Origin of the sequence: Variovorax sp. GrIS 2.14 (assembly GCF_046115955.1) — a bacterium.
GTDB lineage: Bacteria > Pseudomonadota > Gammaproteobacteria > Burkholderiales > Burkholderiaceae_C > Variovorax.
In genome coordinates this window covers 1-42,802 of the sequence record NZ_JBJXIA010000025.1, presented here as the reverse complement: position 1 = coordinate 42,802, position 42,802 = coordinate 1, and the positions used below count along the sequence as shown (strand labels likewise).

Genomic DNA, 42,802 nt, shown 5'->3' with positions numbered 1-42,802 from the left:
GGTCTTCTGCTCATCTTTGCTCCAATCTTCACAGGCGAGATCCTCGCCTTCAGGAGCAGTTTCCACACTTATCGAGCTGTTCAGATTTCCGGGGCTAGTTCTTCGCGCGCTTGTCCCACGCATTGGTGCAACGACTAAGCCTACATTGCCGCGAGGTCTTATCTGACGAACGGCCGAGCAGGTCGCCAGACGTCCTGAGCGGGCCCCAGATAGAGATGAGGAAGAAAAAACGAATAGGCGTAAATCCAGCGTTTTGACCGCGAAGAATCATCCGCTAACAGCATCTTTGGCTTGACCAGCCATCTTAGGGACCCGAGCAGCCTGAACATGAACACTACCTCGCCACAAAATCCCGAAAACTCAAGCAGTGACCCGCTCCCCTGGGGCCATGGCCCCTACAGCACCAAGCGTTTTGGAACAAGCCTAACCAACTGCGACAGCGAACCGGTGCAGTCGCCTGGGTGCATACAATCGCACGGAGCGCTCATCACGTGCAGACTTGCAGATCTGTGCATTCTTCAGGTGAGCGAAAACTCCGCGCAATTTCTCGGCCTGGCCCCTGGAGAACTGCTCAGCCAGCCATTGACAACATTGTTAGCGCCAGGACATCTGCAGACCCTGCAGCGCATGTTGATCGACGAAGGCCTGGAGGCAAACCCCCTGTACGCCTTCTCGGTGGCGGCAAGCAGCAACGCTTCAGCGCTTGATGTTTGTGTACACACCATGGCCGACGTCTTGTATCTGGAGTTTGAAGCCACCGGACGTAGCGAAAGCCCTGCAATCCACCCCCAAGGCGATTTCTTCACCCTGGTCAGGGCAGCGGTTCGCCGTATGCAACGCAGCACCGGCCTGCTGCCTTTTTGCCAGCAGATCGCTACTGAAGTGCGCGCCATAACCGGGCTGGACCGGGTAATGGTGTACCGGTTTCATGCCGACAACCACGGCGAGGTCGTTGCGGAAAGCATGCAAGACGGCCTGGACCCATGGCTTGGCCTGCATTACCCAGAAGCCGACATTCCCCAGCCGGCGCGTGATATCTACAAACGCATCTGGATCAGGCCGGTGCCCCATGCGGCCGGCCCTGTGGTCGAGATGGTGCCGCTTGCCAACCCTGATACCGGCCAGCCGCTGACCATGACACATTGTGCGCTGCGGGGCGCATCGATCATGTACACCGAATACCTCGCCAACTTAGGTGTTGGCGCGTCGCTGACCATGCCGATCTTGATTGAGGGCGTTCTGTGGGGCCTGATTGCCTGCCACCACAAAACGTCGACTGTTTTTCCGCACCAGTTGCGCGCCGCCTGCGAGGTACTGGCCCAGGTTGCCTCCCTGCAACTCAAGTCTACCGACCACATTGAGCAGCTGGCCTATCAGTTGAAGGTTGAGACTGTTCACCAGCAGCTGGTTTCCAAGGCCGCAAAAGAAGGCGATTTGCTGGCCTTGTCCGACCGCCAGCCCTCGCTGCTCGATGCAATGGACGCCGAGGGTGCGGCGCTGTACCACATGGACCGCTGGTGGCTCGCTGGCAAGACGCCCGACGAAGCGCAGCTCAGTGCGCTGGCAGAGTGGGTAAACCTCAGACCCGAGATGGGCTCGCACACACGCCCGGTGTTTGAAACCGACCGCCTGCCTTCGCTGTACCCGGACGGCGCGGCCATTGCGCCGGTTGCCAGCGGCTTGATCGCCGTGCAGGTTTCCCGAGTCCGTCAGGACCTCATCATGTGGTTCAGGCCAGAGATCAGGCAAACCGTCAAATGGGCTGGCAACCCTAACGACAAGCCACTAGTACCAGGCCCGCACGGAATGCGTCTGACGCCGCGCCGCTCGTTCGAACTGTTCATAGAGTCCATACACGAGCGGTCGCTGCCCTGGAGCAGCATGGAAGTTGATTCGGCCCTGCGCTTGCGCCTGCTGGTGATGGACCTTGCGGTGTCAGCCAATCTGGGCTTGGAAGCTCTCAACATTGACCTCACCAGCAGCAACGAGGAGCTAGACTCGTTTGCCTACGTGGCATCGCATGATCTGAAGGAGCCCCTAAGAGGCATCCACCGCTATGCGCACCAGATGCTAGAGAGCACGCAGCCCATCTCCAGTGACAACCGCAATCGCATGGACGCCCTGATGCGCCTGGTGCTTCGCATGGACAGCCTGCTCGACTCGCTGATGCATTTTTCCCGCGTGGGCAGAACCAACCTGGAGTTTGAGCAGGTGGATCTCAACAAGGTCGTGGCCGACGCCCTTGAAATGGTGGGCGTGCGCGCCAACGACCACCTCTGCACCGTCGGTTTTACGCGGCCACTGCCCACTGCACTGTGCGACATGGTGCGGGTGCGCGAGATATTCACCAACCTGATCAGCAACGCCCTCAAATACAACCGTAACGCCAAGCCGCATATTGAAATCGGCTTCATACGCCCGGATGAGTCGGGTCGACTGGCCAAAATGCCGCCAGAAGCGCACGCAGAGACGGTTTACTTCTTGCGAGACGACGGTATCGGCATCGAAGAACGCCATTTCGAGCAGATTTTTCGTATGTTTAAGCGGCTTCACGGACAGCAAGACTTTGGCGGCGGCGTGGGCGCAGGCCTGACAGTGGTGAAAAAAGTGGTCAAGCGGCACGGAGGCACGGTATGGCTGGAATCCACACTCGGGGAAGGCAGCACTTTTTACTTCACGCTTCCGTGCGCCACACCCAGTAACCGGGCCGACCCACTTCGATCAACCGGCAATGATCTCCCTGCGGCAGTTTGGCCCAACCTATCATGAGCCGCACCCAGCCTGTGATCGTGATGGAAGACAACGACGGGGACTTCGAAACAGCGGTTGAGGCGATCGAGCGAGCAGGCGTTTACAACCAGATCCTCCGCGCTGTTTCGGGCAGCGACTGCCTGCGCCTGCTGCGCGAAATATGCGCTAGCCACGGTGCATTGCCAGCGTTCGTACTGATGGACCTGAACACACCCAGCACCGATGGCCGCGACGCCCTGAGCGAGATGCATATGGACGACGAGCTTCATGCCGTTCCAGTCGTTGTGCTGAGCACATCATCCAATCCAAAGGACGTCGATTATTGCTATCGCAAGGGGGCACGCGCGTATCACATCAAGCCGGTCAACCACGCTGCGCACCGAGCCATGTTGCAGACGATTTTTAGTTACTGGATGACCAGTACCGTACTGCCTAGCGAGAGAAACCTGAGAACGCCATGAGCAACGTTCGTCGAATGCTACTTGTTGACGACAGTCCAGATGATTTGGCACATTTACGGCAGATGCTGTTGTGCGGGTCTGCCCGCCACTATGAATTCACCGAAGTCGGGATGGGCGACGCAGCTCTTCGGCAGGTAGCGCAGCAGCAAGAAAAGTTGTCCTGTGCCACTTGCGAGTGCAGCGGCCACGCCGGGTCCGCAAGGTCGGCGCATGTTTGTGCGGCGCCCTACGCCCGCCCGTTTGACTGCATCCTTCTCGACTTCAACCTGCCGGACATGAACGCGCTGGAAGTGCTGGCCATTTTGTGTGGCGGGACGGATTTGCCGCCCTGCCCGGTAATTGTCATCACTGGCTGGAACGGAATCGAGAGCTTTGACGGATACAAGCTCATTCAGGCTGGCGCGCAAGACTTCATTAGCAAAAGCTGGACCACATCAGAAAGCCTGACCAGGGCTGTTGAAAACTCGATGGCACGTTTCGAGCTTCAAACCCAGCGCCAGGCAACAGAGGCAAAACTGGGTGACTCGGAAGAACGCTACCGAACTCTGTTTAACTCCATGTCGGACTGCCTGTGCTTGCTCGAAAACGTTCAAGTCGCGGCTGGCGAACCGCTAGATTTTCGCTACATCGCGCTCAATCCCGCCTTCTCCGCCCAGTCTTTGATGCTCGGCGTGCTGGGGCAAACCATTAGCCAAACCAAGCCTGACGAGCCCGCCGAGTGGCTCGCCTACTATGAGCAGGTACGCACCACCGGCACACCCTTCAGGCAGGAGCGCTACCTGAGCGCTCAAGACCGGGTGCTGGATGTTCATGTTTTTTGCATGGGCGTAGCAAACAGCCGGAAAATTGCGGTCTCGTTCAGGGACATTACCGAGCGCAAGCACGCCGAGCGCCAGCTGGCAGAGCAAACCCAGGCCCTTGCCGAGCTGGACCGCCGCAAGGACGAGTTTCTCGCGATGCTGAGCCACGAGCTGCGTAACCCTCTGGCATCGCTGTGCAACGCGGTGCAGCTGTTGCGGCGCAGGAGTGACCAAGACCCGGTGCAGCAGCAGGCGCACGCCATCATTGAGCGTCAGGCAGGCCAGCTCAACCACTTGATTGACGAGCTGCTGGAGATCTCTCGCTTCACGACCGGCCGCGTCCACCTTAGGCGGGAGCAGGTGGCGCTGGGCAGCATCGTTGCCCGTGCACTGCAAACGACGCAGCCGCTGATTTCCCATTGTAGGCACGCGCTGGCAGTCACCGTACCCAGCCAGCCGATCTGGCTGTATGCCGATGCCGTGCGTCTGGAGCAAGTTGTGGTCAACCTCCTCACGAATGCCGCCAAGTACACAGACCAGGGCGGCCAAATTAGCCTTGATGTGCAGCAAGTAGGTGACTTTGCTGTCCTCCGCATCGCCGACAACGGGATTGGCATTGCTCCCGAGCTGCTGCCCCGCATTTTTGAACTCTTTATACAGGCCGAACGCTCGCTGGACCGTTCACAGGGCGGCCTGGGCATTGGCCTGTGCCTGGTGCAGCGGCTGGTCGATCTGCACGGCGGCAGCGTCAGCGCCCGCAGCACCGTTGGGCAGGGCAGCGAGTTTGTGGTGCGCCTGCCGGCCATGCAGACGGCGTCCCCGCCAAAGTCCACGATGGCGGACACGACGCCGTCCACAGCTGACCCGGCAGCGCACAGCTCCAAAGCCCTACGCATATTGGTGGTCGATGACAACATCGATGGCGCCCAAAGCATGATGGCTCTTCTGCAAATGTCTGATCACGAGGTTGAACTGGCCTTCGACGGGCCGTCCGCGCTGGTAGCGGCCCGCGCCTGGCGACCCGACGTGGTGATACTCGACATTGGCTTGCCCGGACTCAACGGCTATGAAGTCGCCAAGCGCCTGCGTAAGGACGCCGAATTCGGCCAGGCCATACTGATCGCGGTGACCGGCTACGGACACGAAAGCGACCGGCAGAACTCCCGCGACGCCGGGTTCGACCACCACCTGACCAAGCCCACCGACTATGCAGAGCTTGAAAAATTGATCAAATTGGCCGCTAGTCGAGAGCGAGGTTAAGCCTCCGGTGCTGCACGATTGAATCGGCCCTAACGCGGGGAAATATGGCTATCAGCGGCAGTCTGGATGCCACGCCCAAGGCTACGGGTACGGGCAATGCCGATGCCGATGCCGATGCCGATGCCGATGCCGTCAATAATGCTGGTAGCACTGTCGGCGCCGGTTGAACTTTGACCCACCGGGGGTGCGGCGGATTTCTTGGACTACCTTTGGAGGTAGTTCATGTATTCATACGAAGATCGCGTACGGGTCGTCGAGCTCTACGTCAAGCTGGGCAAGCGCACCGGCGCGACGATCCACCAGTTGGGCTACCCGACGAAGAACTCATTGAAAAGCTGGTATGAGGAGTACGAGGGGCGTCTCGGCCTGTCGTCTGGCTACGTGCGCTCAAACCCGAAGTATTCCAAAAATCAGAAGCAGAAGGCTGTCGAGCACTACGCCGAGCACGGGCGCTGCATCGCTTCCACAATCAAGGCGTTGGGCTATCCGGGCCGAGATTCGCTGCGTGCCTGGATTGGTGAGTTCCAACCCGACTCCCGGCAGCACGTTGTCGGCAGAGCCGTCAGTGCGCCTCGGCTACGACCCATCGCAAAGGCAGACCTGAATGGCGCAGATCGAAGAACTCGAAATGGGCGCGCACCGCGCGCAACTCACCGCCAACCTGCAAGGCCTGGTCGAGAAGTACCGGTCGATCTTTGAACGGGACGTACCCGAGGTCGATGAAACCCTGTCGAGGCAACTGATTCCCAGGGCACTGCGTCAGGCGCTTGATGACATCGATGCCGGTTCGGAGTAAGCGTCCAGTTAACCCACCTTGAGTTCGGTCGTTGAGACATAGACCGTGGTGTCCATCTAAAGTTGGCTGGACATCATCAATGGACGTCAATCCGAAGCAACGGCGCCGTCACAGCGCAGAGTTCAAGGCGCAGGTCCTTGCTGCCTGCAGAGAGCCAAGGGCATCAGTTGCGGCAGTTGCACTGTCCTACAAGTTGAACGACAACCTGGTGCACCAATGGCGTCGCGGACGCGGGGCGAGTCCGGTCTCAACGTTAACGTCAACGTCAACGTCAACGTCAACGACGGTTGCCGAGTCGGCGCCCCAGTTCATCGCACTGTCCTTGCCCCCGCCGGCACTGCCACCTTCAGCACCGCCCTCGGCGCCGGCGCCAGCAGTTGCTTGTGTCGCTGTCGCTGCCGAGGCCATCCACCTCGAGTTCAAACGCGGCGTGCTCGGTGTGAGCGTGACCTGGCCGGTCTCGGCAGCAGCGGACTGCGCAGCGTGGCTGCGCGAGGTGTTGCGATGATCCGCATCGATGCGCTGTGGCTGTGCACGAAGCCCGTGGACATGCGCGCTGGCGCCGAGCGCCTGCTCGCGCATGTGGTCCATGCTCTGGGCAGCGCGAACGCGCATCACGGCTACCTGTTTGCCAATGCACGGGCCACACGCATCAAGATGATCGTGCACGACGGCTTCGGGGTCTGGTGCGCTGCAAGACGGTTGAACGTCGGTCACTTCGTGTGGCTACGCGAGATTGATGTGGTCAGGCCGATCGCACTGACGCAAGCGCAGTTCGATGCGCTCGTGGTCGGGCTGCCCTGGCAGCGCCTGCCCGAGATGAGCACGATCACCCGGCTCTGACGCTGAGCCCGCGGCGGGTGCTTTGACAGCGCATCCCCCAGTGGCGATAGGCCGCTGGAATCGGCATGATTGATACATGCAAGCGTTGCACGATCTGAAGGACGAAGACCTGCAAGGTCTGGCGCCCGAGGCCATCGCCGCACTCGCGCAGCAGATGCTTCAACGCCTGCGCCAGCAGGACAACGAGATCAGGTTCAAGGACGCCAAGATCGAGAAGATCACGTTCCAGCTCGCACGGCTGAAGGCATGGAAGTTCGGCGCCAAGACCGAGGCGATGAGCGCCGAGCAGCGCCGTCGCTTCGAGGAGACGCTGGCCGAGGATGAAGCCAGTTTGCAGGCGCAACTGGAGCAAGCCAGGGGCGAAGCACCGACGCCGTCCAAGGACGACGCGAACACCAAGCGCAAGCCACGTCGTCGACTACTGCCTGATCATCTTCGCCGGGTTGAACACCATCATGAACCGAAGAACACGAGCTGCCCGAGCCCGATGTGCGGCAAGCCGATGGTGCGTGTGGGCGAGGACATCAGCGAGAAGCTGGACATCGTGCCGGCAGAGTTCTTCGTGCACCGCCACATCTACGGCAAGTGGGCATGCCGCTGCTGCGAGTGCCTGGTGCAAGAGGCCGTTGCGCCGCAGATCATCGACGGCGGCATGCCGGCGGCCGGCTTGATCGCGCACACGATGGTCAGCCACTTCGTGGACCATCTGCCGTACTACCGGATGGAGTCCATCAACGCACGCTCGAACGTGCACACGCCGCGCTCCACGCTGGCGAGTTGGTCCGGGCAAGGCGGCGCAGCCCTCATACCGCTGTACGACGCGCACAAACGCTTCGTGCTGTCGGCGCAGGTGCTGCATGCCGACGAGACGCCGGTGGCCATGCTCGATCCGGGGCGGGGCAAGACCAAACGGGCCTATATCTGGGCCTACGCACGCGGCGCCTTCGATCCGGTGCGCGGTGTGATCTATGACTTCTGCGTCGGGCGGGGTGCGCAGTACCCCGTGGCCTTCCTCGGCCCGAATGATGACGGGCACGGCGCAACGGCGTGGCGCCGCACATTGGTGCGCGATGAATACGCCGTCTATGACAAGGTGATGGCCGCCCAGTCCGGACGCATTCCTGCCGGATGTCTTGCGCACGCCAGACGCAAGTTCGACGAGCTGCTGCGCGACGGGGGCAGGAACGCGGTCGCCGATGAGGCGTTGCGACGCATCGCGCAGATCTACCGGCTCGAGCGTGAGCTGGCCGCCTTGACGACCGAAGAGCGACTGGCCAGAAGGCAAACGGACGCCCGGCCGCTGTGGGAAAAGCTGCATGCCTGGCTGCGTCTTGAGCGAAGCCGTGTGCCTGACGGCAGTTCGACGGCCAAGGCGCTGAACTACAGCCTGAACGCCTGGACAGCGCTCACGCAGAACCTGCTGGATGGCGACGTCAACGTGGACAACAACCATTGCGAGAACTAGATCCGTCCGTGGGCTCTCGGAAGGCGAGCCTGGTTGTTCGCCGGCAGCGAACTGGCGGGTCAACGGGCTGCGGTCGTGGTGAGCCTGGTGCAGTCGGCCAAGTTGCATGGCCACGATCCGTGGGCCTACCTGAAGGACGTGCTCACGCGACTGCCGACACATCTGAACAGCCGCACAGACGAGTTGCTTCCGCACCTCTGGCAGCCCGCAAACTGATCAACACATCGCTTAACGGGCTTCGCTAATTGCCGTCAAGGTGGGACGGCTGGCCGCTTACGGTTCGGATGCCGGCGTGCAGGGATGAGCGCGCATTCGCTGATCGCGACGGCGCGGGCCATGGTCGCTGGAGACAAGGGCCTGTTGGCGATGGACGAGAGCAACGGCACCTGCAACCAACGCTTCGCAAACGTTGGCATTCCACAAACGGTCGAGATGCGACGCGTCTACCGCGAGTTGCTGCTGACCGCGCCGGGACTGGGCGCCTGCATCAGCGGCGTGATCCTGTACGACGAGACCATCCGGCAGCGGGCGGCCGATGGCACGCCGCTCGTTCAGGTCGCACTGGACGCCGAGCTGCTTGTCGGCATCAAGGTAGACACCGGCGCCAAGGCGTTCGCTGCGCATCCGGGGGAGAAGGTGACCGAGGGGCTGGACGGTTTGCGCGAGCGCCTCCAGGCCTACTTCACGATGGGTGCCCGATTTGCGAAGTGGCGGGCCGTGATCGCCGTCAACAACACGCACCTGCCCACCGCGGCCTGCATCGAAAGCAACGCCCATGCATTGGCCCGTTACGCAGCCTTGTGCCAGCAGGCGGGCCTCGTGCCGATCATCGAGCCCGAAGTCCTGATGTCGGGAACCCACACATCGGATCGTTGCCAGGACGTCACCGAGGCCGTCCTGCGCAGCGTCTTCAGACAACTCACGCTGCAAGGCGCTGTGCTGGAAGCAATGATCCTGAAGCCCAACATGGTGATCGCCGGTCTGGCCTGCACAACGCAGAACACGGCGGCCGAGGTGGTCGATTCGACGGTGCAGTGTCTGCTGCGCACGGTTCGGGCGGCCAGTCTGGTGCATTGGCCAGCAGCAGGCTAAACGCCATGCACGACGGCCATGGCAGACCAGTGCCGGGCACTTCATCCAGCGCTGCGTTCATCGATCGGGCCCTCCCCTGGCGGCTGTCGTTCTCATTCGCGCGGGCGATCCAGCACTCCGCCCTGGAGATCTGGGCCGGTAAGGAGGCGAACCGGGTCGCAGCGCAACTCGCGCTGGTGCATCGCGCCCAGTGCAACTGCGCAGCCTTGAAGGGCGAGTACAGCGCAGCGATGGAAGGTTCATGACCGCGCCGCTTCAGATCTACTTCATTCGCCATGGCGAAACCGCGTGGTCGCCTTCGGGCCAACACACCGGGCGTACCGAATCGCCGCTGACATCGCATGGCCAGGAATTGGCGCGGCACTCGGCAACGACGCTGAAGGGCATCGTCTTTTCGCTGGTGTTGACCAGCCCACGGCTTCGCGCCGGGGCCACCTGCGAACTGGCAGGTTTGGGTGGGAGTGCGCAGACGGAGCCGAACCTGGCCGAATGGGACTACGGCGACTACGAAGGGCTGCGCACCGCCGAGATTCGCCAGTTGCATCCGGACGGGATGTCTGGGAAGCCGGGTGCCCGGGCGGAGAGAGTCCTTCCGACGCCAGTGGCCGCGCAGACCAACTCATCACCCGGCTGCGCGACCTCACCGGCAAGGTCGCGCTCTTCTCACACGGCCAGTTCGGACGCGCGCTTGCCGCCCGATGGGTCGGCCTGCCGGTGACCGAGGAACAGCTTTTCGCGATTGATCCGGCGTCGATCGGCATCTTTGGCTTCGAGACCGACCACCCCGAACGACGCGTCATCTCCCTGTGGAACCCCAGGGCCGACGGCCGACTGACGCCACCCTAAATGCCCGTCGGATAGGTCTGAGGCGCCTCGCGGTTGCTCCACGCCACGCCCGCTTCCAGCGGCTCCAGGCTGCTCGTTTCGTCGATGTGCACGATTGCATCGAACTGCTGATCCAGGAGCGTGTGGAAGTAATGGCTCTGACGCTCAGTCTCCGGGCGGTAGATCACGCCGATGGCGCGTTGAAGTCGCCGCGACGCCACCAATGAGCGCAGCGCTTCGTCACCGCGCAGGGGCAACAGAAACTCTGGCACGCCGGTGCGGTGAAACACGTCTTCCCAGCTGTGGGCCAAGCCAGCGCGCACGCGCTTGCGCTGCGCGGGCTCGTCCCAGTTGGATGCAGCGGTGACCCAACCGTGGTGAGTGCTGAAGCCCACCAGGACCGCGTCACTCGCGTAGCGGTCGCGTACCAGTTGCCCGACATTAAATTCGCCGCGTTCGGCCATCTCCGTGGCGGAGGCATCGCCAAGATGAGAGTTGTGCGCCCAAAGCGCGATTCGCGGCGGTGTGCCGGTTGCGGCCAAGTGGGCTTCCAGCGCGACCAAGGTCTCGACCATGTGGCTGTCTCGCAGGTTCCAGGAGGACACACGGGCCTTGAACATGGTTCGGTAGTACTCTTCCGCGTTGCGAACAAGGCGCGCGTTCTGCTGCGCATGGAAGGCTTCATCCCGGTCCGGACCCGGCGGCAACGGCGCCGCGATAGCTCGAAGGGCCATATCGCGCAGGACTTGCACGACCTCGTCCTCACAACTTTCCTGGAGGCCGAAGCTAGCGGCGTATCCGTAGGCCTGAGCGTCTTCTGCGGCATGGTCGAAGCAGCCGTAGCGAGCCTTGGCACGTTGCGCCGCTTCAGGGTCGACTTTGGCGAGGTAGGTGAGCACCACCTGCATGGAGTTGAACAGACTGTAGAGGTCGAGCCCGTAGAAGCCAACCTGGTTGCCGGGGCTGAGGGTGGCGTTGTGGTCGCGCAGCCATTCGACAAACTCCCGCACGACCGTGTTGCGCCACATCCAGGCTGGAAAGCGCCGGAAGCCTGACAGGGCTGTGGCGGCGTCAAAATCGTCCGACAGACCGCGCACGTAGCGATTGACTCGCCACGCGTCGGGCCAGTCGGCCTCCACGGCGACAGCGGTGAAGCGCTTCTCAACGATCAGCCGCTTGGTGATCTCTGCTCGTTCGCGGTAGAACTCATGGGTGCCGTGGGACGCTTCGCCCAGCAGGGCAAAGCGTGCGCCGCCGATCAACGCCAACAGGCGGTCGTACCGACGAGCATCCACGCTCAACGGTTGCATGTGCGCGCGCAGGCCTTCCAGCAAACCGGCGTCTCCGAGGTGGTTCTTGGTATCCTGCAGATTCATGGCGCAGACTTCTCGCCGATGCACGAGTGCATGGCGTGCCAAGAGATGGCAAAGGCCTTGACTCCGTCGCGCTGTGGTTGCTGCGCAAGTGCATCGTCGTCCACACCCTCGCGCCTCAACTCCTGGAGCACCGCTTCGGCATAGCCCCCATCAGCGAGCATGGCCGCGCCGACTGCACCATGGTCCGCAAAGGCCAGCAGTGTCTTTTCCGAAAGCGCGTTGATGCTGTCGGGTGAGATCAACGCTTCGACATAGAGCGTATCGGACGCCGCCGGGTCCTGGGTGCAGGTGCCGGTCCAGAGCAGGCGCTGCGGCCTGGCGCCTGCCTCGGCGAGTCGCTGCCAGCGGTCGGATGCAAGCAACTCGCAGTGCGCGCGATACGTCAACATCGCCACGGCGATGCCCAGACGGTTGTGAAAAGGCGGTGAAATCTCCTCCCTCACGGACACGTCCCATGGGCTGACGTTCATCGATGCGACCGACGTGACCTTGAGATGCAGGCCCGCAGCCAGGCGCCGTTCGATGCCGCGCATGTAGGCGCCTGCCGCGGCCAGGTAATGCTCACAAGAGAAAAGCAAGCTGACGTTGACCGGCACGCCATCGAAGATGAGTTCCTCTACCGCGCGGAGGCCCTCGGGCGTGCCCGGTATCTGGATGAACAGGTTCGGCAATGCGGCCCGTTCATGAAGTTTCGATGCGGCTCGAATGGTGTGCGCGGTGTTGTCTGCCAGCAGGGGCGACACACTCAGCGACACCCAGCCATCGACGCCTTCGCTCGCATCGAAGGCCGGTCGCAGCAGGCCAGCTGCTTGCGTGAGGTCTTCCAGCGCCAGCTCGAAGAACAACTCTTCGCCCGCCAGGCCGGCGGCATGCAGCACGCGAATGCTGTCGTCGTAGGCATGTGTGCCCGAACCCTGCTCGAAGATCGACTGGCTGCAGGTCAGCCCCGTGACGGAGAACTCGGCGACGTAGCGCTCCAGGGAACCGCTCTGCAACAGGGGTCGGCTGATGCTGTCCAACCAGAGTCGCTGCCCCAGGCTTTGCAGTTGACGAATGTGTTCGTTCATGGCTTTCGTCGATACCTCATGCTGCGCGAGGCGCTGTCTTTTCGCCGAGATGGCGCGGTCTGCACGTCGAGCTTCCGGCAGCCGTCGGGCGTTCGTCTGTGCGCTGCCGCACTTCACGTCCCGGGCAGATCAAGCGACCGCACCGAACAGCGCACCGGCGCCAGCCGTGACGGCCATCGCGACAGCGCCCCAGAACGCGACACGCCACGTTCCGTTCCAGACCGGAGCCCCACCGACCTGCGCCGAGACGGCACCCAGCCCGGCCAGGAAGCCAAGCGATGCGAGGGACATCCAGAGGATCAGGTGTGCCGGCGAGGCCGTGACCACCACGGCTATCGGCAACAGCGCGCCGACCGAGAAGCTGGCCGCCGAAGCCAATGCGGCCTGTGTCGGACGCGCAGCGGTCGTGGCGGAGAACCCCAGCTCGTCGCGGGCATGCGCACCCAGTGCGTCATGGGCCATCAGCTCGCCAGCCACCTCGTCGGCCAGTGGCCGGTCGAGGCCCCGGCCAACGTAGATTCCTGCAAGCTCCCGTTGTTCGCCCACTGGGTCCTTCTTCAGTTCTGCCCTTTCCCGGTTCAGGTCGGCGTTCTCTGTGTCCTCCTGCGAGTGGACGGAGACGAACTCACCCGCGGCCATCGACATGGCGCCGGCGATCAGCCCCGAGACACTGGTCAGCAGAATGGTCCGATGCTCGGCACCTGCAGCGGCCACGCCAAGTACCAAGCAGGCGGTCGACACGATGCCGTCGTTGGCCCCGAGCACGGCGGCCCGCAACCAGCCGATGCGATCACTGTGGTGATGCTCTGCGTGACGACCCCACTTCGCGATGGACCCCCTCGGTCGGGGTGCGGTGTGGTGGGTTGACGGGGTCTCGCGTGGCATGGCGGTTGTCCTATGCGGTGAGGGGGTCGGTCGAGACCTGCGACTCGAGCATGACCGTGCCCATGCGCACCACGTAGGCGCAATCGCCGCGGGGCTGGAGTACCAAGCCGCTTCGTGTGCGGTCGTCAGGCCGCCAGCGCTTCCTTGGTCAAACTCCAGGCCTGCGACAGCTTGGCGCCGCGCACGTGGTGCGCGCTCTTGACCCGCTTCACGCGGTCTTCAATCTTGGTCTTGACGTCGCCCTTGGCCTGGGCCAACTGAGCCTTCAGCGATTCGGCCTTGGCATCGGCCTCCTGCTTCAGCGTCTCGACCCGTTGCTTGGCTCGTTGGACGGCAGCGTCGAGACCGGCCTTCGCTGTCGTGAGCTTGGACTCCAATTTCGTCTGGGCCGCGCCGCTAGCATGCGACGCTTCGGCTTCCAGATCCTTGATCTCCGACTTGAGCGCCGCGATGTCGTGGTCGTACTGCGCTTCGGCCACTTCGGTGCGGGTGTGCCGGAAGATCTGGCCGCCAGCTGCCTCCAGGGCCGCATCGACCGGCATGACCCATTCCTCTTCGACTTCGGCCAAGAGCGCCACCTTGCCAGGCTTCAGCAACCTCTCCGTCTCCTCGACAAAGTCGAGGCCGACACCGGCCACCCAGAGGTCACGCACCGCGCCGGCGACGGCCCCGGTCATCGCACCGACGGCCATGAGAACCGGCCCACCGAGCAGGCCGATCAAGCCCCCGACCGCCAGACCGACGCCGGTGCCGACCGGCCCCGAGTCCATGGACTTCTTCACGGTCACCTTGCCGTTGGCGTCCTTCACCAGCACGCCCGTGGCGTACAGCGTGATGTCACCGTCGGCGTGCAACTTGTGCAGGGCCTGAAGCCCAGCGTCCGCCGCGGCTTCGTTGTCGAAGATCGATACCAACATCTTGTTCATGTCAACTCCAGTTCTGGTTCATTCACGCCGATCGCCGCACGAGCGCTTGATGTCAGCCGGTGGCCGTTTCGATCGACTTGCGAAGCCGAGCCATGGCGGCACTCGCGTCCGCCTCGAATTCCTTCCAGCGCGCCGCAGTCGCCTGCTTCATTTCGGTCAACTTGGCCTCGGCGCTCTTGACGTCGCCCTTGAGTGTGGTGATCTGCCCGTCGATTCGGGACTTGGCATCGGCGCTGGCCGCGCCGGCCTTCTTCTCCAGGTCGACGACCTTGGCCTTGCCTTTGGCGATGTCCTTGTCGGCCGCGGCGACGAACTGGTCGCGCGTCGCGTAGTCTTTGATGTACGAGAACTCCGGCATCGCCTTGATCGTGTCGGGGGTCGCGCCAGCCATCACCAACTTTCCCGCCTTGTCCTGAATCTGCGTGACCGGGATCGCCACGTCATGCCGACCGATACCCACGAAGCCGCCGGCACCGACGATGACGAAGGACACGTTCTTGTCCGGCGAGATGATCAGGTCCTCGACCTTGCCGACCTTGAGGCCGGCGTCGTTGTAGATGGTCTTGCCCATCAGCGTCTTCTTGACGCTCCATCCTTGGGCGAGTTGGATCGACTCGGTGACGGTGGCTTCCACCGTGGTGGTCGCGCCGGCGACCTGAGACCAGGCAGGCGCGGCAACGCACAGCGTGCCGAGGAAAGTCAGTGCCACGGTGAGGGCGGATGGGTGCATTCTCATGATTCAGTTCCTTGTTTGTTCGTACCAATGGGCGATCGGCGGAGTGGACCGTCTCAGGTGGGTTGTAGGAGCTTGCAGCCAGTCCGTCTGTTCGACACCGCACGCGGCCGAATGCCTTCCGCACGGCGAAACCAAGCGAAAAGTCATGCAAGTTGTTCAGACTTGCGCGGACCCACCGTCTGCGACAGCAGCAGTTGATGATCGGCATCCAGTCCCATCGCCCGCGACAGCGCATCGCGATCGAACCAGGCACGGATCACGGTCGCCAGGCCTTCGGACGCACAGTAGAGGTAGACGTTCTGCGCCATCGCGCCGGCCGTCGCGAAGGCATAGGCCTCGCGCTGCGCAGCAGGCACGTGTTTCATGCGCGTGTGATCCGCGACGAAGACGAGGTCGAGCGGCGCGGCGTCCACGAAGTCCTGGTTGCCGGTGACACGCCGGACATCACTCGCAACCATCTTCAACAACGCGTGAGGCACAGGCTCATAGAGAAAGATGCCTTGTGGCATGGCCACGTAGATCAGAACCTCCTGCGCGTTCATCGCACTCGGCGTTGTTCTGCCACCGAGCTCATGTCGGTTGATGCCGCCTGCGGCCCACAACAGATCCGACAGCGCCTGCTCGGGCAGTGGCCCGGGCGCAAAGTCACGTTGCGACTGCCGACTCGACAGCGCCGACATCAGAGGCATGCCGCCGCTGAGCGAAGGAGACGGCAGGGATCGTAGCGTGGCGGCATCGCCGACAGGAGGCAACGGCTTCAGCTGACCCATGAGCCCGAGCGCGAGTTTGGTCAGGGTGTTCATGACACCGGGGCTTCGAGCCTGTCCATGTCGTGGACCTCTCGTTCGTACGCCGTGGGGCCCTTGAGGACAATCGTCTTCCTCCCTCCGTCGTAGTCGGCAACGACGAACTCACGATCGGGGAGGTGACCATGGATCGACGGGAACAACGCGAACACCTGGTCGCCCGCATCGAGCGCATCGACCGCCTCGCCAACGGGCGCGACGAGCTCCGGGCTTGCCCACACGTGTCGGCGCCGGTTGAACTTTGACCCACCCTGCCGGTTGAACTTTGACCCGGGGATGGAAGCCGGCATCGTGGATGCCGGCTGTGCATAACTCTACCGTCTTCGTCCTTTCTCGGTTTCCTTGCTAATGACTGATTGCTCGCACGAAGAAGGCGCGAAGGGCGAAGCCCGCAGCGCCTTGTCCCTGCCTGCGATGTTGCTCAACCGGCGTTTCCAACCGCCCCCTTTCGCTCCTGCTCACGAGCTTTGATGCGCTTCTTCGAGTTGGCAGTGGCGTGCGTGATCCGGTAACTGTCGTTGCCCGTCTCGACGATGTGGCAGTGGTGAGTGAGCCGGTCCAGCAGTGCAGTGGTCATCTTCGGATCTACGAACACACTGCTCCATTCAGCGAAGTCCAGGTTGGTCGTCACCACCACGCTGGTGTGCTCGTACAGCTTAGAGAGCAGGTGGAACAGCAGCGCCCCACCGGCCTGGCTGAAGGGCAGGTAGCCCATCTCATCGAGCACCACCGCATCCAGTCGCAGCATGCTCGCGGCAATGCGACCCGCCTTGCCCTGAGCCTTCTCCTGCTCCAGCGTATTGACCAGGTCGACCGTAGAGTAGAAGCGCACGCGTTTGCCATGCTGCGTGATGCCCGCCACGCCGATGGCCGTCGCCAGATGGCTCTTGCCGGTGCCGGGGCCACCCACCAACACGACGTTGTGCGCCTCATCGGTGAAGGCCATCTCGGCTAACTGCAGCACGAGCTTGCGGTCAACCGGCGAGACCTCGAAGTCGAACCCTGCAAGGTCCCGGTGCACAGGGAACTTCGCCGCGTTCATCTGGTGAGTGACCGAGCGCGTGGCGCGCTCGGTGGTCTCGGCACGCAGCATCTGCTCGACCAGCCAGCCGGATCGCTCCAGCTCGGCGGCGTTCTGCTCCATCAGGTCGGCCCAGGTCCCGGCCATACCGTGCAGGCGCAGCGCCTTGAGTTCAGCGATGACGTCACGCATGACCGGCCTCCCTCAAGCTGCCCAGGTCTCGCAGCCGGTCGTAGCGCGCTGTGTCAGCGATCGGTGGCGTCAGCACCTGCAACGGTGTCTCCACGTTGTCCGGGCGCGGCGCCGCGTTCAGACGCGCGAGCACGTTGATGACGTGTTCGACGCTCACGCGCCCGGAAGGCGGTGCGCCGTCCAGCGCCAGCTCTACGGCCACCAGCACCGCTTCCAGTCCGGCCGTCGGCACGAGCGCCAGCACCCGCGCCATTAGCCGGTCGCCTCCGCTCTCGCGCAACAGTGCACGGCGCAGCCGCTGCAATGATTCGGGCAGATCGGCGAACGGCGCACCGTTACGCAGTGCGCCGGGTTTCCTCTGCACCAGCGGCACATAGTGCTGCCAGTCGTAGCGCGTCTTGCTCTTGTCCGTCAGCCGCTCGTGCTCGGCCACGACGCCATCACCGGCCACTACCGTCACGCGCGTCGGGTACAGGTGCGTGCTGACCATCTGCCCAGCCAGCTCGCAGGGCACCGAGTAGCGGTTGCGCGCCACCGACACCAGGCAGGTGCTGCTCACCCGGGCCACCTCCTCGACGTAGCCATCGAACGCTGCGGGCATCGGCATCAACTGCTCCCGCTCGTGCTCGAGCATCTCGGCCACGCTGAACTGCCTGTGCTCGGGATGCCGGACCTCTTCCCATAGCGCCCGGCAGCGCTCGCCCAGCCAGGCATTGAGTTCGTCGAAGCTCGCGAAGCGCCGCTCACGCGCGTCGATCCAGATGCGCCGGCGGCTGTCCTGCACGTTCTTCTCCACCACGCCCTTCTCCCAGCCGGAGGCGACGTTGCAGAAGTCAGGGTCGTACAGGTAATGCGCGCACATCACCGCGAAGCGCGCGTTGACGGTGCGGCCCTTGCCCTTATGGACCTTGTCCACGGCGGTCTTCATGTTGTCGTAGATGCCGCGGCATGCCACCCCGCCCAACGCCGCGAACGACCGGGTATGCGCATCGAACAGCATCTCGTGGCCCTGGCTCGGATACGCCACAAGGAAGAACGCGCGGCTTGCGCACAGCTTCATGTGCGAGACCTGCAGCTTGCGGTAGAGGCCCCCGATGACCAGCGCCTCATCGCTCCAGTCGAACTGGAACGCCTCGCCCAGCTCGAAGGTCAACGGCACGAATGCCTTGCCGATTGCAACGCCGCCTTGGCTGGCGCGCCATGTACGAATGAAGTCCGTCAGTTGCGTGTAGCCGCCTTCGTAGCCGGCCGCGGCGATCTGCTGAAGCAGTGCCTTGGCGGTTCGCCGTTCCTTCCTCGGGCGGCGCGCATCGGCCAGCAGCGCCATCTTGATCGTTTCAATGAACGGCGACAGCTTCGTCGCCGCCGCCCGGCGCCGGTACTTCGGTGGCTGCGCCACCGGCATTCGCAGGTACTTCCTCACCGTGTTGCGCGACAGGCTCGTCGCCCTCACGATCTCTCGCACCGACTTCTTCTCGCGGTGGTGCATCCGCAGGACCATGCCAATCATGGCCATAGTGATCACTCCTCATACCCCCACCGCTCAAAAAAGCAGCAGGGTAGGCTGAACACCCGGGTCAAATTTGAAGCGGCACAACCTTCACAGCTGGGTCAATTTTCGGCCGGCGCCAACACCTCTGGCGTTCTGGAGCAGTCGAACCTCGTGTTCATGGGCACGAACGTCGTCTCGGGTGCGGCGACAGCGCTCGTGGTGGCCACTGGCAGCCGCACCTACTTCGGCACGCTGGCTTCCAGGGCCACGGCAGTCGACCCGACGCCCAACGCCTTTCAGGCTGGGGTCAACAGCGTGAGCTGGTTGCTGATCCGGTTCGCGCTGGTGATGGTGCCGATCGTCTTCTTGGTCAACGGCTTCACAAAGGGTGACTGGCTGCAGGCCTTTCTGTTCGCGCTGTCGGTGGCCGTCGGACTGACTCCCGAAATGCTGCCGATGATCGTGACCTCGACACTGGCAAAGGGCGCGGTCCTGCTCTCGCGCAAGAAGGTAGTCGTCAAGCGCCTCGACGCGATTCAGAACTTCGGCGCGATGGACGTGCTGTGCACCGACAAGACAGGCACACTGACGCAGGACAAGATCGCTCTCGCGCGCCACGCCGATGCCTACGGCCAGGACACCGACGAGGTGCTGAACTTCGCCTTCCTCAACAGCTTCTACCAGACCGGCCTGAAGAACCTGTTGGACCGCGCGGTGCTGGCCCGCGTGGAACTGGCGGCCGAGTTGAAGCTGAAGGATGCCTACCGCAAGGTCGACGAAATCCCCTTCGACTTCGAACGCCGGCGCATGTCGGTGGTGGTCGCGGCGCTGGTGGCAGGGCAGGACCAGCACCACGAGTTGATCTGCAAGGGCGCGGTCGAAGAGGTGCTGGCCGCTTGCACCGATGTGCGCACACAGGACCCGACCGATGCCAGCCTGGACGGCGAGCGCACCATGCCCACCCTGCCCCTGGACGCCGCGCTGCTGGCCCGCACCCAGGCCGTCACGGCGGGTCTGAACGCCGAAGGGCTGCGCGTGGTGGCGGTGGCCGTCAAGACGCTGCCGCCGGGGCAAACCACATACTCGGTGGCGGACGAGATCGGGCTGACGCTGATCGGCTACATCGCCTTTCTGGATCCGCCCAAAGAATCCGCTGCGCCTGCGCTGAAGAAGCTGGCCGCGCACGGCATCACCGTCAAGGTGCTGACCGGCGACAACGACCTCGTCACCCGCCAAGTCTGCCACCAGGTGGGCCTGCCTTCCGAAGCTGTTCTGTTGGGCGCACAGATCGAGTCCCTGAGCGACGAGGCGCTGAAGGCCGCCGCCGAATCCCACAGCATCTTCGCCAAGCTCAGCCCGCTGCACAAAGAGCGCATCGTGCGGGCGCTGCGCGCCAGCGGTCACGTGGTGGGCTTCATGGGCGACGGGATCAACGACGCGCCGGCCCTGCGCGCGGCCGACATCGGCATCTCGGTCGATTCGGCGGTCGACATCGCCAAGGAAGCCGCCGACATCATCCTGCTCGAAAAGAGCCTGCTGGTGCTCGACGACGGTGTGGTCGAAGGCCGCACCACGTTCTGCAACATGCTGAAGTACATCCGCATGACGGCGAGCTCGAACTTCGGCAACGTGCTGTCGGTGCTGGTGGCGAGCGCCTTCCTGCCGTTCCTGCCGATGCTGCCCCTGCAACTGCTGGTTCAGAACCTGCTCTACGACATCGGCCAGACCGGCATCCCGTTCGACAACGTCGATGCCGAGCTTGTCGCGAAGCCGCTCAAGTGGAACCCGAGAGACATCGGCCGTTTCATGCTGTTCTTTGGGCCCATCAGCTCGGTGTTCGACATCGCCACCTTTGCACTCATGTGGTGGGTGTTCGACGCGAACAGCGTGGCGCGGCAGACGCTATTCCAGTCCGGCTGGTTCGTGGTCGGTCTGCTGACGCAGACGCTGGTCGTGCACATGATCAGAACGCCCAAGCTGCCCTTCATCGAGAGCCGGGCATCGGCGCCGCTGATCGTGATGACGGTCGCGATCATGGCGCTGGGCCTGTGGCTGCCGATGGGGCCGCTGGCAGGCGACTTCAGGCTCCAGGCGCTGCCGGCCAGCTACTTCGTCTGGCTCGCCGGGATCCTGCTGGCCTACTGCACGTTGACCACCGTGATGAAGCGGATCTACGTTCGCCGCTTTGGCTGGCAGTGAGCCGTGTCGTTCCAGAGCAAATTGAGGCGATGCTGTGTGGGTTGCAGCACAGAGGCAGCGCCATCCAGGATCGATGATGGCCTCGGCAGTTGGGGGAACCATTACATGACGCCGAACGCAATCATCACAACGCTCCTCTTCGCGGTGGCAATCGGTACAGGCACGAAGGCTTCGGCGAACGATAGCAACGATCTCGCGACGGCGCCATCGAAGCCCCTCTCCGGGGCCCCGTCGGGAACTGTCGCGGCTGCGCGCGCCGCATCTTCGACAAAGACTTGCCGAGCAGACGAAGACACCCTCAGGGTACTGAAGCTAACGACCTTCGATGGCGGGGTACGGGTGGACTATGAATTCGTCGTGTCCGGCCGCGCGACCTGGACCAACATGAACCGCCCTCTCCTACGGCAATTCGGCATCCGGGCTGCAGGGACGTTCTGCCTGCCCAAGGATACTCGACTCGCCGACGAGAGCGACTACGACTGAACGTCGAGCTCGGAACTGCTGAACAGCGGCGGAAGACGCCTCTTCGTTGAACGGAATGCGACGCGGATTGCGCGGACAGGCCGACACCTTGGGTATTGCAGCGACACGCTGCGATGGCTCAAGTGCTCAAGCGAACCGTTGGTATGCAATGCCGATTCGCCGCATTGCATCGGATTCGCGATGCCACGCCCGCAGTGCGCCGAAATCTCCGAGACAGAAGAGCCTGGCGGCTTCGACGTGCGGATCTGTTTGTGCCGAGACCAGCAAGAACGACCTCGCCTGCCAGTCCGGCAACTCACGGGGGTGAGCAAAGCCTATTCCGGAAATCGCTGTCATCCGGTCGCAGTAGTCGAGCAGCCCGTAGAGCTCAGCAAACGTGTCCGGTCGCCGTTCGAACCCGAAGCGGTCCAGTACCCGTCGCAACATGGCATCGCCCAAATCGTTGTAGACAATCCTGGCAGCAGGTTCTGGGCCGTCGGCGCTCGCGCCCATCAACTCCAAGACGGCAGCGAAGTCGGCGTCGAGGTGCGACGGTTCGCCGTCGGGTCGCGTTTGGTCGCATCGTCTCGGCCTTCCGACGACGATGAAATTAGGCAGGTCGCTGAGCACAAAGTTCGTCATTGGACCGTGGGCGCGATTTCGCTACTTGAAGAGCGCGAGCAATGTGACAGTAGCGGCCGTGGCCGCCAGCACAGACCACAGGACTTTGCGGTCGCGAGGCTTCATGGCAGGAGGCTCAAGGTGCCGATGGCTCGGACGAAACAATTCTCCATGGTCGATTTCCGAAGAGACTTCAGTCTCTGATGCAGGTAGTTCGCTCATGGGGCCCAATCGGTCTCAAAGTCGCGGCAGCGTTTCAGCTATGCCGCCACGTGTCGTGGCAACAGTCGTTCGTATTCGCCCCGCACTGCGAGGTAGCACTCGCAAGCCGCGTCCTCGACACCCGAGCGGCTGAGGACGGTGATATTTCCCGCCTTGAAGCTGATGAGCCCCTTCGTCCGAAGCTCATTCTCGGCATCGAGCACCACGTCCCGCTTGACGCCCAGCATGTTGGCGATGAGCTGCTGCGTCATCCTGAGCTCGTTGGCCGGCAGCCGGTCCAGACTCAACAGCAACCAGCGGCAAAGCTGTTGCTCCAGAGTGTGGTGTTTGTTGCACGCCGCGGTTTGCACCATCTGAGCGATGAGCGCCTGCGTGAACCGGAGCAGTAAGTGCATTACGGGCGCCTCTTGGAATTCCTCTTTGATGATGGCCGCTGGCAGCCGGTAAGCCTGACCCGCGTCCTGCACCACGGCACGACTGGAAGTGGATTCGCCACCCATGAAAAGGGGAATCCCAACCAGTCCTTCGAAGCCGACGACCGCGATCTCCGCCGACTCGCCGTTCTTCATCACGTACAGCATCGAAATGATGGAAGTCGTCGGGAAGTAAACATGGGTCATCGTGCTGCCGGGCTCGTAGAGAACCTCTCCGAGCATCAGATGCACGAGTTCAAGTTGGGGCAGCCAGCGCTTCCACTCGGCCGCAGGCAGCGAGGCGAGCAGATGATTCTTCTTCGGGTCGGAACGAGTCATGAAAGTTCGCTTGAGTTGCGGGTAGATAGCGGGAGGCAAGTCGGTCTTTCAGACACCCTAGCGGCGAGCAAGCCGGGCCGTCTGTACGTTGACGCACGCGCAGCGCGGCTATATCGCTTTCAGGGCAGGCAACAAGCGGTCGTATTCCTTCTTCACCACCGCGTAGCACTCGCAAGTTCTCTTCTCGAGCCCGGGCCTGTCGAGAACGGTGATGTGCCCACGCGCGTACTGAATGAGCCCTGCCTTTTGGAGTTTCAGGGCTGCCTCCGTCACTCCCTCCCGGCGAACGCCGAGCATGTTGGAGATGAGTTCCTGCGTCATGACCAGCTCGTTTCCGGTCAGCCGGTCCAGGCTGAGCAGAAGCCAGCGGCACAGTTGCTGGTCCAACGAATGGTGCCGATTGCAAACCGCGGTTTGCGACATTTGGGTAATCAGCGCCTGCGTGTACCGCAGGAGCAGATGCAACACCGGTGCAAATTTGAACTCATCTTTGAGTACGCTCGACGGAATTCGATAGCCTTTCCCGGCACTTTGAACGACTGCTCGACTTGGGGTTGATTCGCCGCCCATGAAAATCGAAATACCCACCAAACCTTCGTTCCCGACAACCGCAATTTCTGCGGAGTCACCATCCTCCATGACATACAGCAGAGAGACTATGGCTGTCGTCGGGAAGTAGACGTATTCGAGCGTCGCACCTGACTCGTAAAGCGCGGTGGCCAGCTTGAACGTGACCAGTTCTAGGTTTGGTTTCCAGCGCGCCATCTCCGCAGCGGGAAGTGCTGCCAGAAGGTGGTTGTGTTCCGGCTTGGTCAATGGCATCCACAATCCTTCCCCGCAGGACGGAGGTGCCACGGCGTCTCACTGTATCGAGGGGAAAGCTTTCTGTTTGTTCGCTGCCGCACATACAGGCAGGTTAATTACTGCTGGAACAGGCGTTCGATGGCCGCAGCCCGACGAAGGACTGCCTGTACTTACCGATTGCGGCGAACGGCGTCTGGGCGCGCCAACGGATGGGTCATGATGCGAAAAGCGGCATTCAGCACGCGAATCTGTCCCGGGAGGCCGTCGACGATGACAGGGGAGCCCCTGCCACATTACGTACCCGAATGATGATCCGTGCCAAGCCGCTCACCATCCCGCCGAGCAGGCCGGCGATGCCGGTCAGCAGGAACACGGGTGCTACGGAGAAATGGATCGCCTGCTGGGACGAGGAACGTAGTCTCGGGTGCCTCCATCGGAGTGTCGGAACCCCGTGGGTTGAAGCCGAGACCATGATTTCCTCGCACGATCAAAGTCTGTCAGTGCGCAGACGAACAAAAGCAAGTACGCGCGCCAGTCACCGAAAGTTCAACTTCGACGACGGTGAGTTCGCTGGCGCACAGACCGAACATCTCATCACCTCCACGCTCGGTGCACACCTCTGAGCGGAGAAGACAGAATGAAGAGAATTCGCATCGTCAAGCAAGCATTCGAGTCGATTCATCGCGTGGCCGGCAGCACACTGTTGGCGGCCATCGTAGTGAGCCTGCCAGCGTGCACGTCGATGGGAATCGGCAACGGCACGCTCGAACCCGGTGACGCACCGGTGACCTTTTCATGGATCAGCAAGGACTCGGGAACCAGTGGCACCATGTCGGCCATCGTCGGGGACAACCCCGCTTCAGCGGGCACTGGCAGCACATTCAGCGGCCCGTTTCTGCAGGTCACCAGCAGTGCCCGCACGGAGTCCCTGGAGCCCATGTGGAACGGCTGGAGACGCGGCTGGAACGACTGGGGCTATTGGGGCATGTACCCCGAGACCGCCTTCACGACGCACTACTCTGGCAAGGTGGTGGCCAACCTGAGAGGCCCCGACAACCAGTTGCTGCGCTGCCGCTTCCACCTCAACACGCCGGCTGCCGGCATGAAGGGCGGAGGGCAGGGAGAATGCCAGTTCGCCGGCGGCCGCTCGGTGGATGCCGTCTTCCCACGCTCCTGACGCCAACAGGCCGGATTTTCGGCATCGCTCCCTTTCTGTGTCCCCGGCCGCACAGCCTGGCTCCCGTGACTGCCCCGCCGCGGCGATCTGCTGGCGGCGCCAGGCGGAGACGTCGATGCTGGGCACCTTCTCCTGCTGAGGTCTACTGCGCAAGTGGAGCAGATGTCAGGGTTCCCGCGGAGCTGAGCGACGGATTCGACGGCTGGGCACGTGCAGGGTGTTGTGCTCAACTCAACAGGTGGCTGCAGCCTCGCAAGGCCGTCGACCTGATGGACAAAGATCTGCACGGCGTCTTGAGCGCAGCGAGCGCTGACCGGTTCATTGCGGTTGAATGAATGGGCAAAGCCGTCGTCACGGTCGATGGCGCCAACTTCAGTACCCTCGAAGGATTCTTCGACGAGTTTGAACGGCGGGTTCTGAAGGGGAAGGCGTGGGGCCGCAACCTCGACGCCTTCAACGACGTGCTGCGCGGCGGATCGGGGACACCGCTGGGCGGCTTCGTGTTGGTCTGGAGACACCATGCCCTGTCGCGGCACCGCTTGGGCTATGCGGAGACTGCGCGCCAACTTCGCCGCATGCTCGCGACAGGCGACTCACACAATGAGATCGACACTCGCCGTGACATCGCCGCCGCGGCGTCATGCCAAGGCAGTACCGTCTTCGACTGGCTGCTGGACATCATTCGCGCACACGGCCTCGGCGGCGACGAAGCCGAAGACGGAATCGAACTGCTGCTTCGGTAGGCTGGGCGTCGGGCTCGTCGCGCCATCCTATGGCGGCCGGCGCCCGTTCAAGTCAGGCCGTCTGCGCCGGGCTGTCCAAATCGGGGGCTGCGTCGCTGTCGAAAACAGCCAGATCGGTTTCACCCAATGCGCGACTGACCACCGTGCCTGCGGTGATTGCACCGCTGACGTTCAGCGCCGTGCGCCCCATGTCGATCAGCGGCTCGACCGAGATCAACAGACCTGCCAGGGCGACCGGCAGGTTCATCGTCGACAGCACGATCAGCGCTGCGAAGGTGGCGCCGCCTCCGACGCCCGCGACACCGATGGAGCCGAGCGTGACGACAGCGAGCAGTTGTGCGATGAAGCTGACCGTGAAAGGGTCGATTCCGACCGTCGGCGCAATCATGATCGCCAGCATGGCAGGGTAGATCCCTGCACAACCGTTCTGGCCGATGGTGGCGCCGAACGAGGCCGCAAAATTGGCGATCCCTTCCGGAGTGCCCAGGCGCTTCGTCTGGGTCTGAACGGCCATCGGAATCGCACCCATGCTCGAACGCGAGATGAAGGCAAAGGCGAGCACCGGAAAGAGTTTCGAGGCGAAACGCAGTGGATTCAACCCGGCTGCTGCGACCATGCCCAGATGCACGCAGAACATCAGCGCCAGTGCACAGTACGAAGCCACGACGAAGCTGATCAGTTTCAGGGTGTCGGCGTAACTCGACTCCGCCACGACCGTGATCATCAACGCGAAGACACCGTACGGCGTCAGCCGCAGCACCAGCGTCACCATGCGCATCACAACGGCCTGCGCGACGCTCACGAAGTACGCGAACGAAGCGAAAAGGAGCGGCTTCTTCGTGGCGATGCCGGTCGCCGACAGCCCTACGAACACCGAGAAAATGACGATCGCAATGGTGGAAGTCTTGCGCGCACCCGTCAAATCGAGAAACGGATTGGTCGGGACGAAACTCAACAGCAGACTCGGTACGCTGACCGCATTCGCGCTCGCCATCGAGCCCTGCAGATAGTTGCCGCGCGCAACTTCAGCAGCGCTGGACGTGAGTCCGATTGCCGTGAGACCGAACAGCTTCGCCATCAGGATGCCGATGGCCGCCGCGACCATGGTGGTCGCGAGCAACGTCCCGATCGTCAGCGCACTGATCTTGCCCAGCGAAGCCGCATCCTTCAGTTTGAGAATCGCGCCGATGATCGACACCATGATCAGTGGCATGACGATCATCTGCAGCAGCTTCACGTAGCCTGTGCCGACGATATCGAGGTACGAATTGGTCACCGTGATGATCGGGAATGTCACGGCATCGCCGGCATAGATCAAGTGGATCGCGGTACCCAAGGCGATGCCCAGAGCCAGCGCGGTCAGCACCCGTACGGTGAATCTCGCGTCGCGGCGTTGCTGGCGGTACATGAACGCTATCAGTCCGAGCGCAACCGCCAGATTGATCAGGATGCACAGGGTCGCACTCAGGTGCAGAGGGTTGAACATTGTTGGGTCAATTTTTGGCGCGTGTACCGCTATCGGGTTGTCACTCCGCGATCTGCCACCTGTGGTCGAGCTGTCGCTACCAGCCCCCAACCGCGAGCGTGGCACCGATGCTTGCCGACCGGGAAGCGCAAGCCTATGCCGACCGAACGCACTCGACTGTGCGCAAGCGCACCCAGTCGGCTCTGTTTCGCGTTGGCCACCACGGCACCAATGCCAACAAGACGGACACCGCGCGCATTGATGCAGCGCCCGCAGGTACTGATGCGTGTGTTGCCGCACAGACCGGACCGTCCGCGACGCTCAGGCTCGAAAGCCCATCATCTATCGGAGAAAAGGCCATGAAGACAGACAGCCAACTGCAGCAAGACGTGATCGCAGAATTGAAGTGGGAACCCTCGGTGACCGCCCCCGGAATCGGCGTCGAGGTCAAGGACGGCATCGTGACCCTCGCCGGCGAGGTGAGCAGCTACGCGGAGAAGTTGAACGCGGAAAGCGCAACCCAGCGTGTCTGTGGCGTCAAGGCGCTGGCCACCGAATTGAAGGTCAAGCTTGCGGGCAGCGGCAAGCGCAGCGACGGCGACATCGCCAAGTCGGTGGAGAACGTTCTGGAATGGACGACCTGGGTGCCGGACAACGCCATCAAGGTGTTGGTCGAAAACGGATGGGTGACCTTGTCCGGAAACGTCGACTGGCAATACCAGAAGCAATCGGCGACCGACAGCGTGCGCTTTTTGTCCGGTGTCACCGGCGTGAGCGACCAGATCGCGATCAAGCCGAAGTTGTCTGTCAGCGCCGTCAAGTCCGACATTGAGGCTGCGCTCAAGCGCAGCGCCGTGGCGGATGCGAAGAAGATCTCGGTCAACATCAACGGCTCGAATGTGACACTGACCGGCAAAGTGCACAGCTGGAACGAACGCGAGACCGCAACGATGTCCGCATGGGGAACGCCGGGCGTGCGCAGCGTCATCGACGAGATGACACTCGAGTACTGAAGATGAGGCCGCGGCGGCGCGGGTGATTCCCGCCGCCGCGACGCTCTCCGCTACGGCCGCAAGGTCAGGGCCGCATCGAAGGCTTGGCGCAGCTTCTTGTTGACCCGGGGCAGGCCATCGACAACGTCCTTGGCCCAATCGAAATACGCCTGCTTGCGCTTGAGCGGCCAATCCTTGGGTGGATGCGTCGCGATGTCCCGCAAGTTGCAGGTCTTGTCGGCGAGCCTGACGATTGCCGCACGCTTGCTCAGTTGCGGCGCGCGCTCGACCTGCTCGCGCTTGCGCTGCACCTTCGGCAGCATCTTTTCGTCGGTCATCTCCTTGACGACGCCGGCCACCTTCTTGCCGAACCGCTCGACGAGTTCCTCGAAGGTGGTCTCGGTGTCTTCGACCGTGTCGTGCAGGACAGCGGCGATCAGGGTCTTCAGATCGGACACGCCTCCTTCAGAGGACAGAACTTGGGCCACCTGCAAGGGATGGTTGATGTAGGGGCTTGACTCCGCATCCTTGCGTCGCTGGTTGCGGTGCTTCTCCGCTGCGAATGCGATGGCGTCGAGCAAGTCGGCATATCGACTGGACATCACTCGCTCCGGTCGCGCGTCAGGTCGATTTCGAGTCAGACGAAATCGCAGACTTCATCTGCGCGTATTCGGCGTGCGTGATCTCGCCGCGGGCATAACGCTGGCTCAGGATGTCAATGGCTTCTTGTTGCTGCGGTCGGCCATAGAACCGGTGCACCCGGTACGTATAGCCCCAGTTCCCGACGCTGGAGAACAGCAGGATCATGACGCCGAACCACAGAAACCAGCCCCAGCCCGAGTACCAGTCGGCCCAAATACATGTTGCCCATTTCAAGCTCCTTCGATGGATGGTGTCTCGGTCCATACAACTTGGCCAGCGCCGGATTGACACTGGCCGCTCAGGACCTGTCCGTCACTTTGTTCCAGCTTGAGGCGAGGGTCTGTTCGCTTGCGCACGGAGACGGCGATCAAGCGCCCGTCAGCCGGCCGTCGATCACCTCGATGGTCTTATCGCAGCGCGCGGCCAGGTCGATGTTGTGCGTCACGAACAGCACGGTCGTGCCGTGTTCGGTGTTGAACTGGCGCAGCAGTGCAAACACCTCGTCGGCGCTTTTCGTGTCGAGGTTTCCCGTGGGCTCGTCGGCCAGCAGCAGCGCCGGCCCCATGGCCAGCGCGCGAGCAATGGCCACGCGTTGCTGTTGGCCACCACTCAGATTGCCGGCCAGGTTGTTCTGCCATGTCGTGAGGCCCACACTGGCAAGCAGCGCCTCAGCGCGCACCCGCATCGCGTCGTTGGCAAACTCGTCGGCTCCCAGCATCGGCATCATCACGTTTTCCAGCGCCGTGAACGCCGTGATGAGGTGGTGGTACTGAAAGACGAAGCCGATGCTGTGGCCGCGCAATCGCGTCAGCGCCTTGTCGTCCAATCGGGTCGTCTGCTCTCCGCACACGTCGAGCGTGCCCGACGTGGGGCGGTCGAGCAGGCCGACGATGTTGAGCAAGGTGCTCTTACCCGAACCCGACGGGCCCACCACGGCGCAGAACTCGCCGTGGAACACATCGAGGTCGATGCCGTGCAACACCTCTGTCTCGATCGGCAGGCCCACGTTGTAGGCCTTTCGAACGCCCCGCATTTGCACCACCATGGAAGGCACTGCCGCTGCCGGCTTGACTGGCGCCATGGCCGGCGCAGCAGGCATCGCGATCGTGGCGATCTCAGCCACGGATCGCCACCACCGGGTCGAGCCGCGCTGCACTGCGCGCCGGGGCAAAGGCGGCGACCAGGCCCGTCACCGTCGCCAACACCAAGGCCGCGCCAAAGAGCTTCGGGTCCATAACCAATGGGAACAGCGGCGTACCGTCGGCGTTCTTCGCGAGTCGCTGCCAAAGAATCAGGCCCAATGCGCCAATGCCGCTGCCCAGCACCGCGCCGCTCAGCGCGAGCAAGCCGCCCTGCAGCAGGAAAAGCCTCAGGATCTGCGCCCGAGAAATGCCCATCGCGCGCAGGATGCCGATCTCGCGCGACTTCTGCACCACGACCACCGCCAACACGCTGGCGATGCCGAAAGCGACGGACAGGCCGACGAAGAAGCGGATGGCGGTGTTGGCGGTGGTCTGCGCGCTGACAGCGGTGAAGAACTGGGCGTTGGTGGTGATCCAGCTGTCCGACTCCACGCCGGTGGCGGCCGTGATGCGCTGCGCGATGGTCTCTGCGGCATACACGTCGCTCACGGTCACCTCCAGGCTGCTCACGCCACCCGGCAAGCCCAGAAGGCTTTGCGCGGTGCGCAGCGCGACGAAGGTGCTGCGCTGGTTCGCGCCCTTGTTGCCCAGGTCGAAGACGCCGCAGATGGTGAGGGTGCTGGACGCGACAGCATCGCCCGCGCCGGTCGTGACCCTCAGCTTGTCGCCCACGCCCACGCCGAGATCGCTTGCCAGCTCGGTGCCGATCAGGATGTCGGTGCCCAGGAGGCGCGTGCTGCCGCGCACGATCTTTTCGCCCAGATCGACGATGCGGAAATACAGCGCGGGCTCGATGCCGGTGAGCGTGATCGCGCGCGTGGTGCTGCCGCGCACCACCAGGGCCGAGCCGGCCGCCACCGGCGCCACCACCATCACCGCGGGCATGGCCTGGATCTGCGCCGAAACCGCCTGCCACTGGTCGATGGATTTGAGTCGCTGCAACGGCGCCTGCACGATGGCAGCTTCGACCTCGCTCGCCGAAGCCGCAGAGCCATTGCGCAAGGGCCTCGAGACCTGTTTGGGTGGCAACAACTCGATGTGTGCCGACGCCGAGAGGACGCGCTGGATGAAGTTGGATTGCAGGCCCGCCATCAGCGCCGACATGAAGACGATGACCGCCACGCCGATCGCCACGCCGGCGATGATGAACGCTGTCTGGAGACGGCCCTCGCGCAGAAAGCGAATGGCCACGATCCATTCGAACGGCAGGCGGCTGCTGAACATCGTGCTTCCCTGTTCGGCTCACGGCGGCGCGGAGGCCGAGGCTGCAGCGATCCGAATGCGCGCGCCAGGGGTGATCGTGGCCGGCGTGACCACGAAGGTATCGCCCTGCCCCAGCCCGCTTGTCACTTCGGCGAGGCCTCCGCTGCGCAAACCCAGTTTCACAGGTATGCGCACCGCGTGCCGGCCCTCGACGCGCAGCACCCACGGGGCCGCACCGTCGGAGTCGTGAACGGCCGCGAGGGGCACGATCAAAGCCTTGGGCCGCCGTGCGACCTCGATGTCCACCGACACGGTCATGTCCTGCTTCAACACGGCGGGCGGGGTAGCGACGTCGAGCTTCACCTCCACCGCACCCGTGGTCGCATTGATGCCGGGATTGATGTACGCCAACTGTGCGTTGAAGCGCTGCGTCGGGTACGCGTCGGCCGACGCGAGCGCGCTCTGGCCCAACGCGAGCAAGCCCAGATTCTTTTCGTCGATCTGCACCACCAACTGGGTGAAGCCGCGCGGCGAGAGCGTCATCAGCACCTTGCCCGGCTGCACCACATCGCCCACCTCCACGTTGCGCGCGATCAGCGTGCCGGCAACCGGTGCACTGATCGCGGCATAGCCAGCACGGGCACGGGCCGCCTGCGCGCTGGCTTGCGCCCCCGACAGATCGGCCACCGCGAGCGCACGGTCGCTGCCGGTGGCGCCGGTGGTGTCCAGCTGCATCCGGGTCGCGCGCATCTGGGCATCCGCCAGTTCGCTGGTCTTGCGCGCATCATCGAGTGCCGCCTGCCCGACGAAGCCCTTTTCAAACAGCTCCTGGTTGCGCGCCAAGGCCGCGCGGGCGTTCTCCAGGGTGGCCTGAGACTGTCGCAGCGTCTGCGCAGCCACGGGTGCCTGCACCTCCTGAAGCTGTCGCAAACGCGCCCTGGCCTGCGCCACGGCGGCGTCGGCCTGCCGCCCAGTCGCGGTCAGCTCTGCGGCATCAAGTTCCACCAGCAGGTCGCCAGCTTTCACGGCCTGACCTTCTGCAACCGGTACGCGCAGCACCGTGCCGGTGATTTGCACGCCGACATCCAGCCGATGCGGCGCTTCGACATGCCCACTGGCGACGACGCTCTGCACGAAGTCGCGCCGCAGCACCGTGCCGGTGATCACCTGCGGCCCCAGCCACCAGCGCGCCAACACTGCAGCCGAAACGGCCAACGCAACCAGCACGGCCATCGCCTGCGCACGGTGTCTACGAACGTAAGACGGTTTGGGCTTGGCCGGCGCCAGGGCCGCGGCCGCAGGAACATCCGTATCGCCAAGCGCCGGATCCCTCTTCTCCTCGGGCGCGTTCACGCGGGGAAGAACCAAGGGTCGCTCACCGAGCGCCTTTGTGATCCTTTTGTCCGGTGTTCTTGTGGCGGCCCAAGACCTCGTTCGGTTCGACCGGCCGCGTCTGCGGGCTCGGCTGCTCGTTCGGGTTCGGGGGACGCCCCGGCACGGGCGCGGGTTCGGGGCGGTGGTTCTTCTGGGTCATGACGATGTTCCTTTTGAGGGGTGCATTCGGCCGCACGGAAATTGACTGTGTGTAGCGAGCCAGCGTACCCAAGAGTTGCCCGATGGACTGTGCGGTAGCCAACACGGGGCATTGCAGTGGACGTGAGGTGCGCGTTCGCTGCCCGACCGACGACAGAAGAGGCACAACGACGCCTTGCATCGGTCCGTGTGAACGCACTGGCGGATGCGGCAAGGCATCCGGTGCGCGCGCCCGGGAGGTTCCGGGTGTCGCGCCTATCGAAGCTCGTCAGGCGGCGGTAACCAAGTCGAAGTGGCCCATGGCCATCACGAAAACCGAGGTCGACGAGCGCGCCAGCTCGGCTGCGGCGATGATGTCGTCGGCGCTCGTTCGATAGACCGGCGCGCCGGACGCGGCCGCCGCCGAACAGTGCGCCACCGTATCGCCACAGGCGTCCAGCAAACGAACATCCAGCGTGGCGCCGCGAAGTCCCGCGACGGCCATGCCGTTGATCAGGGTGATGTCGACGATGAACAGCAAGCCACGCCGGCCGACCGCGGCCAGCAGACTTGACTGACCGCGAGGCGTCGGCCGGGACTGCAGATCGCAGTGCAGTCCGACGGCTTGAAACCGAGGCGCCAGCTCACGCAGGCAGGCATCGACCTGCGGCGCAACCTGCCGCGAAATGCGAGGCAAGGCAATGTCCCAATCGGTATAGCCCGGGAAGGCGGACTGCGAAGATGGCTTGCCCATGGGTGCCTTCGGAAGGGTTGCTGGTGCGCTGTGCGCGCGGGTGATTGAACACAAGCAACCCCATTGTCGGAAATGCGCTGACCTGCAATGCCTGGAAGTGCCCGGCGTTCACCCTCCAATCCCACTGCGGGAATGCTCGACCGTTCTGCAGGTGCGCCATCGCACAGACAGTTCGGGGCAAGCTGCTCAAGACGTCCGGTCCCTAACAACGATCGGAAGAGACCACCATGAAGACGGACAGCCAACTGCAGCAGGACGTGAGCGCAGAACTGAAGTGGGAACCCGCGATCGACGCCGCGCGCATCGGGGTCGAGGTGAAGGACGGCGTCGTGACCCTGAGCGGGCAGGTCGACTCCTACGCCGCGAAGTGGAGCGCCGAGCGCGCAGCGCAGCGCGTGTCAGGGGTCAACGCCCTGGCCATCGACCTGAAGGTGCAACTCTCCGGCCTGGGTGTGCGATCCGATGGCGATATCGCCAGGTCGGTGGAGAATGTGCTGGAATGGACTTCCACGCTGCCCGCCGGCGCCGTCAAAGTAAAGGTTGAAGGCGGGTGGGTCACCCTGTCGGGTGAAGTGGATTGGCAGTTCCAGAAGCAAGCCGCAACAGACGCCGTTCGACATCTGATGGGCGTCACAGGGCTCAACAACCAGATCAATCTCAAGCCCGCGGTGATCGCCAGCGATGTCAAGTCGGACATCGAAGCTGCCTTGCAGCGCACGTCAATCGCAGACGCCAAGAAGATTTCAGTCGAAGTTCAGGGTTCGGATGTCACGCTGGCGGGCACGGTCCAGAGCTGGGCCGAACGCGAGACCGCAACGAATTCTGTTTGGGGCACCCCGGGCGTCTTCAACGTCATCGACCGGATGCATCTCTCGTACTGAAGACCTGAGGGCCGGCAGGCTGGTCGCAGCGCGCCATCGCACTCAATTCGGCTGGTCTGGAAGGTGCGGCGCACGCAACTCTCGCCACTCGCCACCCTGCCTCGTGCAACTCCACGCAATACAGACGCGCAGCAGCCTGGATGCGTTGCCAAGCCGCGTCACGTTCGGTGTCGCTCACACCTTTGACTTGCCCGAAACGCGCCACAGCGTTTCGGACATGGCTCGCGTTCTCCAGCGGCTCCTTGCGTTGCGCCGGAAATGCAAACTGACGCGGGGGAATCGCGTTTCGTTCCTCAGAGGACAGCTTGGGCATGCGAGGCTCCTTCCATTCGACACGTGTTGACGTCCTCATTCGGCCATCGAATCCGAGCCGTGTCCGTCTGGCGCCGCACCGACCACCGAAATCGCGCCAGTTGTGATGAAGAACTGTCGACCAATTGCAGCCCGCTCGCTCGCCGTTCGTCATCGCCCAGCAACCAGCACAAGCGATTCGCCGCTGCACCGCCTTCAGATCGGGGAGCAGCCGGTCATATTCCCTCTTGACCACGGCATAGCACTCGCAGGTACGGAGCTCCAGAGCGGGGCGATCGAGCACGGTGATGTGCCCACGCACGTACCGGATCAGCCCTGCCGTCTGCAGTTTCAGAGCCGCCTCCGTCACGCCCTCGCGGCGCACGCCCAGCATGTTGGCGATCAGTTCTTGCGTCATCACCAGATCGTTGCCTTGAAGCCTGTCCAGGCTGAGCAAGAGCCAGCGGCAGAGTTGTTTGTCCAAGGTATGGTGACGATTGCACACCGCCGTCTGAGCCATCTGCGTGATCAACGCCTGTGTATAGCGCAGCATGAGATGCATCACAGGGCCGGAGCGATTGAACCCCCCCTTCATCGCACTGGCGTTCAGGCGTATGCCACGGCCAGCGCTTTGCACCACAGCTCGGCTCGGCGTGGATTCGCCGCCCATGAACAGCGAGATGCCGACGACGCCCTCGTTTCCCACGACCGCGATCTCCGCCGACCCGCCGTCTTCCATCACGTACAACAGCGAGACGATGGCGGTGGTCGGAAAGTAGACGTGGCGGAGGATCTTGCCGGATTCGTACAGCACGAGGCCAAGTGGCAAGTCCACGCCTTCCAGCTGTGGCAGCCATCGCTGCAATTCAGCCTCAGGCAAGGCCGCCAGCAGATGATTCGCCAGCGCATCTTGCGACGCCACTTTGAAGCTCGATGGCGCGTTGGCCGGAGGCTCGGACAACTTCACTCGGTCGGATGTGGCGAATTTCATGGGACCGGCTAAACGCCTTGGTGAGAACCCTGTGTAAGACAGCGCACAAAGCTGGAGTCAGCCAGTGCCGCGGCACGTTCCCATGTTGCCTAGCGCACAGACCGTGCGTCGGATCGCGAATAGCTTCGCTCCGACGGTCCATCGCCGCCAGGGTCCGAGTTTTGACGAACTCAACACCGAGACGCCGCATCCTCAGACTGCCATCCGGTTGCTTCGGTCGAGCGGCGTTGAAGGAGGGCTGAACCACCAACGAGAAAGTTCTGCGCCATGCCCCAAAGCACCACCGTCAATCGCCGCATTGTTCTGAACGCAAGGCCGCACGGAGCGCCCACCGCAGGAGACTTCCGCACCGAGAGCGATCCGATACCAAGACCGGAGGCCGGTCAGGTCTTGTTGCGCACGTTGTACCTGTCGCTCGACCCGTACATGCGCGGCCGCATGAGCGATGGGCCGTCGTACGCCGCGCCCGTGGCCATCGGCGAGGTGATGGTCGGTAGCACGGTGTCGCGCGTCGAGGTGTCTCGACATCGCGATTTCAAGGTCGGTGAGCTGGTGCTGGGCTACGCCGGCTGGCAGGACTACGCGCTGTCAGATGGGAAGGGACTGACCTCGCTTTTTCCCGAGGAGCCACATCCCTCGCGCGCACTGGGCGTGCTGGGCATGCCGGGGTTCACGGCCTACATGGGCCTGCTCGACATCGGCAGGCCGGTCACTGGTGAAACCGTCGTTGTCGCCGCGGCGAGCGGCGCAGTCGGCTCCGTGGTCGGGCAGATTGCCAAGATCAAAGGCTGCACCGTGGTGGGAATCGCGGGTGGCGAGGACAAGTGCCGCTACGTGATTGACGAACTGGGATTCGACGCCTGTGTCGATCACCGCGCGGACGACCTGCCCGGCCGTTTGGCGGGAGCGTGTCCGAAGGGCATCGACGTGTATTTCGAGAACGTCGGCGGTGCGGTGTTCGACGCCGTGCTGCCACTGCTGAATACCAAGGCGCGTGTGCCGGTGTGCGGTCTGATCGCAGCGTACAACGCCACCGCGTTGCCTCCGGGCCCGGACAGGCTGGGCCTGCTCGTCGGCACGCTGCTGCGCAAGCGCATCCGGATGCAGGGCTTCATCGTCTTCGACGACTACGCGCCGCGCTGGAGCGAGTTTGCGGGCGCGATGGGCGAGTGGGTGCAGGAGGACAAGGTGAAGGTCCGCGAGGACATCGTCTTCGGTCTGGAGAACACTCCCGAAGCCTTCATCGGCCTGCTCGAAGGCAGGAATTTCGGCAAGCTGGTCATCCAGCTCGCACACGAATGAAGCACGCATGAACCCCACCCCACCACTCCCGGGCGATCTCGCATGAACATTTTGATGGTCCTCACCTCCCACGCCGAGCTCGGCAACACGGGCCGCACGACAGGCTTCTGGCTCGAAGAGTTCGCAGCACCCTACTATGTGTTCACGGATGCCGGCGCCACGCTCACGTTGGCCTCGCCGCTGGGTGGCCAGCCGCCGCTCGACCCCAAGAGCGACGACGCCGCGTCGCAGACCGATGCCACGCGCCGCTTCAAGTCCGACAAAGCCGCGCAGTCGGAGTTGGCCGCGACGGTGAAGCTGTCGACGTTGAAGGCGAGCAAGTTCGACGCCGTTTTCTATCCCGGAGGGCACGGTCCCTTGTGGGACCTGGCCGAAGACGCCGCGTCGATCGCGCTGGTCGACGCGATGATCGCCGCAGGCAAGCCGGTCGCGGCCGTATGCCACGCGCCCGGCGTGCTGCGACATGCGCGGGCGCCGGACGGCAGGTCGCTGGTGAAAGGCAAGAACGTCACCGGCTTCACGAACACCGAGGAAGCAGCAGCGGGACTGACCAAGGTCGTGCCGTTCCTGGTGGAAGACATGCTCAAGGAACATGGTGGCCAATATTCGAAGGCGGCGGATTGGCGGCCGCATGTCGTGGTCGACGGCCTTCTGATCACGGGCCAGAACCCGGCCTCCTCCGAGCACGCGGCCACTGCGCTGCTGGCCAAACTCCGAAGCGTGTAGGGCAACCCATGTCTGTTGACAACGCACAAATGCGATTATCCCGGGCATCGAACGCGCACACCGATGCCGCCCTTTGCATCCTCAAGCGCATGCTGCACCTTTTCGTCGGCGGTGCTGACCTGCGCCTCTGGAATGACAATTCATACAGCGTTGCCCGGGGGGCGCCGGCGTTCACGCTGGTGCTGCGCGACCCGATGCTGCGGCGCAACTTGGTGAGCACGCGCAGCGCGGTGCAAGGCGAGGCATCTAGAACGATGAGTACGCTCCTGTCACCAGACAACGTTTGGCTGCCACCGATCCTTGGATCGCCGACAAGCAGGACGCGACAGTGCGCTCCCACAGTTCGGACCGGCGCGGACTGCGCCGTACTCCTACACGCTGCGCAATGCCCACCCGTTGTCGCTTCAGCCCCTTCTTAATCGTTTCTATTCACTACCCCAGAAGAACGTCATGTCACACCCCCATTCCGAATCTGATGGCTGGTCAGTCGAAGGCCTTTTCCTGCAGCTGATCTACAGCCGCAAAGGCGCCATCGAAGGCTTGCTCATCGACACAAACGGTATCTCCACCCAGTTCGTCACAGAGCCGCATGATGCGTCGGTCGCAGCGCAGTTGACCGGCCTGCGCGTTGGCCAGGCATTGGTGATTGAAGGGATCGAGCCGGCTCCCTCGTCCAAGGGAGAGCCGGCGCACTCGGTCTACGTTTTTGACCGCTTGGTGTCAGTCAACGGCAAAGTACCGACTGCGCCTCCAGCAAACGAAGACGCCATCGGCACGGTAGTGCATTTCAATTACGCGAAGCACGGCGCTGCCAACGGTGTGGTTCTGGACAATGGCGATTTCGTCCATACGAGACCTCATGGTCTCGCTGTACTGAAGCTCAAGGTCGGCGACAAGGTCAAGGCGGAAGGTCCGGCGCGTCCACTCGCCACCGGCACCGGACGCGTTATCGAAGCCATGCGGATCAATGGCAAGTTGGTCGCACCGGCGCACTGACTTACAAGTCGAGCGGAACCATTCAGTTGTCAGGTAATTCGTCGGCGCTGCGCTGAGCCGGTCGGGACTCTAAACCCAGCTCTGCAATCAGTGTCGATGGACTGCTCGTCGTTGCCGGGCATCCTGCAATATGAATGCGGCAGGCTGACTTATCTGTTTGTGTGTCGTGTTCAAACCGCCGTTCGAACCAGAGACAGAGGGGGCCGGTACGCCTTCGCACTAGCAGATCGAAAAAGTCTCGGTTATGTCTGCAAACGCACCGACGTAAATGAAGCCCGCCGAACAAACTGCCACTCCGACGGGTGTCAGCGCCTGTCTCCTTTATTTTGGGTCTGCGCCCTCCAGGAAATCACAGATGATCCACACAAGAATTTCAACTCGGTTTCCGCCTGTAACGTACGACCCAGACGAGCAAGACACCTGGCTTCCTTGTAGCCGCGCGTTCCTAGCCGTGCTGGCCACCTATCACACCACTGGCGGGACACTCCGTGCCAGCGACTTGTCCCGCCTTCTGACCCTGCGCCACACCTGCAACAGCGGAAATCTCGATGAGTTGATGCAGGAGCGGCAGATATTTGGCTTCCCGTGGAATGACTCAACCTGGATTCCAATGTTTCAGTTCGATGGGCGAGACCTGGCCGTGAAGTCTGCCGTCAGTCATGTGCGAATCGAGCTTGGTCTCGAGTTCGACGACTGGTCGATCGCGTCATGGTTTGCCCGCAGGAACGTCAGGCTCGATGACCTGCGTCCAGTAGAAGTGCTGGAAGTGTCCCCGCAGGCCGTGCTCGATGCGGCGCGTGCTGACTGCCTGATTGGCTTCGATGCCGCTGCCGGCCGGCACGCCTTGCAACACGCGTCGTCCGGCAAGTCGCAAGGCGCTGCCGCATAGCCCCAACCGATGGACAGCAAAGCAATCCTGACGTGGCTTGCGGCCTCGACATGCAATCCGTTATTGCCGGCCTTCAGACCGGAAGGCTCCCGAATGTTCACCCGCATGGGGTCCGTATCAATGGGAGTAACGGGGCCCTTCGCCGCGCTGGCCGTATGTCGACTTGGCTGATACCTGCGGCGCCATCGCTCGCTTGCCTACTGTTCGCCCTGTCCATTTGCGCGCATGTGACCTCTTCAACAGACGACTAGAAGGCCAACGACGTGTCCGCAGCATGGTCAGTTTCTGACAATGTGGGAACAGCCCGATCCACATCGATTGCCAACTGGTTGTCCCGCTTTGACGATCCGGCTGGTGGCCGATGCCTTGCGTGTCAACACAACCTTGCTGAGTTCGCAAGCGGTGCTGCGACAGTCGCGTGCAACGGGGAGGTTGGCGGCATCGACCCTCCTTCCGACGGTGGGCGGCTCTGCCTCGGCACAGCGCATCGGCAGCACGACACCCGCAGCGGGGAAAACCGTCACCCGCACATTTCAGGCGAGACTCGACGCCAACTGGGAACTGGACATTTTCGGTAGCAACCGCAGCGCACTGGATGCCAGCGAAGCCACCATTCGCGCGACCGTCGCGAACCTGGGCGACGTGCAGGTGTCGGTCGAGGCCGAAGTCGCGATGAACTACATCTTGGGGCGCAGCGCTCAGGCCCGGCTGGTGATTGCAAACGCCAACCTGGCAAGCCAGCAGGAGACGCCGCAGATCACACTGTGGCGCCTGCAGGCCAGACTCGTCACTTCGATCGAGGCCGAACAGACGGGCGTGCTGGTGCCAGCGTGCGGGACGGGCATCGTGCTAGCAAGCCACGCGCTGGCCGTGCTAACCGGCCGGGCGCACTTGCCGACCTGCTGGACAGGCTTGCGCCTGTGCCGCAGCCAACCGAAGATTTGGCACTGCGCTTGTCTGCCGAAACGCTCCGGCAGCGCGCGGATGTCCGCTCCGCCGAGCACCAGGTCGCTGCCGCGCAGGCGCGGGTCCGTCAGGCGCGGGCGGCGCGGCAACCCGGCTTCGCCATTGGCGGCTCGCTGGGCCTGAGCGCCCTGACGCTGGGCGCGCAGACCCATTCGGAATCGGTCGTGCGCACGCTCTGGGCAGCGTGAACCTGCCGGTTCGTGACGGCGGTGCCACGCTTGCGCAGGTGGATGCGCAGCAGGCCGCGCTGGAACAAGCGCAACTTGCCTACGTCGCAGCAGTGCTGCTGGCCTCGAAAGATGTCGAGGACCTTGGTCGCGCAGCGCGACGATCGGCTCAGGCTGGTGCGCCAGACAAGCGCCGCCCACGCTGCGGCCAACGCGGCCCAGTTGGCGAGTCAACGCTACAGCATTGGCTTGGTGGACTTCCAAACAGTGCTCGGGACGTAGCGCACCGCAGCTGCAATCGCTCGCGCGCAGCCGCTCGTTGCCGGCAGGGCTCAGTGACAGAGCGCGCATCATCTTGAGCAGTGCCGACGGCGAGCTGAACAAGTCGATTGCCCAACGACTCAGGCTGACCAACGCGACAATGGGCAAGAGGCGCATGCGCTTCATCGAACGACGCATTGCCGGGCTCTATGACGATGTTCGCCCGGGCAAGCCGTGCACGATCGACGATGAGCGCATCGCGCAGTTGATCAAGACGACGCTGCACACCAAGCCCGCCGATGGGTCGACGCACTGGAGCGTGCGAACGGTTGCCGCAGAGACCGGCATTTCCAAGACCAGCGTGCAGCGCTACTTCCGACTCTTTGGGCTACAACCGCATCGCAGCGAGAGCTTCAAACTCTCGACCGATCCGTTCTTCATAGAGAAGCTGCGCGACGTCGTTGGCCTGTACCTGAGTCCGGCGGAGAACGCGCTGGTGCCGTGCGTTGACGAGAAAAGCCAGTGCCATGCGCTGGAACGGACGCAGTCGATGCTCCCCATGGGGTTCGGCTACGTGGAGGGCGTGACGCACGACTACAAGCGCCACGGAACAACCACACTGTTCGCCGCGTTGAACGTTTTCAACGGCGCGGTGCACGCCAGTTGCAAGCCGCGGCATCGACATCAGAAGTTCCTGGCATTCTTGCGCAAGATCGGCAAAGCGGTGCCACACGAGTTGGACATCCGCTGCATCGTCGATAACTACGCCACCCACAGGCATCAGGCGACCAAGGCTTGGCTCCTAAGCCGGCCTCGCTGGCACTTGCACTTCATCCCGACCTACAGTTCATGGCTCAATCAGGTCGAGCGATTCTTCGCGCTGATTCCCGACAGGGCCATTCGCCGTGGCTCGTTCACCAGCGTCAAACAACTCGCGCAGCGCATCGATCATTTCGTGGCGCATCTGTACCAGCGGGACAGCACACTAGATCGCCTTGACGATGCCGACGGTCTGCGACAGCAGAAGCTGGTGGTCGGGTTGCAGTTCCATTGCACACGCCAAGGCGTCACGGTCAAACCAGGCGCCGATCACCGTGGCCGAGCCCTCAGATGCGCAGTAAAGATAAACGTTTTGCGCCATGGCGCCGGCGGTCGCAAAGGCATAGGCCTCTCGCTGCGCAACCGGAACCAGCTTCATGCGCGCGTGGTCGGCCACGAAGACCAGATCCAGCGGGGCGCTGTCGACAAAATCCTGATTTCCGGTGACGCGACGCACGTCCATCGCCATCACTAACTGCAGCGTGTGTCGTGTGTCGTGTGTCGTGTGTCGTGTCGGTTCATACAGGAACAGGCCTTGCGGCATGGCCGCGAACAGCAGAACTTCTTGCGCGTTCATCGCACTCGGCGCAGTACGTCCACCAACATCATGGCGATTGATTCCGCCAGCGGCCCAGAGCAAGTCAGACAGCGTCTGCACGGGTAATGGATGTGGCATGAATTCGCGACGGGATTGTCGGCTTGTCAAAGCTGCCATGAGTGGCATGCCACCGGTGAGCGTAGGCGAAGGTAGTTCGATCGATGCAGCCGAAGTGTCGAAAGCATTGCTCGGCGGCAGCGGCTCGAGACGGCCCAGCACGCCAAGTGCCAGTTTGGTCAGGGTGTTCATAGTCAGTCGTCCATTTCGGTGGGGTCGGCAGTGAAGCCCTCAGCGTTCAACGTCTGCGCTACGGCCACGGAGCCTCATGCTTTTTTGACTTCCTTGACTTCGGCGTCGACGACGTTGTCGTCGGCCGGCGCGCTTGCCGCTTGCGGGCCAGCCGCTGCGCCGCCGGCAGCACCGGCTGCGGC

The 42,802-nt window shown here is 63.1% G+C and carries 42 protein-coding genes and 5 pseudogenes; 24 read left to right on the top strand and 23 right to left on the bottom strand.

Annotation, left to right across the window (positions count from 1 at the left end):
* The first annotated feature begins 327 nt into the window (after window positions 1-327).
* The 12 genes and pseudogenes from RCH10_RS24380 to RCH10_RS24325 all read left to right on the top strand — a co-directional run bounded on the left by RCH10_RS24380 (window position 328) and on the right by RCH10_RS24325 (window position 10,314).
* Complete coding sequence (locus tag RCH10_RS24380; RefSeq protein ID WP_323499563.1) at window positions 328-2,769, top strand: ATP-binding protein; 2,442 nt, start codon at window positions 328-330, stop codon at window positions 2,767-2,769.
* On the top strand, window positions 2,766-3,212 hold the full coding sequence (locus RCH10_RS24375; RefSeq protein ID WP_323499564.1) for a response regulator: 447 nt from the start codon (window positions 2,766-2,768) through the stop codon (window positions 3,210-3,212). Before RCH10_RS24380 ends, RCH10_RS24375 begins: the two co-directional genes overlap by 4 nt.
* The gene (locus RCH10_RS24370) at window positions 3,209-5,272 is read left to right on the top strand and encodes a response regulator (RefSeq protein ID WP_409054394.1); all 2,064 of its coding nucleotides are present in this window, start codon (window positions 3,209-3,211) and stop codon (window positions 5,270-5,272) included. The genes RCH10_RS24375 and RCH10_RS24370 overlap by 4 nt, the downstream gene beginning before the upstream one ends.
* 44 nt (window positions 5,273-5,316) lie before the next feature.
* Window positions 5,317-5,439 (top strand): hypothetical protein, encoded by a 123-nt coding sequence (locus RCH10_RS24365; RefSeq protein ID WP_409054393.1) that lies wholly within the window; start codon window positions 5,317-5,319, stop codon window positions 5,437-5,439.
* 55 nt (window positions 5,440-5,494) lie between these two features.
* A pseudogene (locus RCH10_RS24360) lies at window positions 5,495-5,833 on the top strand (IS3 family transposase); the annotation flags it as partial.
* A gap of 43 nt (window positions 5,834-5,876) precedes the next feature.
* Complete coding sequence (locus RCH10_RS24355; protein WP_323499567.1) at window positions 5,877-6,068, top strand: hypothetical protein; 192 nt, start codon at window positions 5,877-5,879, stop codon at window positions 6,066-6,068.
* 79 nt (window positions 6,069-6,147) lie between these two features.
* The gene (tnpA, locus tag RCH10_RS24350) at window positions 6,148-6,576 is read left to right on the top strand and encodes an IS66-like element accessory protein TnpA (protein WP_409054392.1); all 429 of its coding nucleotides are present in this window, start codon (window positions 6,148-6,150) and stop codon (window positions 6,574-6,576) included.
* Window positions 6,573-6,911, top strand: a complete 339-nt coding sequence (gene tnpB / locus RCH10_RS24345; protein ID WP_323499569.1) for an IS66 family insertion sequence element accessory protein TnpB — start codon at window positions 6,573-6,575, stop codon at window positions 6,909-6,911. The genes tnpA and tnpB overlap by 4 nt, the downstream gene beginning before the upstream one ends.
* A gap of 76 nt (window positions 6,912-6,987) precedes the next feature.
* A complete protein-coding gene (gene tnpC / locus RCH10_RS24340; protein WP_409054391.1) occupies window positions 6,988-8,376 on the top strand; it encodes an IS66 family transposase in 1,389 nt (462 codons plus the stop codon).
* 33 nt (window positions 8,377-8,409) lie between these two features.
* Complete coding sequence (locus RCH10_RS24335) at window positions 8,410-8,592, top strand: transposase domain-containing protein (RefSeq protein ID WP_323499571.1); 183 nt, start codon at window positions 8,410-8,412, stop codon at window positions 8,590-8,592.
* Between the two features lie 84 nt (window positions 8,593-8,676).
* Window positions 8,677-9,713 (top strand): annotated as a pseudogene (locus RCH10_RS24330) (class I fructose-bisphosphate aldolase).
* Window positions 9,710-10,314 (top strand): annotated as a pseudogene (locus tag RCH10_RS24325) (histidine phosphatase family protein). The pseudogenes RCH10_RS24330 and RCH10_RS24325 overlap by 4 nt, the downstream one beginning before the upstream one ends.
* Here RCH10_RS24325 and RCH10_RS24320 read toward each other — a convergent pair.
* The 9 genes from RCH10_RS24320 to istA form a co-directional block, all read right to left on the bottom strand.
* The gene (locus tag RCH10_RS24320) at window positions 10,311-11,627 is read right to left on the bottom strand and encodes an erythromycin esterase family protein (RefSeq protein WP_409054390.1); all 1,317 of its coding nucleotides are present in this window, start codon (window positions 11,625-11,627) and stop codon (window positions 10,311-10,313) included. The pseudogene RCH10_RS24325 and the gene RCH10_RS24320 overlap by 4 nt on opposite strands.
* Window positions 11,628-11,665: 38 nt before the next feature.
* Window positions 11,666-12,736 carry a transaldolase gene (locus tag RCH10_RS24315; protein ID WP_323499574.1) on the bottom strand — a complete coding sequence of 357 codons (1,071 nt, stop codon included), beginning with the start codon at window positions 12,734-12,736 and terminating at the stop codon, window positions 11,666-11,668.
* Between the two features lie 129 nt (window positions 12,737-12,865).
* Window positions 12,866-13,621 (bottom strand): VIT family protein, encoded by a 756-nt coding sequence (locus tag RCH10_RS24310; RefSeq protein ID WP_323501944.1) that lies wholly within the window; start codon window positions 13,619-13,621, stop codon window positions 12,866-12,868.
* A gap of 125 nt (window positions 13,622-13,746) precedes the next feature.
* Window positions 13,747-14,547 carry a DUF1269 domain-containing protein gene (locus tag RCH10_RS24305; protein ID WP_323499576.1) on the bottom strand — a complete coding sequence of 267 codons (801 nt, stop codon included), beginning with the start codon at window positions 14,545-14,547 and terminating at the stop codon, window positions 13,747-13,749.
* Window positions 14,548-14,599: 52 nt separating this feature from the next.
* Window positions 14,600-15,283 (bottom strand): PRC-barrel domain-containing protein, encoded by a 684-nt coding sequence (locus RCH10_RS24300; protein ID WP_323499577.1) that lies wholly within the window; start codon window positions 15,281-15,283, stop codon window positions 14,600-14,602.
* Window positions 15,284-15,426: 143 nt separating this feature from the next.
* The gene (locus tag RCH10_RS24295; RefSeq protein ID WP_323501943.1) at window positions 15,427-16,086 is read right to left on the bottom strand and encodes a SagB/ThcOx family dehydrogenase; all 660 of its coding nucleotides are present in this window, start codon (window positions 16,084-16,086) and stop codon (window positions 15,427-15,429) included.
* Complete coding sequence (locus RCH10_RS24290) at window positions 16,083-16,379, bottom strand: hypothetical protein (protein ID WP_409054389.1); 297 nt, start codon at window positions 16,377-16,379, stop codon at window positions 16,083-16,085. Before RCH10_RS24290 ends, RCH10_RS24295 begins: the two co-directional genes overlap by 4 nt.
* A gap of 131 nt (window positions 16,380-16,510) precedes the next feature.
* A complete protein-coding gene (gene istB / locus RCH10_RS24285; RefSeq protein WP_323502503.1) occupies window positions 16,511-17,302 on the bottom strand; it encodes an IS21-like element helper ATPase IstB in 792 nt (263 codons plus the stop codon).
* A complete protein-coding gene (gene istA / locus RCH10_RS24280; RefSeq protein WP_409054388.1) occupies window positions 17,295-18,818 on the bottom strand; it encodes an IS21 family transposase in 1,524 nt (507 codons plus the stop codon). The genes istB and istA overlap by 8 nt, the downstream gene beginning before the upstream one ends.
* Before the next feature lie 147 nt (window positions 18,819-18,965).
* Here istA and mgtA point away from each other — a divergent pair, with 147 nt between their 5' ends.
* Entirely contained in the window at window positions 18,966-20,993 is a 2,028-nt protein-coding gene (gene mgtA, locus RCH10_RS24275) for a magnesium-translocating P-type ATPase (protein ID WP_409054387.1), read from the top strand.
* Between the two features lie 105 nt (window positions 20,994-21,098).
* Complete coding sequence (locus RCH10_RS24270; protein WP_323499352.1) at window positions 21,099-21,476, top strand: hypothetical protein; 378 nt, start codon at window positions 21,099-21,101, stop codon at window positions 21,474-21,476.
* 126 nt (window positions 21,477-21,602) lie between these two features.
* On the opposite strand, the gene RCH10_RS24265 is transcribed toward RCH10_RS24270, so the two are convergent.
* From RCH10_RS24265 to RCH10_RS24255, 3 genes are all read right to left on the bottom strand, one after another.
* Window positions 21,603-22,097, bottom strand: a complete 495-nt coding sequence (locus RCH10_RS24265) for a hypothetical protein (protein ID WP_323499351.1) — start codon at window positions 22,095-22,097, stop codon at window positions 21,603-21,605.
* Between the two features lie 239 nt (window positions 22,098-22,336).
* A complete protein-coding gene (locus tag RCH10_RS24260; protein WP_323499350.1) occupies window positions 22,337-23,050 on the bottom strand; it encodes a Crp/Fnr family transcriptional regulator in 714 nt (237 codons plus the stop codon).
* A gap of 108 nt (window positions 23,051-23,158) precedes the next feature.
* Window positions 23,159-23,872 carry a Crp/Fnr family transcriptional regulator gene (locus RCH10_RS24255; protein WP_323501940.1) on the bottom strand — a complete coding sequence of 238 codons (714 nt, stop codon included), beginning with the start codon at window positions 23,870-23,872 and terminating at the stop codon, window positions 23,159-23,161.
* A gap of 619 nt (window positions 23,873-24,491) precedes the next feature.
* Here RCH10_RS24255 and RCH10_RS24250 point away from each other — a divergent pair.
* Together RCH10_RS24250 and RCH10_RS24245 are read left to right on the top strand one after the other, a co-directional pair.
* On the top strand, window positions 24,492-25,031 hold the full coding sequence (locus RCH10_RS24250; RefSeq protein WP_323501938.1) for a hypothetical protein: 540 nt from the start codon (window positions 24,492-24,494) through the stop codon (window positions 25,029-25,031).
* A 335-nt stretch (window positions 25,032-25,366) separates the two neighbouring features.
* Window positions 25,367-25,774: a barstar family protein gene (locus RCH10_RS24245; protein ID WP_323499347.1), complete on the top strand. Its 408-nt coding sequence runs from the start codon at window positions 25,367-25,369 to the stop codon at window positions 25,772-25,774.
* Between the two features lie 52 nt (window positions 25,775-25,826).
* Here RCH10_RS24245 and RCH10_RS24240 read toward each other — a convergent pair whose 3' ends face one another.
* Entirely contained in the window at window positions 25,827-27,260 is a 1,434-nt protein-coding gene (locus RCH10_RS24240; RefSeq protein WP_409054386.1) for an L-cystine transporter, read from the bottom strand.
* 338 nt (window positions 27,261-27,598) lie between these two features.
* On the opposite strand from RCH10_RS24240, the gene RCH10_RS24235 reads away from it, so the two are divergent.
* Window positions 27,599-28,252, top strand: coding sequence for a BON domain-containing protein (locus RCH10_RS24235; protein WP_323499345.1), 654 nt, complete (start codon window positions 27,599-27,601; stop codon window positions 28,250-28,252).
* A gap of 50 nt (window positions 28,253-28,302) precedes the next feature.
* Here the strand turns inward: RCH10_RS24235 and RCH10_RS24230 are convergent, their stop codons facing one another.
* The 7 genes from RCH10_RS24230 to RCH10_RS24200 all read right to left on the bottom strand — a co-directional run bounded on the left by RCH10_RS24230 (window position 28,303) and on the right by RCH10_RS24200 (window position 33,484).
* A complete protein-coding gene (locus RCH10_RS24230) occupies window positions 28,303-28,833 on the bottom strand; it encodes an HD domain-containing protein (RefSeq protein WP_323501935.1) in 531 nt (176 codons plus the stop codon).
* A gap of 19 nt (window positions 28,834-28,852) precedes the next feature.
* Entirely contained in the window at window positions 28,853-29,107 is a 255-nt protein-coding gene (locus RCH10_RS24225) for an SHOCT domain-containing protein (protein WP_323499343.1), read from the bottom strand.
* A 133-nt stretch (window positions 29,108-29,240) separates the two neighbouring features.
* Entirely contained in the window at window positions 29,241-29,918 is a 678-nt protein-coding gene (locus tag RCH10_RS24220) for an ABC transporter ATP-binding protein (RefSeq protein WP_323499356.1), read from the bottom strand.
* Window positions 29,919-29,988: 70 nt separating this feature from the next.
* Window positions 29,989-31,239 carry an FtsX-like permease family protein gene (locus tag RCH10_RS24215; RefSeq protein WP_323499342.1) on the bottom strand — a complete coding sequence of 417 codons (1,251 nt, stop codon included), beginning with the start codon at window positions 31,237-31,239 and terminating at the stop codon, window positions 29,989-29,991.
* 18 nt (window positions 31,240-31,257) lie between these two features.
* On the bottom strand, window positions 31,258-32,571 hold the full coding sequence (locus RCH10_RS24210) for an efflux RND transporter periplasmic adaptor subunit (RefSeq protein WP_409054385.1): 1,314 nt from the start codon (window positions 32,569-32,571) through the stop codon (window positions 31,258-31,260).
* A 22-nt stretch (window positions 32,572-32,593) separates the two neighbouring features.
* The gene (locus tag RCH10_RS24205; protein WP_323499340.1) at window positions 32,594-32,752 is read right to left on the bottom strand and encodes a hypothetical protein; all 159 of its coding nucleotides are present in this window, start codon (window positions 32,750-32,752) and stop codon (window positions 32,594-32,596) included.
* A 267-nt stretch (window positions 32,753-33,019) separates the two neighbouring features.
* Window positions 33,020-33,484 carry a hypothetical protein gene (locus tag RCH10_RS24200; protein ID WP_323499339.1) on the bottom strand — a complete coding sequence of 155 codons (465 nt, stop codon included), beginning with the start codon at window positions 33,482-33,484 and terminating at the stop codon, window positions 33,020-33,022.
* A 227-nt stretch (window positions 33,485-33,711) separates the two neighbouring features.
* Between RCH10_RS24200 and RCH10_RS24195 the strand changes: the two genes are divergently transcribed.
* The gene (locus RCH10_RS24195; RefSeq protein ID WP_323499338.1) at window positions 33,712-34,365 is read left to right on the top strand and encodes a BON domain-containing protein; all 654 of its coding nucleotides are present in this window, start codon (window positions 33,712-33,714) and stop codon (window positions 34,363-34,365) included.
* Here RCH10_RS24195 and RCH10_RS24190 read toward each other — a convergent pair.
* Both RCH10_RS24190 and RCH10_RS24185 read right to left on the bottom strand, forming a co-directional pair.
* Window positions 34,337-34,678 (bottom strand): DUF6582 domain-containing protein, encoded by a 342-nt coding sequence (locus RCH10_RS24190; RefSeq protein ID WP_323499355.1) that lies wholly within the window; start codon window positions 34,676-34,678, stop codon window positions 34,337-34,339. The two genes, RCH10_RS24195 and RCH10_RS24190, sit on opposite strands and share 29 nt — an antisense overlap.
* A gap of 201 nt (window positions 34,679-34,879) precedes the next feature.
* Window positions 34,880-35,536, bottom strand: a pseudogene (locus RCH10_RS24185) (Crp/Fnr family transcriptional regulator); the annotation flags it as partial.
* 378 nt (window positions 35,537-35,914) lie between these two features.
* On the opposite strand from RCH10_RS24185, the gene RCH10_RS24180 reads away from it, so the two are divergent.
* The 6 genes and pseudogenes from RCH10_RS24180 to RCH10_RS24155 form a co-directional block, all read left to right on the top strand.
* Window positions 35,915-36,949 carry an NADP-dependent oxidoreductase gene (locus RCH10_RS24180; RefSeq protein ID WP_323499337.1) on the top strand — a complete coding sequence of 345 codons (1,035 nt, stop codon included), beginning with the start codon at window positions 35,915-35,917 and terminating at the stop codon, window positions 36,947-36,949.
* Between the two features lie 42 nt (window positions 36,950-36,991).
* On the top strand, window positions 36,992-37,675 hold the full coding sequence (locus RCH10_RS24175; RefSeq protein ID WP_323499336.1) for a type 1 glutamine amidotransferase domain-containing protein: 684 nt from the start codon (window positions 36,992-36,994) through the stop codon (window positions 37,673-37,675).
* 396 nt (window positions 37,676-38,071) lie between these two features.
* On the top strand, window positions 38,072-38,671 hold the full coding sequence (locus tag RCH10_RS24170) for a hypothetical protein (RefSeq protein ID WP_323501933.1): 600 nt from the start codon (window positions 38,072-38,074) through the stop codon (window positions 38,669-38,671).
* Window positions 38,672-39,122: 451 nt separating this feature from the next.
* Window positions 39,123-39,560: a hypothetical protein gene (locus tag RCH10_RS24165; RefSeq protein ID WP_323501932.1), complete on the top strand. Its 438-nt coding sequence runs from the start codon at window positions 39,123-39,125 to the stop codon at window positions 39,558-39,560.
* Window positions 39,561-39,899: 339 nt separating this feature from the next.
* Window positions 39,900-40,649 (top strand): TolC family protein, encoded by a 750-nt coding sequence (locus RCH10_RS24160; protein ID WP_323499333.1) that lies wholly within the window; start codon window positions 39,900-39,902, stop codon window positions 40,647-40,649.
* Between the two features lie 288 nt (window positions 40,650-40,937).
* Window positions 40,938-41,927: pseudogene (locus tag RCH10_RS24155) on the top strand (IS630 family transposase); the annotation flags it as partial.
* 12 nt (window positions 41,928-41,939) lie between these two features.
* Here RCH10_RS24155 and RCH10_RS24150 read toward each other — a convergent pair.
* On the bottom strand, window positions 41,940-42,449 hold the full coding sequence (locus RCH10_RS24150; protein ID WP_409054395.1) for a nitroreductase family protein: 510 nt from the start codon (window positions 42,447-42,449) through the stop codon (window positions 41,940-41,942).
* Between the last annotated feature and the right edge of the window lie 353 nt (window positions 42,450-42,802).

Coding starts and splice junctions, on each gene's coding strand:
- RCH10_RS24380 (WP_323499563.1), top strand. CDS start 328: ATGAACACTACCTCGCCACAAAATCCCGAAAACTCAAGCAGTGACCCG.
- RCH10_RS24375 (WP_323499564.1), top strand. CDS start 2,766: ATGAGCCGCACCCAGCCTGTGATCGTGATGGAAGACAACGACGGGGAC.
- RCH10_RS24370 (WP_409054394.1), top strand. CDS start 3,209: ATGAGCAACGTTCGTCGAATGCTACTTGTTGACGACAGTCCAGATGAT.
- RCH10_RS24365 (WP_409054393.1), top strand. CDS start 5,317: ATGGCTATCAGCGGCAGTCTGGATGCCACGCCCAAGGCTACGGGTACG.
- RCH10_RS24355 (WP_323499567.1), top strand. CDS start 5,877: ATGGCGCAGATCGAAGAACTCGAAATGGGCGCGCACCGCGCGCAACTC.
- tnpA (WP_409054392.1), top strand. CDS start 6,148: ATGGACGTCAATCCGAAGCAACGGCGCCGTCACAGCGCAGAGTTCAAG.
- tnpB (WP_323499569.1), top strand. CDS start 6,573: ATGATCCGCATCGATGCGCTGTGGCTGTGCACGAAGCCCGTGGACATG.
- tnpC (WP_409054391.1), top strand. CDS start 6,988: ATGCAAGCGTTGCACGATCTGAAGGACGAAGACCTGCAAGGTCTGGCG.
- RCH10_RS24315 (WP_323499574.1), bottom strand. CDS start 12,736: ATGAACGAACACATTCGTCAACTGCAAAGCCTGGGGCAGCGACTCTGG.
- RCH10_RS24310 (WP_323501944.1), bottom strand. CDS start 13,621: ATGCCACGCGAGACCCCGTCAACCCACCACACCGCACCCCGACCGAGG.
- RCH10_RS24305 (WP_323499576.1), bottom strand. CDS start 14,547: ATGAACAAGATGTTGGTATCGATCTTCGACAACGAAGCCGCGGCGGAC.
- RCH10_RS24300 (WP_323499577.1), bottom strand. CDS start 15,283: ATGAGAATGCACCCATCCGCCCTCACCGTGGCACTGACTTTCCTCGGC.
- RCH10_RS24295 (WP_323501943.1), bottom strand. CDS start 16,086: ATGAACACCCTGACCAAACTCGCGCTCGGGCTCATGGGTCAGCTGAAG.
- RCH10_RS24290 (WP_409054389.1), bottom strand. CDS start 16,379: ATGCCGGCTTCCATCCCCGGGTCAAAGTTCAACCGGCAGGGTGGGTCA.
- istB (WP_323502503.1), bottom strand. CDS start 17,302: ATGCGTGACGTCATCGCTGAACTCAAGGCGCTGCGCCTGCACGGTATG.
- istA (WP_409054388.1), bottom strand. CDS start 18,818: ATGGCCATGATTGGCATGGTCCTGCGGATGCACCACCGCGAGAAGAAG.
- RCH10_RS24270 (WP_323499352.1), top strand. CDS start 21,099: ATGACGCCGAACGCAATCATCACAACGCTCCTCTTCGCGGTGGCAATC.
- RCH10_RS24265 (WP_323499351.1), bottom strand. CDS start 22,097: ATGACGAACTTTGTGCTCAGCGACCTGCCTAATTTCATCGTCGTCGGA.
- RCH10_RS24260 (WP_323499350.1), bottom strand. CDS start 23,050: ATGACTCGTTCCGACCCGAAGAAGAATCATCTGCTCGCCTCGCTGCCT.
- RCH10_RS24255 (WP_323501940.1), bottom strand. CDS start 23,872: ATGCCATTGACCAAGCCGGAACACAACCACCTTCTGGCAGCACTTCCC.
- RCH10_RS24250 (WP_323501938.1), top strand. CDS start 24,492: ATGAAGAGAATTCGCATCGTCAAGCAAGCATTCGAGTCGATTCATCGC.
- RCH10_RS24245 (WP_323499347.1), top strand. CDS start 25,367: ATGGGCAAAGCCGTCGTCACGGTCGATGGCGCCAACTTCAGTACCCTC.
- RCH10_RS24240 (WP_409054386.1), bottom strand. CDS start 27,260: ATGTTCAACCCTCTGCACCTGAGTGCGACCCTGTGCATCCTGATCAAT.
- RCH10_RS24235 (WP_323499345.1), top strand. CDS start 27,599: ATGAAGACAGACAGCCAACTGCAGCAAGACGTGATCGCAGAATTGAAG.
- RCH10_RS24230 (WP_323501935.1), bottom strand. CDS start 28,833: ATGTCCAGTCGATATGCCGACTTGCTCGACGCCATCGCATTCGCAGCG.
- RCH10_RS24220 (WP_323499356.1), bottom strand. CDS start 29,918: ATGGTGGTGCAAATGCGGGGCGTTCGAAAGGCCTACAACGTGGGCCTG.
- RCH10_RS24215 (WP_323499342.1), bottom strand. CDS start 31,239: ATGTTCAGCAGCCGCCTGCCGTTCGAATGGATCGTGGCCATTCGCTTT.
- RCH10_RS24205 (WP_323499340.1), bottom strand. CDS start 32,752: ATGACCCAGAAGAACCACCGCCCCGAACCCGCGCCCGTGCCGGGGCGT.
- RCH10_RS24200 (WP_323499339.1), bottom strand. CDS start 33,484: ATGGGCAAGCCATCTTCGCAGTCCGCCTTCCCGGGCTATACCGATTGG.
- RCH10_RS24195 (WP_323499338.1), top strand. CDS start 33,712: ATGAAGACGGACAGCCAACTGCAGCAGGACGTGAGCGCAGAACTGAAG.
- RCH10_RS24190 (WP_323499355.1), bottom strand. CDS start 34,678: ATGCCCAAGCTGTCCTCTGAGGAACGAAACGCGATTCCCCCGCGTCAG.
- RCH10_RS24180 (WP_323499337.1), top strand. CDS start 35,915: ATGCCCCAAAGCACCACCGTCAATCGCCGCATTGTTCTGAACGCAAGG.
- RCH10_RS24175 (WP_323499336.1), top strand. CDS start 36,992: ATGAACATTTTGATGGTCCTCACCTCCCACGCCGAGCTCGGCAACACG.
- RCH10_RS24150 (WP_409054395.1), bottom strand. CDS start 42,449: ATGCCACATCCATTACCCGTGCAGACGCTGTCTGACTTGCTCTGGGCC.